Here is a 57,671-nt window from a genome sequence, read left to right on the forward strand (position 1 = left end):
TCAAGTTACATTTTCAATCCAACAATCGCGGGGATTGAAAAAGCTGATGCACTTCTTATTGTGGGATCTAATCCGCGTATAGAAGCGGCAGTTTTAAATGCACGTATTTTAAAACGTCAACGAAAAGGGAATTTCCCAATTGCACTCATTGGAGAGCAGGTCGATTTACGTTATCCTTACTCCCATCTTGGGAATGGTGCAAAGGCTTTAAGTGAACTTATTCGTGGAAAAAATGCTTTTTTAAATGTGCTGAAAGAAGCTGAGAGACCTCTTATTCTTATTGGCGAAGGAGCAATTTCAGGAAAAGAAGGTTTATCTGTTCTAAAAAGTCTTGCTAAGTTAGCTGATATGGTTGGAGCTCTTAATGAAGAATGGAATGGATTTGGTGTTCTACATAGTGTTGCATCAACTGTTGGTGGATTGGATATAGGTTTCACTTCTCAACTTGGTGTTGAAAATATTGTTGAAACTTGTGATGTTTTATTTCTACTTGGAGCTGATGAAATAGAATTAACTAATAAAAAGGCTTTTACAATTTATATTGGCAGTCATGGTGATAATGGGGCTCATGCTGCAGATGTCATTTTACCTGCATCAGCTTATACTGAAAAATCAGGAATTTATGTTAATATGGAAGGTCGCGTTCAAATGACAAACCGAGCTGGTTTTGCTCCAGGTGAAGCAAAAGAAGATTGGGCCATTTTACGTGCTTTATCTGATGTTTTAGAAAAGAAGCTTCCTTTTGATTCGTTATTACAATTAAGACAAAATTTATTTAGTGATTTTCCACATTTTTGCGCCATTGATGATATTATGCCTTCGTGTATAACTGATCTGAAAGCGCTCGGTTCACAAATGACTGATTTAGGAACGCAAACATTTACTTCTGTGGTTAAAGATTTTTATTTGACAAATCCTATAGCGCGTGCATCTGCGGTTATGGCTGAATGTTCATCTCTTGCAAAGCATCGTATCACAGAAGCTGTAAAGTAAGGGCAGGAGGAAAAAAATAATTATGTACGATTTCTTCATAGCCTGGTTATTGCCATTGCTTATTATTATAGGAAAAACACTGCTTCTTTTGGTTGTTTTGTTGATTTTAATTGCTTATTTGCTTTATGCAGATAGAAAAATTTGGGCGGCTGTGCAATTGCGTCGTGGTCCGAATGTTGTCGGTCCTTGGGGGCTACTTCAGTCTTTTGCAGATTTGATTAAATTTGCTGTTAAAGAACCTATTATTCCTTCTGGTGCGAATAAAAGCATTTTTCTTTTGGCTCCCTTTGTTTCTGCTGCGCTTGCTTTATCAACTTGGGCTGTTGTTCCGGTTAATGAAGGTTGGGAGATTGCTCATATTAATGTTGGTTTGCTTTACATATTAGCTATTTCTTCTTTAGAAGTTTATGGTGTTATCATGGGTGGATGGGCATCAAATTCAAAATATCCTTTTTTAGGTGCTCTTCGCTCAGCGGCTCAAATGGTTTCTTATGAGGTTTCAATTGGCTTTGTTCTTGTAACAGTTGTTTTAGTGAGTGGTTCATTAGATCTCACAACAATTGTTTATAAACAAAGTAATGGACTCGGAACAAGTCTTGGATTACCTTTCAGCAGTTTTCTTGATTGGAATTGGTTAATTCTTTTTCCAATGTTTGTCATATTTTTTATTTCTGCGCTTGCGGAAACAAATCGACCTCCTTTTGATTTGGTTGAAGCAGAATCAGAGCTTGTTGCAGGACATATGATTGAGTATTCTTCGACTCCTTATATGCTTTTTTTCCTTGGTGAATATGTTGCTATTGTTTTAATGTGCGCTCTGACAACCATTTTATTCTTAGGTGGATGGTTGCCTCCTTTAGAAGTTTGGTGGCTCAATTGGGTTCCTGGTGTTATTTGGTTTGTTTTGAAAGTGTGTTTTGTATTTTTTGGATTTGCTATGGTTAAAGCATTTGTGCCACGTTATCGCTATGATCAGTTAATGCGGTTGGGTTGGAAGGTATTTCTTCCTATTTCATTAGCAATGGTTGTCATAACCGCTGCTGTCTTAAAGTATACTGGTTTGGCTTAAAAGGAGGTTTTGTATGTCAAGTTTTATTCAGGCGGCGAAATCACTTCTTTTATTAGAGTTTGTAAGTGCTTTTTTCTTGGCGATGCGTCAGTTTTTTTCACCAAAACCTACCATTAATTATCCTTACGAGAAAGGATTTGTGTCACCACGTTTCCGTGGAGAACATGCTTTACGCCGCTATCCAAATGGTGAAGAACGGTGTATTGCATGTAAATTATGCGAAGCAATTTGTCCTGCACAAGCTATTACAATTGAAGCGGGGCCACGGCGTAATGACGGAACGCGTAGAACTGTTCGTTATGATATCGATATGGTTAAATGTATTTACTGCGGTTTTTGTCAAGAGGCTTGTCCAGTTGATGCCATTGTGGAGGGACCAAATTTTGAGTTTGCGACAGAAACACGTGAAGAGCTTTATTATGACAAAGAAAAACTTTTGAATAATGGAGATCGCTGGGAACGAGAAATTTCTCGTAATATATTAATGGATGCACCCTATCGTTAGAGTGTGTTATTAAGTGAGTGATCGAGTGGTTTGCTCGATAAATTGTAATCTGGTATGAGTTTTTATACCGAATGTTTGGATAATAAAGGGGAACTCCATGCTAACAGGTCTGGCGGCGGTGTTTTTCTATTTCTTTTCTTTTATTATGCTTGTAAGTGCAATTATTGTTATTGCGGCACGCAATCCTGTATATTCAGTATTATTTTTAATATTGGTATTTTTTAATGCTGCAGCTTTATTTTTACTTGCAGGAGCAGAGTTTTTAGGTCTTCTGTTATTGGTTGTTTATGTTGGTGCTGTAGCCGTTTTGTTTTTGTTTGTCGTTATGATGCTTGATGTCGATTTTGCTGAATTGAAAAGCGGTGCACTCCGATATGCTCCTATTGGCGCGTTGATTGGTTTGATTGTTATTATTGAGCTTATAGCTGTTTTTTTTAGTAGTCGTTTTTCTACAAGTGCAAAAATTCATATTACACAACCAATGCCAGATTTAGTGCAACGAACCAATACTCAGGCATTAGGAGATATTCTGTATACGAATTATGTTTTTCACTTTCAAATTGCTGGAATAATTTTATTAGTTGCAATGATTGGTGCTATTGTTTTAACGCTTCGTCATAAATCAGGTGTTAAGCGACAATCAATTGCTGTGCAAGTTGCTAGAACAGCAGAAAATGCAATTGAAATTAAAAAAGTTGAATCAGGTAAAGGCATTTAGCGAGAAAATTGTTATGCATATTGGTATTGTTCATTATCTCACTGTTTCTGCAATGATGTTCACAATTGGTATTTTAGGCATTTTTTTAAACAGAAAAAATGTCATTATTATTCTTATGTCAATTGAGTTGATATTGCTGTCAGTTAATCTTAATTTTGTTGCTTTTTCTGCGTTTCTTCATGATTTAGTTGGTCAGATATTTGCTTTGTTTATTTTAACAGTAGCTGCAGCTGAATCTGCAATTGGTTTGGCAATACTTGTTGTTTTTTTCCGTAATCGCGGTTCTATAGCAGTTGAAGATGTTAATGTTATGAAAGGCTGATAAGTGATGTATTATGCAATCGTCTTTCTTCCACTCTTAGGTTTTTTAATTGCTGCTATAGGTGGAAACACTATAGGAGCACGTGCAAGCGAGTTGATAACATGCAGCTTTATGGTTGTTGTTGCGGCATTGTCGTGGATTTCTTTTTTGGGTATTGCTATTGGTCATACTTCAGTAGCTGATGTATTAGTTTTACATTGGGTCACTATTGATGCATTGGTGTTTGATTGGGCATTGCATATTGATACATTAACAGCTGTTATGCTCGTTGTTGTGAATAGTGTTTCCGCATTAGTCCATATTTATTCTATTGGTTATATGCATCATGATCCTTCTAGACCTCGTTTTTTTGCTTACTTGTCTTTGTTTACATTTATGATGCTTATGTTGGTAACAGCTAATAACTTAATCCAAATGTTTTTTGGATGGGAAGGTGTTGGGCTTGCATCTTATTTGCTCATAGGCTTTTGGTTTCAACGTGCTTCAGCTAATAAAGCAGCGATGAAAGCTTTTGTGGTCAATCGTGTTGGAGATTTTGGTTTTCTTTTAGGAATCTTTGCCATTTTCATTTTATTTCAATCAGTTAGTTTTTCATCTATTTTTGCAAAAGCTGCGGACAATGATTTTATGCAAGACATAACATTCTTGGGTTGGCAACTTGATGGATCAATAGCAATTACTGTGGCGTGTCTTCTTTTGTTTGTTGGTGCTATGGGAAAATCAGCACAATTTCTTTTGCATACATGGCTTCCTGATGCAATGGAAGGACCTACACCTGTTTCTGCACTTATTCATGCGGCAACAATGGTAACTGCTGGTGTCTTTATGATTGCACGGATGTCACCAATTTTTGAGCTTTCTTCGATTGCTTTGACAGTGATCACTATTGTTGGAGCGACAACAGCATTCTTTGCAGCTACTGTGGGATTAGTGCAGAACGATATTAAGCGCGTTATTGCTTATTCTACGTGCTCACAACTTGGTTATATGTTTGTTGCTTTAGGTGTTGGAGCATATGGAGCAGCAGTTTTTCATCTTTTTACGCATGCGTTTTTTAAAGCGTTATTATTTCTTGGTGCGGGCTCTGTGATACATGCTGTATCTGATGAACAAGATATGAGAAAAATGGGAGGTCTACGTAAACATATTAAGGTAACTTATTGGATGATGATTGTAGGAACTATTGCGTTAACAGGTGTTGGTATCCCAGGAACACTTTTTGGTACAGCAGGATTTTTCTCAAAAGATTCAATTATAGAATCTGCTTTTGTATCGCATAATATCGCTTCAGGGTATGCTTTTTGGCTTCTTGTTTTTGCTGCTTTATTGACGAGTTTTTATTCGTGGCGCCTTATATTTATGACATTTCATGGTAAGCCACGTGCAACTGTAGATGTTATGCACCATGTTCATGAATCTGCTCCTGTTATGTTGATTCCACTTTTTATTTTATCTATAGGGGCATTATTTGCTGGAGTGGTTTTTCAACCTTATTTTTTTGGTGATCTCTATGAATCTTTTTGGAAAGGTGCGTTGTTTACAGGGAGTCACAATCACATTCTCCATGAGGCGCATAATGTGTTGAATTGGGTAAAATGGTTGCCATGTATTGCTATGGTTGTTGGGTTGGTTTTAGCTTATTTCTTCTATATTTTGTTTCCTTCAACTCCCGATAGACTTGCTCGATTAATGCCTGCATTATATCGTTTTCTGTATAATAAGTGGTATTTTGACGAATTATATAATCTTTTGTTTGTTCGTTCTTCTTTTGTAATTGGTCGTTTTTTTTGGAAAGTGTGTGACGGTAAAATTATTGATGGTTTAGGACCAAATGGTATTGCTGCACGTGTTATTGATATTACAAACAAAGTTATTCGCATACAAACAGGTTATCTTTATCACTATGCATTTGTAATGTTGATTGGTGTTGCAGCGTTGATTACATGGATGATGATCAGGAGTTTGAACTGATGACCGACTGGCCTATTCTTTCTACGGTCACATTTTTGCCGCTTGTTGGTGTGTTTTTGATTGCTTTAATCAAAGATGATAGTGATGCAGCAAAGCGTAATATACGGAATGTGGCATTTTTCACGACTGTTTTTGTTTTTGTCATTTCTTTAGTTATTTGGGCAGGTTTTGATCATACAGACTCTTCTTTCCAAATGGTTGAGAAATTTAATTGGTTAGGAAATGGAATTAGCTACCATATGGGAGTTGATGGTATTTCTGTCCTTTTTGTTGTTCTTTCAGCTTTTTTATTACCCTTTTGTATTTTAGCGAGTTGGAAGACTATTAAAGATAGATTGAAAGCCTATATGATTGCTTTTCTTCTTCTTGAAGTAGCAATTATTGGAGTTTTTTGTGCTCTTGATGCGATGCTGTTTTATGTTTTTTTTGAAGCCAGTCTCATTCCAATGTTTATTATTATTGGTGTTTGGGGTGGAAAACGTCGTGTTTATGCGAGTATGAAGTTTTTCTTATATACTTTATTGGGTTCTGTTTTAATGCTTGTTGCGGTAATGGCGATGTATTGGAAAACAGGAACTCTCGATATACCGACTTTATTAACTTATCAATTTCCTGCACAAATGCAGATATGGTTATGGCTTGCTTTTTTTGCTTCTTTTGCTGTTAAAATGCCTATGTGGCCTGTTCATACATGGTTGCCTGATGCACACGTTGAAGCGCCAACAGCAGGCTCTGTTATTTTAGCGGGTGTCTTACTGAAATTAGGAGGGTATGGGTTTCTTCGTTTTTCTTTGCCTATGTTTCCTTTTGCTTCAGTTTATTTCACACCCTTTGTTTTTACGTTATCACTTGTTGCTATTATTTACACATCATTGGTTGCGCTCGTTCAAAGTGATATGAAAAAACTTATCGCTTATTCATCAATAGCGCATATGGGGTATGTGACGATGGGTATCTTTGCTGCTAATGAACAAGGGATCCAAGGTGCTATTTACCAGATGCTCTCGCATGGTATTGTTTCATCGGCATTATTTCTTTGTGTTGGGGTTATTTATGATCGTCTGCACACACGAGAAATTTCTGCTTTTGGGGGTTTAGTGAATAACATGCCTAAATATGCTGTTGTCTTTTTGATTTTTACTATGGCAAATATTGGTTTGCCAGGAACATCAGGATTCTTAGGTGAATTTTTGACTTTAATAGGTGTCTTTCAAATAAATAAATTAGTTGTTGTATTTGCTACAACCGGCGTTATTTTGTCAGCGGCTTATGCACTTTACCTTTATCGTCGTGTTGTTTTAGGTTCTTTAGATAAAGAAAGTGTAAGAATACTCACTGATTTATCTTCGAGAGAAAAATTCATCCTTTATCCTATGATTGTTCTTACAGTATTTTTTGGTGTTTATCCAACGCCAATTCTTAAAACAACAACATCTGCTGTAAAAGCTCTTGTCAATAAGTTACACTAAATTGAAAGATGGACACTTATGCAAACTGAAATAATAGCTCAATTAGTGTTAATTGCTCCAGAAATTTTAATGGCGTTGGGAGGAATAGCGTTGCTTTTAGTAGGCGTTTACTCTAAAGCGCGTCCCTATTTAATGGTTACTGGTTTGGCAATTTCTCTTCTTATTGTGACTATTATTCTAACAATGTTTTTTTCAGAAAACGGCTTTTTTTACACGAATGCGCTCGTTGTTGATTCTTTTAGTCGTTATATGAAAGTTTTAACATTGATTGGTGCATTATTTGCTCTCATTATGTCTGTTAGTTTTACTTACGTTCAAAAGTTTTCTGTGTTTGAATTCCCTGTACTCGTTCTTTTTGCCACTCTTGGTATGATGCTTATGATTTCAGCTGGTAATATGTTATCTCTTTATATGGGGTTAGAATTACAATCTTTAGCTTTGTATGTTTTAGCTGCAATTAATCGTGATAATGTCAAATCTTCTGAAGCGGGTATAAAGTATTTTGTTTTAGGTGCGTTGTCTTCGGGAATATTGTTGTATGGTATTTCGTTACTTTATGGTTTTACTGGTCAAATTGGTTTTCGTGAAATTGCTTTTGCTTTAAAAGGAGAGGACTTACAGCTAGGGGTTGTATTTGGCATCGTTTTCATTTTAGCTGGCCTTGCTTTCAAAATTTCTGCTGTTCCATTTCATATGTGGACTCCTGATGTTTATGAAGGATCTCCAACACCTATTACAGCATTTTTTGCTAGTGCTCCTAAAGTTGCGGCAATGGCATTAATTATTCGTGTCATTGTTGTTGCTTTTATTCCATTAGAGGAAAGTAATGGTTTTATGCCTGCATGGCAGCAAATCTTGGTATTTATGGCTATTGCATCAATGATTCTTGGGGCATTTGCTGGTATTGGTCAGCGTAATATAAAGCGCTTAATGGCTTATTCATCAATTAGTCATATGGGCTATGCACTCGTTGGTTTAGCTGCTGGAGATATGCTTGGGATAAAAGGGGTTATTCTTTATATGACGATTTATCTTGGAATGACACTTGGTTCATTTGCTTTTATCCTTGGAATGCGATTTAATAATGGACGTGTTGAAAATATTCATGATCTTGCAGGACTAGCAAAAAACAATCCGTTTATGGCTATTATAATGACAATACAGCTTTTTTCTTTAGCAAGTATACCACCTATGGCTGGTTTTTTTGGTAAGTGGTATACATTTTCTGCGGCTGTTCATGCAGGACTGACACCTCTCGTTATTATTGGTATGCTCACTTCTGTTGTTGGTGCCTTTTATTATTTACGTGTAATTAAAGTTATGTGGTTTGATGATGCAAAAGCGAGTTTTGTTGCATTATCAAGCGAACTTAAGCTTTGTCTTACTGTTTCCGCATTGTTCGTTTTATCCTATACATTTTGGGGAGTTTGGTTCTCTGAATTAGCAGAAAAAGCCGCGGCATCATTGTTTTAGTGATTATGGTTTATACATTATCAAATTTTGCAAAAAAACAAAATTATGATCTTGAATCGTACGAAAGTGTTGATTCAACGAACCTAGTTGCGATGCAAAGAGCGAATGATGGTCATCGTGGTTATCTTTGGGTTGTTGCAGAAGAACAGACTAAAGGAAGAGCCAGAAGAGGTAGAGCGTGGAACAGTCCAAAAGGAAATTTATATTCAAGTCTTTTGTTAATTGAGGATATTGTTCCACAAACTGCTGCTCAGCTTGGTTTTGTTGCTGGGGTGAGTATGGTAGAGGCCATTAGCGAATTTATAAAAAGTGACAAACAAATCAATTCTGTTGTTAGTCTGAAATGGCCAAACGATATTTTGCTTGAAGGGGCTAAAAGCTCTGGAATTTTACTTGAGTTTTCTAATTTAAATTCAAAAGAAAGTGCATTAGTTATTGGTATTGGAATGAATGTAAAATATCATTATGAAAGTGCGCCGTATCCTACTTCAAGCTTGAGAAATATTGGTTTAAACATTGATAAAAGGCAGTTATTTTCGGTTTTAACAAAATATTTTGCTAAGAATTATCTCCTTTGGAAACAGGCAGAAGGGCATGCTATCATTCGTGAAAAATGGCTTTCACATTCTGGTCATCTTGGGCAATATATTAAAACAATTAATGGTGATAAAATCATTGAAGGTATCTTTGAGGGCCTTGATTGTGATTTTAACTGTATTGTAAAACAAAAACATGGTCAGAAGGCAATCATAACGGCTGGAGATGTTCACTTTGGTTTAGCTGCTTCTGCTAATACAGGTCTTTAATTCATTTGTAAAATTTTACTTTATTACGAGATTATCCTTTAAATAGCTTAGGAGATATTTATGGCTGTTGCCAATAAAAATGAACTATTTTTTCTTCCTCTGGGGGGAGTAGGAGAAATAGGAATGAATTTAGCTGCTTATAAATTTGGTTCAGAAAAAAACTACGAATGGCTGCTTGTTGATATGGGGGTTAGTTTTGCTGGTCCTGAATTGCCAGGAGTCGATATTGTTTTTCCGGATATTCGTTTTTTAGAAAGTGAAAAAGATAATATACGTGCCCTTATTGTGACACATGCACATGAAGATCATTACGGTGCTGTTCTTGATTTATGGTTAAAATTTAAAATTCCATTTTATTGTACACCTTTTACGGCAGGATTATTAGAAAGTAAAAAGCAGTCGAATTTTGATTTCTGTGAAACTTTATTCAATATTTTTAAGGCGGGCGATCGTTTTCAGATTGGTTCATTTTCAGTTGAAGCCATTGCCGTTAATCATTCGATTCCAGAATCTGTTTCCTTGGCAATTGAAACACCTTTAGGCAAAGTTATTCATACCGGAGATTGGAAGATTGATTATGAGCCTTCTCTTGAAAACAGAACAGATGAAAAACGATTTCGTGCTTTAGGAAAAGAAGGTGTTTTAGCATTACTGTGCGACTCTACGAATGCTCTTCGAGATGGGAGATCACCATCAGAACAACAAGTTAAGGAAAGTCTTTCTGAAATTATTTCGAAAGCTGAAGGTCGAGTTGTTATTGCAACTTTTGCGTCTAATATTGGCCGAGTATGTTCAATTGCTCGTGCTGCTGAAGCTTCTGGACGTAAAATTATGTTAGTTGGGCGTTCTTTGAAACGGAGTGTTATGGTAGCTCAAGAGCTTGGATACATGGATAATTTAGAACCATTTGTTACAGAAGATGAATATGGTTCCATTCCACGAAACAATATTGTTTTGGTTGTAACAGGCAGTCAAGGGGAAACCTGTTCGGCACTCGCAAAACTTTCACGAAATGAAATGAAAAATATTCAACTTTCTTCTGGTGATACAGTTATTTATTCATCGCGGAGTATTCCAGGAAATGAGAAAGCGATTATTGATGTGCAAAATCATTTGATCGATCAGGGAATTATTGTTGTTACAAATGAAGATGCTCTCGTTCATGTTTCTGGTCATCCTCGTCGTCCAGAGCTTTTACAGATGTATGATTGGGTGAAACCGCAGATATTGGTTCCTGTTCATGGTGAAGCGATCCATCTTTCTGCTCATGCAGATTTAGCGCGTAAAGCTGGAATTAAAACTGTTTCTGAAATTAGAAACGGTGATGTGTTGCGCTTAGCACCAGAACCAGTAGAAGTGGTGGATAAAGTATTTGTTGGTCGCATTTACAAAGATAGCAATCTTATTGGTGATAAAGATGAATTAGGAATTAATGAACGTCGCAAATTAAGTTATGTAGGGCATGTTGCAGTTTCTATACATATGAATAGCAAACATGATTTGCTCAATGATATTGGTCTCAACGTTTTTGGATTGCCTAAAAGTGATGGGAAGGGAAAGCTATTGCAAGATATTCTTTTAGATGTTGTAGAAAAGGTTGTTAATAGTATTCCGCGAATTAAACGAAAAGATAACGAGCTTATTCGAGAAGCAATACGACGTGCTGTAAGAGCTACTGTTAATGAAATTTGGGGAAAAAAACCAGTTTGTATAGTTTTTTTACATCGATCAAAATAATAAAATATTTCCCATACAATATGATTTTCTTAATTTAATGTTATTAGGTTTTCTTTATCTGTAAATTCTTTAATATTGTAATTGTTATATTTGCAAGATTTTAGAATGTGGTTATAGATTAGCATATATTGTATTTAAACCGCTCCGATTCGATGAGCCTGATTAGGAGTTAATAATTTTAATGCGTCTTTCTCAATATTTTCTCCCCATCTTAAAGGAAAATCCCAAAGAAGCAGAAATTGTTTCACATAGACTTATGTTGCGTACAGGCATGATTCGACAACAAACATCAGGAATTTATTCTTGGTTGCCATTAGGTAAAAAAGTACTTGATAAAGTTTGCGCGATCATTCGTGAAGAACAAGAACGTGCCGGTGCTTTAGAAATATTAATGCCTACAATTCAAGCGGCTGATCTTTGGCGTGAAAGTGGTCGCTATGATGATTATGGTCTTGAAATGTTACGGATTAAAGATCGTCAAGAACGCGATCTGCTTTATGGTCCAACCAACGAAGAAATGGTAACGGATATTTTTCGTTCATATGTTCGTTCTTATAAAGATCTTCCACTTAATCTTTATCATATTCAATGGAAGTTTCGTGATGAAATACGTCCACGTTTTGGTGTAATGCGTTCACGAGAATTTTTAATGAAAGATGCATATTCTTTTGATCTTGATTATGAAGGTTCTAAAACATCTTATAATCGTATGTTTGTTTCTTATTTACGTACTTTTTCTCGTATTGGTTTAAAAGCAATTCCTATGCGCGCTGAAACTGGTCCAATTGGCGGTGAACTTAGTCATGAATTTATTATTCTCGCTGAAACGGGTGAGAGCGCTATATTTTGTGATAAGAAATTTCTTGAGCTCACTGTTCCGCATGCTTCTGTTGATTTTACGGATAAGGATATTTTAGCTGATATTGTTAAGGAATGGACCTCTTTTTATGCAGCGACAGAAGAAATGCATAATGAAGAAGAGTGGAGTAAAGTTTCTGCAAGTAATCAAATTAAGGCACGTGGTATTGAAGTCGGGCATATTTTTCATTTTGGCACTAAATACTCCGCTCCAATGGGGGCAAAAGTTATGGGGCCAGATGGAAAAGAGCATGTAGTTTCTATGGGATCTTATGGAATTGGACCTTCGCGTCTTGTTGCAGCGGTTATTGAAGCTTCCCATGATGAAAATGGCATTATTTGGCCGAAGTCTATAACACCATTTGATTTTGGTATTATTAATATGAAGCCAGGCGATGATAAATGTGATCACGTCTGTGAAACTCTTTATCAAGGTCTTGTGCGAGCTGGCTTTGATCCCTTATTAGATGATAGTAATGAACGTCCTGGATCAAAGTTTGCAACAATGGATTTGATTGGTTTGCCAATACAAATCATTGTTGGTCCCAAAAATGTTTCGCAAAATGAGGTTGAAATTAAAGATCGAAAAACTGGACTTAAAGAAGTTTTAGCTATTGAAGCTGCTCTTAATCGATTTTCTGTAGTTTAGTAGGCAATGTTATGAGTATTTTTAGGAATCAATGGTTTTCATCTTATGAATGGATGATTGCCATTCGGTATATGATTCCTAATAAAAAACATATGTTTACATCTGTTGTTTCAATTATTTCTTTAATTGGCATTATGTTAGGAGTGTTTGCTTTAGTTGTTGTTATGGCGGTGATGAATGGTTTTCGTACGGAACTTCTCAATCGCATTCTTGGCATGAATGGACACATCGTCGTTCAAGCAGAAGAGACTTATTTTTCTGATTATAACACTCTTATTTCTCATTTAGAATCCATAGATGGCATTAAATTTGCTTTGCCTGTTGTTGAAGGTCAAGCGCTTGTTCAAGGAAATATTGGTGGAGGAACAGGTGCTTTAGTTCGTGGTATGCGTAAAAAAGATTTAGAAAAATTAGAAACAGTTGCTCAAAATATCAAATTAGGAACACTTGCTCAGTTCGATAAAGAAGAAGGTGTTGTTATCGGAAGTGGTTTGGCAGAAAAATTAAATCTTACAATTGGCAGTGATCTTCGTATTATTACACCTGATGGTGATGAAACACCCTTTGGTGTTACTCCGCGTGTTAAAGCTTATAAAGTGATTGCTATTTTTGAAGTTGGAATGTCTGAATATGATTCAATATTTGTTTTTATGCCTCTTCATGAAGCGCAGATGTTTTTTAATTTAGAAAAAAATCTTCAATCTTTGGAATTGTTTCTTCATAATCCTGATACTGTTGATAAAATTAAGCCCATTATAGAGAAAAAAACTAATCAGCCAATTTATTTAATTGATTGGCGTGTACGCAATCAGGCTTTTTTTTCGGCCTTACAAATTGAACGTAATGTGATGTTTTTTATTCTTTCTCTTATTATTCTTGTTGCTGCTTTAAATATTATTTCAGGATTGATTATGCTTGTGAAAGATAAAAGCTATGATATTGCCATTTTGCGGACTATGGGAGCACGTAAAAGCGCAATTATGCGCATATTTATCACAACTGGTATGGTCATTGGATTTATTGGAACGATATTGGGTCTACTTTTAGGAATTATGGCGACAGCAAACATTAATCATATTCAAGATTTTTTATCTTGGTTGTTTGATGTTGATATTTTTAATCCTCAACTTTATTTTTTAACAAAATTGCCAGCACGAATTGAATGGGGACAGACCACAATGGTTGTTTTGATGGCTTTATTATTGTCGTTTCTTGCAACAATTATTCCAGCGTGGAGAGCTGCTAAGTTAGATCCTGTACAGGCTTTGAGGTATGAATAATGTCCGCTGTCTTAGAACTTGTTGAGATTGAGCAGCGTTTTTTTGATAACGATAAGACTCTTGTTATTTTAGACAAAGCGAATTTTGTCCTTAATCGTGGTGAACTTGTCGCGCTTGTTGCACCGTCTGGTGCTGGAAAATCAACACTTCTTCATATTGCTGGACTTTTAGAAAAACCAACATCGGGTGATGTTTTATTACGTGGTATTTCTTGTGCAAAATGTTCTGATAATGAACGAACAGCAATCAGACAAAACGATATTGGTTTTGTTTACCAATTTCATCATTTGCTTCCAGAATTTACAGCTTTAGAAAATGTTATGATTCCGCAAATGATCGCAGGATTTAAAAAATCTATAGCAGAAGAACGTGCATTTAAGTTATTGAGATATCTTCGAGTTGAGCATCGTGCTAAACATCGTCCATCAGAGTTATCGGGTGGTGAGCAACAGCGTGTTGCAATTGCGCGTGCAGTAGCAAATGCACCTTCCGTACTTTTGGCTGATGAACCTACCGGAAATCTTGATCCTGTCACTTCAGCTTATGTATTTCAAGCTTTATCTGCACTTGTTCGTCAGGCCGGAATTGCTGCTCTTATTGCAACACACAATTACGCTTTAGCGAAGCAGATGCATCGTCGTATTACCCTTAAAGGCAGTAAAATTATTGAACTTCCTTAAAAAAAATACATTATGATTTATGTTCACCGAGGAGATTTTATGAAAAATTCGGAAGTTGACCAAAATCAACAGGATATCCGCCGTCGCCGATTGATTTTTCGTGCGTGGCATCGAGGTATTCGTGAAATGGATTTAATTTTTGGACAGTATGTTGATGCTCATATTACTGAAATGAGTGATAAAACTATCACTGAACTTGAATATATTATGTCATTTGAAGATCGCGATTTATTGACATGGTTCACCGGAGAAATTTCACCACCATCTGAGGTTGATAGTCCACTTTTTCGAGATATTGCACATTACCATTCTCGCATAAATTTAATTTGATTAACATGCCTGTATTTAAAAAAATTACCATTCCTCAAAATCTTAAACTCCATACAGTTTTTGATGGTGTTCTTGATGGATTTGAAGCTTTTGCTCTTGCTCAGTTGAGTTTAAAAATTGCTCAAGGAAAACCTCTTGTATATATTGTTCGCGATGGAACAAAAATTGCTAGTTTACAACAAGCTTTAAGTTTTATTGAACCTAATTTGCCTGTTATACAATTTCCTGCGTGGGATTGTTTACCCTATGATAGGGTTTCTCCTGGAATTACTGTTACAGCGCGTCGTCTTTTAGCTTTGGCACAGATGTTAAGTTTGCGTAAAAATCCGCATTCTGCAATTATCTTGACAACAGCAAATGCGATTATTCAAAAATTGCCTCCTTGTTCAATAATTGAGGATCAAATTTTACATGTACGTGTTGGTCAATGCGTTAATATGAATAATTTAGTTCATTATTTAGAACGGAATGGTTTTGAACGTGTTGCGATTGTGCGGGATATTGGTGAATTTGCTGTAAGAGGGGGTATTATAGATATTTTTTCTCCTGGAGAATCTGAGCCTTTGCGTCTTGATTTTTTTGGAGATACCTTAGAAACAATTCGTGTATTTGATTCAGCAACACAACGAACAACAGCTAATCGAACTGAATTTTATTTACAGCCCATGAGTGAAGTTATTCTCACTCCTGAATTAATCAGCCGATTTAAAAGCAATTATCTTCGTACATTTGGAACTCTTAAAAAAAGTGATATGCTTTATGAAGCCATTTCTGAATCACGTCGCTTCGCTGGAATGGAGCATTGGCTACCGCTTTTTTACGAAAAACTTGATAGTTTTTTTGATTACTGCGACGATGTACCTGTTGTTTTTGATCATCTCATAGAAGAAGTGCTTGTTGAGCGTTATCGTCTTATTGAAGATTATTATAGTGCGCGTAAAGAGCGTGAAAAAGATGAAGAGAATTGTAATTCTTATCATCCCATAGACCCTCATCTTCTTTATTTAACACCAGAGCAAGTTTTTGAACATGCACAAAAATTGGGTCAGCGCATTGATTTCACTCCATTTAATGTTCAATCAATTGATAAAAAAACAATTATTCATGCAAATATTAAGTCAGGATATGATTTTGTAAAAGAGCGTAACGCCCCAGATAAAAATGTTTTTTCAAGTGTTGTTGATCATATCACTTCATTACAAGCCACTGGAAAAAAAGTGCTTCTAGCATGTTGGAGTGAAGGATCTATGGATCGTTTGTTACATGTTCTTGATGAACATGGCTTAAAAAAAATAGAGATTGTAAAATCACTGCAAACGATCAAAGCAATACCACGTGATTATATTTTAGCAGCTGTTCTTACGATTGAACACGGATTTGAAAATGAAAATTTTGCAATTATAACAGAACAGGATATTTTGGGTGATCGGCTAATAAGATCATCAAAAAAACGTAAAAATAATGCGCATTTCATTTCTGAAATTAGCACCTTAAATTCTGGTGATATTGTTGTACATATTGATCATGGTATTGGGCAGTTTATTGGGCTTAAAACTATCACTACAGCAGGAATTTTGCGTGATTATCTTGAAATCAATTATTCTGGCGGAGATAGGTTATTTTTACCTGTTGAAAATATTGAACTTTTATCTCGTTATGGATCAGATAACACAAATGTAACATTAGATAAATTAGGTGGCGTGGCTTGGCAAGCACGTAAGACACGGCTTAAGAAGCATCTATTGAAAATTGCTGGACAATTGATCCGTATAGCGGCAGAACGTTCAATGCGAACTGCACCTGTTTTAGTTCCACCAGTCGAAGCATTTGATGAGTTTGTTGCCTGTTTTCCTTATGAAGAAACTGAAGATCAAATGGGTGCTATTGACGCCGTTTTGGATGATTTAGCAGCAGGAAAGCCGATGGATCGCCTCATATGTGGTGATGTTGGTTTTGGAAAAACAGAAGTTGCTATTCGAAGTGCTTTCGTTGCTGCAATGAACGGTTATCAAGTTGCGGTTGTTGTTCCCACTACTTTGCTGGCGCGACAACATTACAAAACTTTTATCTCACGTTTTCAAGGATCTCCTGTTAAAGTTGCTCATGTTTCAAGGCTTGTTAAAACAAAGGAATTAACACAAATCAAAAAAGGTATTTCCGACGGTACAGTTGATATTATTATTGGGACTCATACATTGCTCAATAAATCAGTTAATTTTGCGCGTCTGGGACTACTTATCATTGATGAAGAACAGCATTTTGGTGTTAAACATAAAGAGCATTTAAAAGAACTTAAAAGTGATATCCACGTTCTTACGCTTTCAGCAACTCCTATTCCACGAACTTTAGGACTTGCTTTATCAGGTGTTCGTGAACTTTCATTGATAACAACCCCGCCCATTGATAGAATGGCGGTACGTACTTTTATTTCGCCTTTTGATGCGCTTGTTGTCCGTGAGACATTACTGCGAGAATACTATCGAGGTGGGCAAAGTTTTTATGTTTGTCCTCGTATTTCTGATCTTTCTTATGTAGAGGAATATCTTAAAACACATGTTCCTGAGCTTAAATTCATTGTAGCTCATGGACAAATGCCATCTGGGCAGCTTGATGATATTATGAATGCATTTTATGATGGACAATATGATGTGTTGCTTTCAACAACTATTATTGAATCAGGTCTTGATATTCCAACAGCTAATACATTAATTGTGCACCGTGCTGAAGTGTTTGGTCTTTCTGCTCTTTATCAGTTACGGGGGAGAGTGGGGCGTTCAAAACAACGTGCTTATGCACTTTTTACTTTTCCAGCAGGCAAAGTGTTAACTCCTACCGCTGATCGTCGTCTGAAAATTTTACAATCTCTTGATACATTGGGTGCTGGTTTTCAATTGGCTAGCCATGATATGGATATTCGTGGTTCAGGTAATTTTTTAGGTGAAGAACAATCTGGACATATCAAAGAAGTTGGGTTTGAGCTGTATCAAAAAATGCTTGAAGAGGCCGTTGCTGAATTAAAAGATGAAGCTCATAGTCATGATGATCAATGGTCTCCTCAAATTTCAGTTGGTACAACAGTTATTATACCGGAAAGTTTTGTTCCTGATTTATCTTTACGTATGGCGCTTTATCGGCGTTTAATGGAGCTTGATGATTTGGAGCGAATTAATGAACTAGGCGCTGAGTTAATTGATCGTTTTGGTTCTCTTCCAATTGAAGTTCAGCATCTTCTCAAAATTGTTTATATTAAAGCATTGTGTAAGAAGGCACATGTTGAAAAGTTAGATGTTGGGCCTAAAGGGGTTGTTGTGCAGTTTCGAAATAATCATTTTGAAAATGGAGTTTCTCTTGTTAAATGGATAGGAGAACAAGGCTCAATGGCAAAAATACGAGCAGATCAAAGCATTGTTCTTATTCGTGATTGGCCAACAGTAGATCAAAGACTTGAAGGTGCCGCAGCTATTATGACACAATTTACAGAAATGTTAGAATAACACTGTTCTAAATAATTTTCTGTATTTGTAACTCCAGATTATTGTTTAATTGTTTGAAGAGAAGTGAAAAATATTCACGGATGAGTTTTTTATAATATAATTTATCTCATTAAATTATTTTTCAATAATATTAAGGCTTAATTCTTATAACTTAAAAGAATACTTTAAGTTTTTATTTATTCGCGCCACCACGTTGGGAGACGATATCCATATAACGATGTATAAGTAGGATGCTTAATATATGACCAACGGGCTATCCATTGCTCTGGGACATGATAAAGTGGAATGTAATAACTGCCAGAAATTAAAATTCTATCCAAAGCACGGACTGCTGCAATGAAGTCTTCAGTTGAACGTGCATCCAGCATTGCTGTTATCATGGCATCTATAGCAGGGTCAGATGCTCCGGCAAAATTAAAGCTTCCTTTTAAATTTCGAGAAGCTGATCCCCAACGGTTGATTTGTTCATTGCCTGGCGATAGAGAATTTTTTAATTTTCCAATAATCATATCATAATCAAACATCCCTAGGCGATTTTGATATTGTGTATCATCAACAGTTCTTATTTCAAGTTGAATACCTAGACGTGATAAAGTGCTTTGGAATGCGAGAGCCACTTTTTCTTCATCAAGAGTTTGTGTCATGACTTCAAATTTAAAAAGTCTACCATGAGGCGTTATAGTTTTATAGTTTTTCCTTGTGAATCCTGCTTCTTGTAGAAGATTCCAAGCTTTTTCAGCAATGCGTCTTTCTGCTGCAGGTTCATTTATCTTTGGCATACGCCAACTTCCATCCATTACTTCAGGAAGAACTGATTCAAGGTAAGGTGCTAAAAGTACTTTTTCTCTTTCACTTGCTGGTTTTCCAATTGATGATAGAATAGAGCCATCCCAATATCCTTGTGTTCTCGTGTAGATATCATTAAAAAGATGATGATTGACCCATTCAAAATTAAAAAGCATCGATAGTGCTTGACGTACTCTTCTATCTTTAAAAAGAGCACGTCGTGTATTGAAAACAAAACCAATAACATCAGCGGGTGTTCCTTTTGAAAAACTCTCTTTAATAATTCGTCCTTCTCGAACAGCTGGAAAATTGTAGGAAAATCGCCAACGATTGGGATTTGTTTCAATGAATATATCAATGATTCCTTTTTTAAAAGCCTCAAAACGCGCTGTATCATTGCGAAAATATTCAATTTGTATGGTATCAAAGTTATTTATCCCTTTGTTAACAGAAAGATCCTTCCCCCAGTAATTAGGGTTGCGTTTATAGATAATTCGTTCACCTGGTTCGACGCGATCAATAATATAAGGACCGCTTCCTGGAATTTTAGTTAAGCCGTTTTTCTCAAAGTTCTCAATATTAATAGCGTGTTTTGGTAATACAGGCATAACACTTGCTAAAATTAGCGGAAATTCTCGATCTTTTGAGTGTGAAAAGCGCATTTTAATGGCATGATTGTTGATTTTTTCAACGGATTCTATGCGCTTCATGTAACGAGTGAATGGTGGTCTTGCTTTATCTTTAAGAAGATTAACTGTGAATATGACATCCTCAACAGTTAGAGGTTTTCCATCTGAAAAATGGGCTTTTGGATTAAGGAAAAAGGTAATTTCAGTGCGTTCATCGTTTAGTTCAACTTTTTCTGCTAAAAGACTATAAAGTGTGAAGGGTTCATCACGAGAGCGTACCATCATTGTTTCATATACAAGACTAGAAAATTGTTCATCAGAAAAAAGTCCTCTCGCAGTTGTTCGAAAACTGCGAATAACAAATGGGTTTAAGCCATCAAAAGTGCCAACAACACCATAAGTAATTTTCCCTTCTTTTTTTGCGTTAAGAGACGCATAAGGAAAATGATCAAATTTATCTGGTAATTTTGGCATTCCATGCATTGCAATGCCATTTGCATTGGCTTGATAGAAAGAGAAAGTAATTATGGAAGTGAAAAGAAACTTAAAACAATGAGAGTTATAGAAGAGCATAATTTCTCACTTTCATAGGGTGATTCGTTTATATTATTTTACTTTAGTTTCACTCTGTTGAGGTGTTTTGTGAATACTTTTTTATAAAAGAGAAAAACAATACAAGGGCGTATTATTTGCTAATCTATAAAGATTTTATGTGCTATTTTGTACGTTTTTTTGACTTTCTCTTGATGAAAATAAAAGACATGGAAAAGTGTCGTTTCATTGTTATAGGTTGATATACTTGACTGAAGATTATATTTAATATTCCATATTGATATTGTTATAAAAGCGCATTGAAAGGATTAACTTAATTATGTCGCATAAAAATGCCTATTCTGCTGTTTCAGTTTTGGCTGGAGTCGCTTCTCTTTTTTTGACAGTCCACACTTTTCCAGCGAATGCAGAGAATTTGTCTCAAGGTTGGTATAAAGTTTGTAATAAACAGCAGGATGTTAGTGTTTGTAATACAATGAATACCGTTGTATCGAACACTGGTCAGCCTTTAACAGCTGTTAATTTAGTTGAAATAAAAGGAAAACAAAATGAAAAACGTATAGGAATTCAAGTTCCTACAAATCGTTTTTTACTAGAGGGTGTTCATATTCAAATTGGAAATGATTTCTCTAAAAAAATTCCTTACATTGTTTGTAATGGATCGAGCTGTATTGCTAATGATGCTTTGGATGATAAATTAATTGCTGCTATGAAATCTGGTACGAAAATGACTGTAACTACAGTGAATTTTCGAGGGTCATCTAATCCTATTGAATTCCCTCTTAATGGTTTCACCGCTGCATATACAGGCCCTGGTATAGAAGAAAAAGCTTTTCAAGCAGAACAGCTAAAATTACAAAAAGCTATTCAAGCAAAGCAAAAAGAAATTGAGGATCGTATGCGGGCTGAACAAGAAAAAGTCAAAAACAAAAAATAAGAGAATTCTATAAGAGTTTAAATTTTTATTATTCTCATTAAATTGCCACAGTGTGTTCTGTGGCAATTTTTTATTGATTTAACTTTTTGGGAAAATTTTTCGTTTCCACCAACCAATTCGTTTAGTTTTTGATGTAACGTCAGGTATTGATGACGTAACAACAGGCTCGTCTTCTATTTCTTCAATTTTGGAAAGAGTTTTCTCAACAGATTTTTCTTCTATAGAGTGTTGTTCTAATCGCTCTTTTTCTTTTATTTCTTTCTTTTTGACCGTTTTTCCTTGTGTTTTTTTGAGCGATTTTGAGGCACCTTTAGGAGCTTCTTCAATGAGTTTTTGAGACTGTTTATTGCTTTCTTTTTTATCTTTATGAATAGAATTAGCAACAAGCTCTTCTTCTGTACGTATCTGTGGAGTTATGTTTTGGTTATTTTCAGAAGTTTCTTTTCTTTTGGCAGTTTTTTTAGACCTCATATTACGTTCTTTAGGTTTAGTAACCGTATTCGTTTCTGTTCTTTCGTTTTTCTGTGTGTTTAAATGTTTTTCCTTGTTGATTTTTTTATCCATAAATCCAACAAGTTCAACAGCTGGAATATAACGTTTATTACGATGTTCCGCTTTAATTTCTTCCAAAGCCTGTTTAGAAAAATCTCCAACTGGTTCTGCATAAGGAATACGTGATTGATGCAAACCATTGTTTTGATTGCGATGATTTCCACGTCGTCCACGACGCCGTCCACGGCGGTGAGTATCTTCATCATTATGGGGTGAATTATTATCCACTTCATCTTTATGATTTTTACGCTGATGACTCTGGTTGTTTCCATCTAACAAATTATTTTTTCTGGATTTATTTTCTGTTAATGCCGTATTTTTGATTTCTTCATTACTCTTATTTTTAAGAGTTGATGAAGATTGAGAAATTTTTTCTGCCATTGTTGTTTTGGAAATGATAAGGTGCTGTGTTCCAATACTATCATCTGCCTCTATGCTAATATTAAGCTTAAAGCGTGTTTCTAAATCAACAAGAATATTGCGTTTATGATTGAGCACATAAAGTGCTGTCGTTACAGGTGTACGGACAATAATGTTATAATGTGGATTATGAAGAAGATATTCTTCAATTGAGCGCATGACATGTAAGGCTATTGATGATTCAGAACGTATATTTCCGGTTCCAGCACAATGTGGGCAAGGTTGCGTTGTACTTTCTAAAACTGATACACGAATCCGTTGACGACTCATTTCTAGAAGACCAAAGTGTGAAATATGTCCAACTTGGATACGCGCGCGATCATTTTTTAAACAATCTTTTAATTTTTTCTCAACGAGTTTAATATTACGATTTTCAAGCATATCGATAAAATCAATCACGATTAAACCGGCTAAATCACGCAAACGCAATTGACGAGCTATTTCTTCTGCGGCTTCAAGATTAGTCTGTAATGCTGTTTTTTCAACAGAGTGTTCTTTGGTCGAGCGCCCAGAATTGACATCGATAGCAACAAGTGCTTCTGTTTGGTTAAGAACAAGATAACCTCCAGATTTTAAAGCAACTTGTGGGTGAAGCATTTTATCGAGTTGAGTTTCGACATTATTACGTGTGAAAATAGGAATAGGATCGCGGTAGGGTTGGACAACTTTTGCATGGCTTGGCATAAGCATTCGCATAAAGTCTTTCGCTTCACGATATCCTTGATCTCCAGAAACGAGAATTTCATTGATATTTTTATTATAAAGATCACGAATAGAACGCTTTATTAAGTTGCTTTCTTCATGAACAAGGCATGGTGCATTTGACTTAAGCGTTAGAGTGCGAATGGTGTCCCATAGTCGAGTAAGATATTCATAATCACGTTTAATTTCAGCTTTTGTTCTATTAGCTCCTGCTGTTCGTAAAATAACCCCCATACCCTTTGGAACAGCGAGTTCCTTGACGATTTCTTTAAGACGTTTACGATCTTGTATGTTGGTTATTTTTCGTGAAATACCACCACCACGTGCTGTATTGGGCATTAAAACAGAATAGCGACCTGCCAGTGATAGATAAGTTGTAAGCGCTGCACCTTTATTACCACGTTCTTCTTTGATAACCTGTACCAATAAAATTTGACGTCGTTTGATAACTTCTTGAATTTTATACTGACGTATTTGTTTACGCTGATATGTGGGAATTTCTTCGCGTATATCTTCCGCACCCACCATTTCAATATCATCATTAGAAGTATTTGCATCGAGTGATGAATCCATATCATCCGTTTCTATTACTTCAGATATGATATTTTCCTCATCATCAACATCGGTCGCTATAATTTTATTATTTTTCTGTCCTTTTGTTCTTCTTGAACGTTTTTTATTGGAACTTATTTCTTCAATGAGATCATCTGTATGATTATCATCAACAGCAGCTTTTTCTTCTTCTTCAAGAAGAGCAAGACGATCAGCAATAGGAATTTGATAATAATCAGGATGGATTTCTGAAAATGTTAAAAAACCATGGCGATTACCACCATATTCTATAAAAGCTGCTTGTAATGACGGTTCTACACGCGTGACACGCGCTAGATAAATATTTCCTTTAAGTTGTTTTTTATGTTCTGATTCAAAATCAAGTTCTTCAATTTTGTTGCCGTGAACAACAACAACACGTGTTTCCTCCGGGTGAGAGGCATCGATAAGCATTTTGTTTGACATAAATTAAAATCCTGAGGGCGATGTGCGCAACTCTATTCAAACAAACAATCCAATTGTTCGCTGATAAAAAGAGTTGTTTGCCGTAAAAAGAAAGTGCCGATATTACAAAACAGGTTATCGTACGCAAATGAGTGACAAAATTTACTGCATTTACAATTATCATCCTTATCTGTTTTGTATGACTCATATTTTTTAAAGTCTCCGGCGAAACAATTTTGAAAACAGTTCGAATATCCGAACCAGTGAATTTTAAATAACGCAATCCCACTTTGTGCAGTACGAAGACTTTTATCTATAAAAGTCTCAATTGTAGTACGCAGTAAACCTTCTCAAGACAACATAAACCTTAATTATCAATCGTTTAAAGTCAATATGAGACGGTTATCATCATTTAGGAAGCGTGAATATTCTTTTATGTTTATATCATGCTTTTGGCAAGTAACAATATAAACGTATACCATTATATACACTTATTACTTTAAATTGATTTTTTTTATGCTTATAGTTAAAAGATTCAGACTTTATTTGAAAATATAATGTACACTTGACGTATTACTTTAATACACAGTGAAATTAGTTGTTAATACGAAAAAGAGTGTTTTAATTTATGATAAAACAATTCGTCATAAACAAACCGAAAATGATTTATCGGGATTTTATTTTGTATCTCGCATGTTTTTTATTTCTTTTTATATTATTTCCAACGTATATGCAGGGTGAAAATACGCTTAAACTTTTGAACTTTCGTACTATTGGTGATGATACATATACACGTGTTATTGCGGTTTTTAATAGAGAGCCCAATTTTCGCTTACAAATTTTAAATTCTCCCGCGCGCTTAGTTATTAATTTTCCTGCCATTAGTTTATCTGAGAACAATATATCCTCAAATACAAAAAATATAATATCTGGGATGTTTTCAGATATGCATTATAGCTCTCGCGATATGCAAACCTCAAACATTACTTTAACAAGTAAAACTGCTTTTTCTATTGAAAAAAGTAAAGTGCAAAAATTAGATAATGGTTCGTGGCAATTATTAGTTGATATTGCTCAGCATACACAAAAAAAAATAAACAAACAATCACAAATTAACAAAAGCGATACAGCAATGCAATTGAGTTCAACACATCGTTTTCGTGTTGTTCTTGATCCTGGTCATGGTGGAATTGATAGTGGAGCACAAGGTGTTACTGGAATTTTAGAGAAAAATGTAACGTTAGCTTTTGCACGCGCCTTGCAAAATGAATTAAAGAAATATCCTAATATGGATGTTATCCTAACGCGTGATTCTAATGTGTTTTTAAGATTAGGTGAAAGAGTTAAAAAAGCACAAAAATTCGGTGCAGATCTTTTTATATCTATTCATGCAGATAGCATAGATGTGCATTATCTTCGTGGTGCGACAGTATATACTATATCTGACAAAGCTTCTGATGCCATTGCAAAATATTTAGCTGAAAGCGAAAATAAAGTGGATCTTCTTGATGGGTTACCTGCTGATGAAACGCCTGAAGTCACAGATATTTTGATTGATCTTGCTCGACGTGAAACCAATGCATTTTCAGTTAATTTTGCTGATCGTGTTATTTTAAATTTATCAAAAAATAATATTAATTTAATAAACAATCCTCACCGATATGCTGATTTTCAAGTTTTGAAAGCGCCAGACATACCTTCTGTTTTAATAGAAATAGGTTATTTGTCTAATAAAGAGGATGAAAAATTGTTAAATGATCCACAATGGAGACAACGCATGGCAGCTTCGATTGCTTTTTCTATTCGACAATTTGCCGAGTATCGGAAGGAAATTATACAATCTCTTTAAATATACGAAAAAATAGCTTAAATATGTCAAAAATAAAATACCTGCTATTTGCATTAGAATAAATAATAGAGCGGTGAAATAAATAATTCTTTATCCATATTCATAAAAAATAGTTTTATTAATAATAGAGTTGGTTAATTGTGAAGAAAGAGACACGCATTTCAATGATTATTTTATTTAGATATCTTTTGAAAATTTTCGTCATTTTAGGGCTTTGCTGCATATTAATATGGATAGCAATAACTAGTCTTAAAGCGAATGATCTTCCAGATTATGAAGTTCTTTCTTTGTATGAACCGCCTGTTATGACACGTGTTCACGCTTCCGATGGTCGCCTTATGGCAGAATTTGCTACAAAGCATCGTCTCTATTTGTCAATTCAATCTGTTCCAGATCTTCTTAAACAAGCTTTTATTTCAGCTGAAGATAAAAATTTTTATTCTCACTTTGGTTTAGATCCCGAAGGTCTAGCTAGAGCTTTAGTTAACAATATTCGTAATATTGGTTCTGGTCGACGCCCAGAAGGAGCTTCAACTATTACACAACAGGTTGCTAAAAACTTCCTTTTAAGTTCAGATACAACATTTGAACGTAAGTTGAAAGAAGCTATTCTTGCATTGCGGATTGAGAGGACTTATTCAAAAGACCATATTCTCGAGCTTTATCTTAATGAAATTTATCTTGGTCGTGGTGCTTATGGTATTGCTGCGGCTTCTTTGATTTATTTTAATAAATCTGTCAATGAACTGACCTTAGAAGAATCTGCATATTTGGCAGCTCTTCCTAAAGGTCCTGCGAATTATGATCCATTTAAAAACACACAGCGTGCTATTGATCGACGCAATTGGGTTATCGATCGAATGATTGCAAATGGATATGTAACATTAGAACAGGGAGAACAAGCTAAAGCGAAACCTTTAGGTGCAACAATACGTGGCCGAGATAGTTATGTTTTTGCTGCTGATTATTTTACAGAAGAAGTGCGCCGCACCTTATTAAATCTTTATGGTAAAAAGACACTTTATGAAGGTGGGCTTTCAGTTCGTACAACACTTGATCCTTATTTACAGTTTGTTGCACGACGCGCTTTACAGAACGGTTTAATTAAATTTGATCACTTACAAGGATGGCGTGGAGCTTATAGCCATATTGAAAATGTGGATGATTGGGGTCCTAATCTTTCTAATATTTCTGGATTAAATGATATTCCAGAATGGAGCTTAGCGGTTGTTCTTTCTACCAGTGGTAATACAATAAAAGTTGGTTTGCAGCCACAACATGAAGCTTCAGGTTCATTATCAACGGAAAGAAAAATTGGTGTATTATCTGAGGCTGAATCAAAATGGGCATTACATGTTATTGATGAAAAAGGTCATAAAAAAACAGCTCATAATTTATCACATGTTTTGCATGTAGGAGATGTTATTTTTGTTGAAAAAATTCCAGGTGTAAATGATATTTATCGTTTACAACAAATACCTAAACTTGAAGGTGCAATTGTTGCTATGGAACCTCGTACGGGGCGTGTTCTTGCGATGGTAGGAGGATTTTCTTTTTCTGAATCTGAATTTAATCGTGCAACACAAGCTTATCGTCAACCAGGTTCTGCTTTTAAACCATTCGTTTATGCGGCAGCACTTGATAATGGATATACGCCAGCCTCTGTAGTTTTAGATGGCCCTATTGAAATTCATCAAAGAAATGGTGAAATTTGGCAACCTAAAAATTATGGCGGCACATTTTCAGGTCCTTCTACATTGCGTTTTGGGATTGAGTACTCTCGTAATCTTATGACTGTACGACTTGCTCATGATATGGGGATGCCGCTTGTTGCTGAATATGCAGAGCGTTTTGGTTTAACTGATAAATTACAACCTTATCTTCCTATGGCTTTAGGAGCCGGAGAGACAACTGTTTTAAAAATGGTAACAGCCTATTCAGTTATTGCTAATGGAGGACGCTCTATTAAACCTTCTCTCATTGATAGAATTCAGGATCGTTATGGAAAAACCATTTACCGTCATGACGATCGTATATGTGAAAGTTGTAATGTTAAATTTTGGGATAATCAAGCTGAACCAACATTAATTGATGAACGTGATCAAGTTCTTGATCCAATGACGGCTTATCAAATTACATCAATGATGGAAGGAGTGGTTCAAAGAGGTACAGCTTCTGCACGTTTGCGTAATTTCAATCGACACATTGCTGCTAAAACAGGAACAACGAATGACTCTAAAGATATATGGTTTATGGGATTTACGCCTGATCTTGTCGTTGGTGTTTTCGTAGGTTACGATCAACCCGCCTCGTTAGGCCCTAATGGAACGGGAGCATCATTAGGAGCGCCTATTTTTACAGAATTTATGCAGGCTGCCTTAAAGAATAAACCTAATATACCATTTAAAATTCCAGATGGTATGATTTTAATGGCTATTAATCGCAAAACAGGAATGCTTGCTGAAGCGGGAGATCGTGATGTCATTATAGAAGCCTTTAAGCCGGGAACAGGTCCTTCTGATATGTATCAGGTTATTGGTGGAGGCAGCTTTTTTCAAGAAGGTGTTCCTGCAGGAACTATATCGCCTCAGGTAAACAAAGCTCTTGAAAGTGGTACTGGTGGATTGTACTAATTGATGAAATATTTTTGTATAACAATAGGCGGATATATTTAACATTCGCCTATTTTTGTTATTTTGTTGCCGTAAACAACAAATAATAAAGCGTTTTACTAGTATTATTGTTATTGGTATAAGAAACTCGAAAGTGTAATGAGTAAAAAATAACAAATAAAATAAGGTATTCGAAAATTATGCGAGCAGAAATAGAAACATTAGTTGATGAAATTCAACAAGCAATTAAATTGCTAAGGGGGCATCTTTGACTGGGATCAATCATTAAAACGCCTTGAATATCTCAATCAAAAAGCCGAAGATCCATCACTTTGGAATGATACTCAGCAGGCACAAGATATGATGCGTGAGCGTCAGAATCTTGAAGATGCAATGAATGGCATTCAATCTTTTGCACAAACACTCGAAGAGTGTATTGAATTAATTAAAATGGGTGAAGAAGAAAATGATGCAGAGGTTATCGCTGATGCAGAAAAAATAATTCATAACCTTAAAAATGAAATTGATAAACGGCAAATTGATACGCTTCTTTCAGGGGAAGCGGATAAAAATGATACTTATCTGGAAATTCATGCTGGGGCAGGTGGAACAGAAAGCCAAGATTGGGCTTCTATGCTTTTACGAATGTATACTCGTTGGGCTGAACAACACGAAATGAAAGTTGAGGTTTTGGAAATCCATGATGGAGAGGAAGCAGGGATAAAATCAGCTACTATTCTTATAAAAGGGCATAATGCGTATGGTAAATTGAAAACAGAATCAGGTGTTCATCGTTTGGTTCGTATCTCTCCATATGATTCAAATGCAAGACGCCATACTTCTTTTGCGAGTATTTGGGTTTATCCGGTTGTAGATGATACTATTGAAGTAGATGTTACAGAGTCAGATGTTCGTATTGATACGTATCGCGCATCAGGAGCTGGGGGACAGCATGTGAATACCACAGATTCTGCAGTGCGTATCACGCATATAAAAACAGGTATTGTTGTTCAATGTCAGACAGAACGTTCTCAACATAAAAATCGTGCAATGGCTTGGTCTATGTTACGAGCACGTCTTTATGAGGAAGAATTAAAAAAACGAGAAGAAGAAACACATGCTTCTGAAGCTTCAAAGACGGAAATTGGTTGGGGACATCAAATTAGATCTTATGTTCTTCAACCTTATCAACTTGTAAAAGATTTACGTACAAGTGTTGAAAGTACTGATCCACAATCTGTTTTAAACGGTAACATAGATATGTTTATAGAAGCGGCACTTTCTCAACGTGTTTATGGTAAAGATAAAGATATTGATTAATCGTAGAAACAATAAACTTTAAATATCAAATCAATACTCTTTCGTAGAGTATTGATTTGACTCTATTTTGTAGAGTTTTAATTTTGTTGCTCAGATACAACAAGCTTATACTTTAATGATTGGCTTTTATAAGCGCATTAACAAACTGAGTTATAAATATTATTATATTATAAAGCTTGAGCTGCTGCTAAAACATTATCAGCATGTCCTGATACGCTGACTTTACGCCACATTTCTACTATTTTTCCAGTTGAATCAATGAGAAAAGTGCTTCTTTCAACGCCCATATATTTGCGCCCATACATACTTTTTTCAACCCAAACACCATAAGATTTAAGAGTTGTTTTTTCTTCATCTGAAACAAGGATAACATTAAGTTCATGTTTTGCTTTAAATTTATTATGTTTATCAACACTGTCTGGAGATATTCCGATAACAGTAACTCCAATTTTATCAAATTCTGTTTTTAATCGTGTAAAATCAATAGCTTCACTTGTGCATCCACTGGTATCATCTTTAGGATAAAAATATAAAACAATTGATTTTCCTCGAAGATCAGAAAGACGTAATTGATCGCCTCCATCTCGTGGTAAATTGAAATCGGGAGCAATATCACCTTTCTCAAGTTCTTTCATTATTTTATCTTTCTTTTTTGTGTAAGTATCATGTTTTATATTTAATCAATGTAAGAAATTATAATATTAAGATCAAGGAAACGTAGATAAATTAGAGCGGTTTAATTAATACGTGCTTTTTCTTACCAAAAGATAGTTTAACTATTCCAACGGCATTAACATCCGCTTCAATTATAAGTCGCGTTTCATCTTCAACAATTTGATCATTGATACGAACACCACCGCCTTGGACATGTCGGCGTGCTTCGCTATTAGATTTAGCGAGTCCAGCTTGTACTAAAAGAGAAAGTAATCCAGCTCCTGTTTTTAATTCTGTTGCATTAATTTCAATTGTTGGAAGATTTTCTCCGAGTGTTTTTTCTTCAAAAGTTTTACGAGCTGTTTCTGCTGCTTCATATGCAAGAGTTTTTCCGTGGAGCATGGCTGTAATTTCTGTTGCTAGAATTTTTTTTGCTTCATTTATTTCAGTTCCCTGTAATGCAGAAAGTTTAGCAATTTCATCCATGGGTAACGTCGTATAAAGCTTTAAAAATCGTGTAACATCAGCATCTTCTGTATTGCGCCAATATTGCCAAAATTGATAAGGTGAAAGCATATCCGCATTTAGCCATACTGCACCATTTAAAGATTTTCCCATTTTTGCGCCAGAAGAAGTTGTAAGAAGTGGTGAGGTTAAAGCGTATAACTGAGGTGTTCCCAAGCGATGCCCTAATTCAATACCATTGATAATATTACCCCATTGATCAGAGCCACCCATTTGTACGCGCAATCCGTAGCGTTTATTGAGCTCAACAAAATCATAAGCTTGTAAAATCATATAATTAAATTCAAGAAATGATAAAGAATGCTCACGTTCAAGCCTTAGTTTGACGGAATCAAAGGACAGCATACGGTTAACTGAAAAATACTTTCCTACATCACGCAAAAATTCTAAATAGTTTAAATTGCATAGCCATTCAGCATTATTAACAATGCATGCATCAGTTTTACCATTTCCAAATGTTAAATAACTAGAAAATACTTTTTGTATGCCAGCAATATTTTTAGTAATATCGTCCGTTGTTAAAAGATGCCTAGCTTCATCTTTGAAAGATGGATCCCCAATCATACCGGTTCCTCCACCCATTAAAGCAATCGGTCGATGACCGGTTTTTTGTAACCAATGGAGCATCATAATTTGAATGAGGCTTCCAGCATGCAAACTTGAAGCTGTAGGGTCAAATCCAATATAGGCTGCTACAATCTCTTTTGAAAAAAGATCATCTAAACCTTTTTCATCTGAAATTTGATGAATAAAACCACGTTCGTTCATAATATGTAAAAATTCAGATTTAAAGGTAGGCATAGTTTTTATTTCCGATAAATTAATATTGTTTTTTTGGTATCGTCACTTTGTTAATACAATTGCTCTTATCATAAATGTTTTATTGCTCACAAGAAATGAAAAGAATATCTGTAAAAATAATGATTGTTTTAATAAACTGAATTTCACAATTTAATGATTTCTAGGGCGATAGAATATTCAGTATTATGCGTGCATAAAAATATGTATTTTTACTGAAAAAATGACAAACAGGAACTGAAAAATACATATTTTATTTAAATATAATAAAAACAACAAATGTATTTATAAAAAATATAAGATATAAATCACATGTTATATTTGGAGATTTTTTATTCATTTTATGGTTTATCTATTCTTGTTTTAAAGCATCGGGAATAGACAAACCATAAGTGGACAATAATTGCGGCTTTGCAAGAAAAACACAAATACTTTTCAATTTTCTTATTTTTTTATGTATTTAATTTAAGTGCTGATATTTTACGTGGTGGAGTTCGTAACGCACCTGTCATATGATTATCCAAATACTGCGCGCATCGTTCAATAAGTTCTTCGTTGCAGCCACTAAAAAAATGATTAGCATTTTTTAGTGTTTCTTGTGTAATTGTAATGCCTTTTTGCATTTTTAACTTATCAACGAGACCTTGAACGTCTTTGGGAGGTGCAACTTTGTCAATATCTCCATGAATAATGAGACCAGAAGAAGGACAGGGAGCAAGAAATGAGAAGTCATAAATGTTAGGCTGGGGTGCAACGGATATAAAACCTTCAATTTCTGGTCTACGCATAAGAAGTTGCATACCAATCCAAGCTCCAAATGAATAACCAGCTACCCAGCAATTTAGGGAATCAGGGTGTTGTGTTTGAACCCAATCTAATGCAGCAGCGGCATCTGAAAGTTCTCCAATTCCATAATCAAATTCGCCTTGGCTTCTGCCAATTCCACGAAAATTGAAACGCAATGTAGTAAAACCACGTTTTTGAAACATATAAAATAAATCATAAACAATTTTATTATTCATTGTTCCGCCAAATTGGGGATGAGGATGCAGAATAATTGCAATAGGGGCGTTTTTTTCTTGTGAAGGTTGATAGCGTCCTTCAAGGCGACCTGCAGGACCGTTAAAAATTATTTCTGGCATTAAATGCTCCTTTTAAACGCTCAAAATATTCTCGTTGACGATGGTTAATTTTTACCATAAATACTATCGAATGTAGTTATTTTACTTTAATTAATTGTTAGATATTCTTTTTTTGGTGCATTTTTCAAGAAAATTGCACTATTTTTTTAATCAATTTATAAATTTAATCATTGGTATTGAAAATGGCTATAAAACGCCGATATTTTGATCATAACGCAACAACGCCCCTAACTGAAGGAGCGCGAATAGCGTTATTGGAGTCTTTAGAAATATTTGGTAACCCATCATCTGTTCACACAGAAGGACGCGCTGCTAAAGCTTTATTACAAAAAGCACGTCGACAAATTGCTGACAAACTGAATACAGAGCCGGATCATATTGTGTTTACATCTGGTGCCAGTGAAGCAGCAATGACTTTGCTAACGCCTGTTTATTTTATGGGGCGCTCTGAAGTTCGGTTCTCTCATCTTTATATTGGTGCAAGTGAACATCCAGCAATTGCAGAGGGAGGACGTTTTTCTAAAGAATTCATTAGTGTGATTGATGTTGATCAGGATGGCTTAATACAACAAAACAAACTGAAGGTTTTATTAAATGCGCACGATAAGACAAAAGGCTTGCCTCTTGTTGCTATTCAAGCAGCTAATGGTGAAACGGGTGTCATTCAACAAATAGAAGAAATTGCTGCTATTGTTCGTGATTTTGGAGGCATTTTAATTGTTGATTTAGTCCAATATGTTGGCAAAAATTTTATTAATATTGATAAAATGAGCGGTGATTTTTTTATATTATCTGCGCATAAAATTGGTGGCCCTAAAGGGGTTGGTGCGTTTGTTTCATCTGGTGGGCTTCTTATGCCTCAACCTCTTATTATCGCGGGAGGACAAGAGAAAGGACATCGTGGAGGAACAGAAGCTTTGCCTCTTATTGCCTCTTTTGGAGCAGCGATAGCTAATTGTTTAACTCAAAATGAAATAGAATATTTAATTTCTTTACGAAACAGATTAGAAGAGGGGTTACATAAAATTAGTGATGATGTTGAAATTTTTGGTAAAAATGTTCAACGTTTGCCTAATACTACTTATTTTGCAGTACACAATATAAAAGCTGAAACAATGCAAATTTATTTTGATTTAGCAGGATTTTCTGTATCAGCAGGTTCTGCTTGCTCTTCAGGAAAAGTCAAGCAAAGTCGCATTTTGGAAGCAATGGGTTATCATATTCCGAATGGTGCAGTTCGAGTCTCAACAGGTCGTTCTACGACTTTTCAAGATATTGATGATTTTTTGCAAGTTTTTTCTCAAATTATAGCAAATAACACAAAATAGATTTTTTATAAAACAGTAGAAACGATTTTTAAAAAATAAAAGAAGCTTTTTTCAAATAAAATAAGTGTGGTTGAAGTTCTTTTATTTTATATATAATCTAAAAGATGAATTGCTTGCTTTAAATCTTGTAAAATATACAAGGTCTTTAATCACCGGTTCTTGACTCCGGGAAGAAAGGAGAAAGTTTATGCCGGCAATACAAGAAACGATACGTCAGGTTCGTGAAATAGATGTTGATCAATATAAATATGGTTTTGAAACCAATATTGAAGTGGATAAAGCCCCAAAGGGTTTAAACGAAGATATTATTCGATTTATTTCGGCTAAAAAGCATGAACCTGAGTGGATGTTGACATGGCGTTTGCAGGCTTTTCGTCTTTGGTCTGTCATGGAAGAACCTCATTGGGCACGTATTAAATATCCCAAAATTAATTTTCAGGAACTTTATTATTATGCGGCTCCTAAAAATCATACAGGACCAAAGTCTTTGGATGAGGTTGATCCTGAGTTGTTGGCAACTTATGAAAAACTTGGCATTCCTCTTAAAGAACAGGAAATTTTAGCAGGCGTTAGAAAACAAACGGATCCTTCTACGCTTAATGATAATGTTTATGCATCGGGACAGGTTGCGGTTGATGCGGTTTTTGATTCTGTTTCTGTTGTAACGACATTTAAAGAAGAATTAGCGCGTGCAGGGGTTATTTTTTGCTCTATCTCAGAAGCTATTGTTGAGCACGCTGACCTTATTAAAAAATATTTAGGAGCAGTTGTTCCTGCGGGTGATAATTATTATGCTGCTTTAAATGCAGCTGTTTTCACGGATGGTTCATTTGTTTATATTCCTAAAGGGGTTCGTTGTCCTATGGAACTTTCGACTTATTTTAGGATTAATGAACGTAACACGGGACAATTTGAAAGAACATTGATTATTGCAGATGAAGATTCCTACGTTTCTTATCTTGAAGGATGTACAGCACCTCAACGAGACGAAAATCAGCTGCATGCAGCTGTTGTTGAACTTATCGCGTTGAAAAATGCAGAAATTAAATATTCGACAGTACAAAATTGGTATCCTGGTGATAAAGAAGGAAAAGGCGGTATTTATAATTTCGTAACTAAACGTGGAGATTGTCGAGGCGATAATTCTAAAATTTCATGGACACAAGTTGAGACTGGTTCTGCGATTACTTGGAAATATCCTTCTTGTTTGCTCCGTGGTGATAATTCACGTGGAGAGTTTTATTCTATTGCTATTGCAAACGGTCACCAACAGATTGATTCCGGAACAAAAATGATCCATTTGGGAAAAAATACATCAAGCCGTATCATTTCGAAGGGCATTTCTGCTGGTTTTTCAAGTAATACTTATCGTGGACAATTAACAGCACACCGAAAAGCGCAAAATGCACGTAATTTTACTCAATGTGATAGTTTGTTGATTGGTAATGACTGTGGAGCTCATACAGTTCCTTACATTGAAGCAAAAAACGCAACAGTTCAGTTTGAACATGAAGCCACAACATCAAAAATTTCCGATGATCAACTTTTTTATGTTATGCAACGAGGAATTCCTGAAGAAGAGGCTATTGCATTAATTGTTAATGGTTTTGTAAAAGAAGTCATCCAAAAGCTTCCAATGGAATTTGCTGTTGAAGCGCAAAAGCTTATCGGTATTAGCCTTGAAGGCAGTGTAGGCTAATTATTTATTATATAAATAGTGCGCTGATAGAAAGTAGCAAGAACAGGATTAAATATGTTAGAAATTAAAAATTTGCACGCCCGTATTGCTGGAAGCAATACAGAAATTATTCGCGGTTTAAATTTAACCGTTCAAGACGGTGAGGTTGCTGCTATTATGGGGCAAAATGGAGCAGGGAAATCTACTTTATCTTATTTACTTGCTGGTCGTAAAGATTATGAAATAACAGAAGGTGATATTTTTTATAATGGGCGTTCCATTTTAGAAATGGATCCTGCGGAACGTGCAGCATTTGGTATTTTTCTAGCATTTCAATATCCAATGGAAATTCCCGGCATTGCTACGATGGAGTTTTTAAAAGTTGCAATAAATTCTCAACGTAAAGCTCGCGGTGATGAAGAGCTTAAAATTCCGGAATTTATCAAATATGTTAAAGAAATTTCTTCTAAACTTGAAATAGATATGTCTATGTTAAAACGTCCGTTGAATGTTGGTTTTTCTGGAGGAGAAAAAAAGCGAGCAGAAATTCTTCAAATGGCTTTACTGGAACCTAAACTGTGTATTTTAGATGAAACAGATTCTGGTCTAGATATTGATGCGTTAAAAATTGTTGCTGATGGTGTTAATAGGCTTCGTAATCTTGAGCGTTCATTTTTGGTCATTACGCATTATCAGCGTCTTCTTGATTATATTGTTCCTGATACGGTGCATGTTCTTTATAAAGGTCGTATTATTAAAAGTGGAGATAAGTCACTTGCTCTTTATTTAGAACAAAATGGTTATGCTGATATTATCGGTGAAGCAGCTTGAGGTCATTGAATATGCAGATGAACTCACAACGTGAATTGATAGCTGTTGAAACAGATATCATCAATCATTTCAATCAACGTATTGATATTTTACCTGGAAATGAAGAAGTACAAACTGTACGCAAAAAAGCTATTGAATTATTTCAAAAATCGCGCTTGCCTTCACGCAAAATTGAAAGTTGGCATTATACCAATCTGCGCACTTTGTTGAAATCTGTTAGTCATTTTTCAGAAATAAATAGTGAAAAAACAGTTGATTCATTGTTTTCGAAAAGCTTTGTATTTTCTATTGAAAATGGAAAAACTCTTCAACAATCAGAAATAGAGGGAGTTGCAGTAGAACGTCTTGCAAATGCATTAGAAGAAGGTCGTATAAAACTAAACCAAATTTCTACTGATGAAGATTTTATTGGTCAATTGAATACTGCCTTTGTTACAGATGGCTGGATTTTTCAAATTCCTGAAAATATGAAATTAGATATTCCTATTGAATTGCAAAATATTCAAAGGGACGGGCAATCACATATTTTGTCAAACATCAACATTGGTAAAAATAGTCAAGCGGTAATTATTGAACGCCAAATTGGCACAGGTCAAAATACTTTTGTGAGTTCAATATTTTCATTACATGCCGAAGCTCATAGTGATATTACATGGATTCTGATCCGAGATCGTGATTTTGATTCAACTCAATTTGGTCGATTTCATGCTATTCTTAAAGAAAATGCTAAGTTATCTCTTTATATCGTTAATATAGGCAGTCAACTCAATCGTCAGGAAATTGATATTGAATTACAGGGAAAAGAAGCTAATTTTCAATTAAGAACAATCAATTTGCTATCTGGAAATACGCATAGTGATCTGACGATGACAGTTCGTCACATGGAGGAAAAAACAACTTCAAGTGAAATTATACGGAATGTTACGACAAATAAAGCGCATGGTGTTTTTCAAGGGATAATAAGTGTTGCACAAAAAGCTCAAAAAACAGATGCGCGTATGGCTTGTAATAGTCTTGTTCTTTCAGATGATGCAGAATTTGATGCTAAACCCGAGTTAGAAATTTTTGCGGATGATGTCGTGTGCGCACATGGTGCAACAGTTACTAAAATTAATGATGATCACCTTTTTTATCTCATGGCGCGTGGTATTCCATTTAAAATAGCTTATGAGTTATTGATTAAAGGATTTGTTTCAGAATTAATTGATGACATTAATCAGGATAATATCCAAGCTATTTTAAGTAATATTATTACCCAATGGCTAGAAAAGAATGTTTAAAGTAGAAAAAATGGATACTGACGTATTAAAATATGATGTTGAAACTATTCGACGTGACTTTCCTATTTTTCAACATGATATTTATGGTAAGCGATTAGCATATCTTGACAGTAGTGCATCTGCACAAAAACCGCAGCTTGTGCTTGAAGCAATGAATGATTTTTATCAATCTCATTATGCTAATGTTCATCGAGGAATGCATTTTTTATCAAATGCAGCAACCCAGTCTTATGAAAATGCTCGCGAAACAGTACGCGTTTTTTTAAATGCTCAAGAAACTGAAGAAATTATTTTTACGAAAAGTGCAACAGAAGCTATTAATACTGTTGCGTATGGTTGGGGCATGCCTCATTTAAAGGAAGGTGACGAAATTATTCTCACTATTATGGAGCATCATTCAAATATTGTTCCTTGGCATTTTCTTCGTGAAAAAAAAGGGGTTAAACTTATTTTTATTCCCGTTGATGAAAATGGTATTTTACATATTGAAGACTTTGAAAAAGCTTTGAGTAATAGGACACGACTTGTTGCAATAACTCATATGTCGAATATTTTGGGAACTGTACCTCCTATTAAAGAAATAATTAAATTAGCACATCAAAATGCTATTCCTGTTCTTATTGATGGTTCTCAAGGAGCTGTACATTTAACCGTTGATGTTCAAGATATTGACTGTGATTGGTATGTCTTTACGGGTCATAAACTTTATGGTCCTACAGGAATTGGTGTTCTTTATGGAAAAAAATATCGACTTGAAGAAATGTCTCCTTTTCAAGGTGGAGGAGAAATGGTCGAAGAAGTCACTCTTGATAAAATTTCTTATAATGATCTTCCATATCGATTCGAAGCTGGAACTCCTCCCATAGCTGAAGCTATAGGGTTAGCGACAGCTATTGATTATTTGAGAGACAAAAACAGAAATGCTATTCATGCACATGAAACAGCGCTGCTAACTTATGCACACGAAGGGCTTGAAACTATTAAATCACTGCGTATTTATGGTCATGATCCTCATAAAGGTGCGATTATATCTTTTGCAATTGAAGGTATTCATGCACATGATATTGCTATGTTTGTTGACCGGCAAGGTGTTGCTATACGCGCGGGAACGCATTGTGCACAGCCTCTATTGCGACATTTTGGTTTAACGTCTACTTGTCGTGCATCATTTGCTTTATATAGTAATTACAAAGATATTGATCAGTTGATTGAAGCATTGGAAAAAGCAAAGGTATTTTTTAATGACTAAACCAGTTAAAGAATGTCATTCTGCTGAATTTAATGATACAGAAAAAAAAGAAAATATATCCGCAATTCCAGCGGCTGAAATTGAGCGTATGACAAATGATATTATTGCAGCTCTAAAAACGGTTTATGATCCTGAAATTCCTGCTGATATTTATGAGTTAGGACTTATTTATCGTATTGACATTGAAGATGATCGTTCCGTCAAAATTGAAATGACATTGACGGCTCCAGGGTGTCCTGTTGCTGGCGAAATGCCAGGTTGGGTGGAAAATGCTGTAAGTGCAGTTGAAGGTGTCTTAAGTGTTGAAGTTACAATGACATTTGATCCACCTTGGACACCTGAATGTATGTCAGAAGAAGCACAAATTGCTGTTGGATGGTATTAGAAAAGACTTAATTTTTTCATCGATGCTAATTCTAAAATTCTAGCACTCTCATTCTTGAAATTATTTCAAAAACGAAAGCTGATTTTATGATAACAATTATTCAATAACACCACACGCTAAACGCGCTCCACCTCCACCAAGAGGAAGTGGTTTATCTGACTGATTATCTCCTCCCACATGAATTATTAATGAGCGGTTTTTAATTTCAGAAAGCTTCATAATACGCGGCGCAAGAACACTCATCTTTGCTTGACCGTGTTCATCAACATAAAGAGCAGGGAGGTCGCCAAGATGACCATTAACATTATAAGCCCCAAGATGTTTCTTGGTATTATGAGGATCATAATGTCCTCCTGCCGCACCACCAATTATTTCATTCTTTATATTACACGACGGATTTTCATGGATATGAAAACCATGAGAACCCTCTGGTAACAAAGATAAATCTGGTGTAAAAATTAAACCACGATTACTTTCTTCAACTGTAATAATGCCAATAGGCTTTTTTGTATTATTCGCTCCCAATTCATAAATCTTTACTTGAACGGATTCTATAAATTCAGAATTTGCAAATGCAGAAGAAGAGAAGCTCAAAAATACTAATGAAACTAACGATGAAACAATCTTCTTCATATAAAATACTCTCTTGAAATCAAAAAAATAAAGACACACTAACTGTATTAACTCTTTAAATATTTAGGGCAAAATAAAAAATTATCACCCATCGCGCATCAAATTATCTGCAATTGTATAAAAATATATAGCAAAATCACTAAAACGCAATAAATTTTCTTCAAAATGTTTTTAACTCACGATACTAAAACATTTAATTAAAATTTATGGTAAATCTACGTCTCCAGATTTTTCATTTTTTTCAATTTCAAGATTAAAAATATTCACTCCACAAAGAGTGAATAAACTTTTCCACGTTTCCAAAAGAGAAATAATAAAATTCACTGTCTCTGGTTTTGCATTAGGAATGTTAATTTCAATAGTTAAAGAATCTTCAAGAGAGTTTTCAGCTTCGTTAGTAGCTGTAGCATCTGCCAATACAGCAGCTCCAGAACTTAAAAATGCAATTATAGCAAACAAAGATAAAAACTTTCTCATAAAACACCTTATCTATTAAATCGCACAACCACTAACAACTTTTCCATTTGCGACAAAAAAAGACAAAAATATTTCACATTTACACCCCACATAAAACAATATTTAAATAAATAAAGCTACGTGAGGGTACTTGTTTTACTGGATTCTATTGCTTTAAAATTAGTCAGAAATTTTTGTAATCAGGTATCCTTTTTTCAAGTAAATACCTGTACGACCTGGTATTGAGCAAATGGAATAATCACCAAATCCAGAACAACTAGGAACAAGCATCGCTTCTGTTTTTGCTGTTGAACCTGAACGTGGTCCTGCGAATGCACTTGGAACTGCAAAAGCAGAAACACTAGAAACTAAAACAGCTGCAGAAACTAACAAACGAAAAGATTTATTCATAATAATTACCTTTCTATATTTTAAAATCAAAAAGGAAACTGCATTTCTAAGACTTTACTCCATATCTAATTTCTAATGATACCTTCTAAACCAATATCTAGGAGCACGGCCGTCGCGCGCCAAAACTTCCAGAATAACTTTTGATAAAGCCGAATAATCTCTCAAAAGAAAATCCCCGATATGACCATTAATATAGCTCATCTCGTCTCGTCTTTCCTTTATAGACTTAACCTTATTATTATTTAATAACTGTCTTTCGATACTAAATAAATTATTCGCTCTGCTCTCTTCAGTGTAAGGAGTAGCCACCCACTGATTTCTAGAACGCAGAGGACTTTTAACAGTAGGCACACCCCCATTCCCTACAACATAAGCCATCGGAATTCCTGTGGCATAATAACCAGCTTCCACATCTAATGTTAAAGACAAAGAGGTAAAGACACCCAAAAATGCAACCGAAACTAATGAAGAAATGCCTTTATTCATAATGTAAATTCCCATTCTTAAAAACACCTCCTGCACCAATTAATATTTCGAATACAAATTCTAAAGCGAAAACAAACAATCTATTTCGCTTAAATATTTAATCAGTGATCAAAGAAAAAACCAAAATAATACCTTCTTACCGAGTTAGTCTGTTCGTTACAACAGGCTGTACAACTTCTTCTAATACGTCAGGAATAGGAAGAGGAATAGTAATAGAAGGAACAGTTTTTTCAGGGACAGGCTTTCCATCAAGAGATGGATAAATAGATGGGGTATAATAAAAATTCTCTAAAAACGGATAAACGTCAGTTTCCAGAGCAGAAAGCAGCCTCTCTATCAAATGTATAATTAAAAGTGGAGTATACCGAGAATCCTTCCTCGCATCTTGCAATGCATTATGATAATAGAGTCCTTTAAAGTTCCAGTTCTCCCTTTAGTGTCCGCTAACGAAGATGCAGAAACACTAACACTCAAAAACGAAGCTAAAACCACTGAAGAAAAAAATCTTTTCATCACAAACCTCATTAATTATTCACTATTATTTCTTGTTAATGTCACAGCTCATCGATCAAAAAACGAATCTACCATCGGATAAAGATGCATTCTCAAACGCTGTAAAAGATCTCTCATCATGAAAATATACATGAGAGGCTTATACTTATCTGTATCATTCTTCATAAGTTGAGAAAGATAAAAATAATTTGATGTAACAGGATGAACGCCACTGAACCCAGATGGATCTACTCCCAAATAAGGCGCCTTCACAAAAGGAATAGAAAAGACAGCTCCTTGAGGATCAACTATTGGAGTATATGACTCTGGTGAAGCTGTTCTCGAAACAGGAGTCTCCACTGTTGAAGACGCCATAGCATTCATACTTAACAATGCCACAAAAGACGCTGAAAGAATACTTTTCCTCATTAAACCTCTCCTTAGTTAATTGAGAATTGTATTTAAGTTAATTACAATGTGTTTTACAAAACGATAGAATAAAATATATTTATTGTCAATAAAAATCAATATAAATAACAAATTTTGTGTTTTATTATTTTGTATATATTCTACATATTGTAAGATAAAATACATAGTATGATTATATTTTTATTTATACATAGAAATGCTAAGTTATTTATATATTTTATGAATTTTTAAAGTAATGATTTCGATAAATATTCTCAATAACCATAAAAATTATTATAACAAAAACAGATCAACTATGAATAGGAAGTATGAATTATTTTCATGATATACAACAAAATGATTTTAAAATAGAGATGTAATTTAAGGTACAAATCAATTGATTTTAATGAGTAAAAAAAGATAAAATTTCTTATTTGTATTTAGAAAGTAATAATATACAAATTGAATATATTAAGCACTAATATTACAAACTATTAAAAAAAATATTTTATTGATTTTATATAATGACAATGCTGTCACTGCGACGAAAATATTGTCTATGGTACTCATCAGTTAGATGATAACTATCAGTTTTGGTAGGTTAAATTTCAAAATATTCTTGATGGTGAAGATGCTTAAGCTATTGAATATGCCTATACTTTAATGGCAATAGATACAGAATTAAAAATGCCAGTTGTTCATTTGTTTTCTACTCAAACAAGAAATTGATATTTTGTTGTTTGACGTTTTGATAAAGAGAGAAATAATCGGTTTCATATGTACATGGTCTGTACTCTGTTACATCCTGATTTCAGGGTATCATCTCTTGATTATGAAGACTTGATGACACCGACTGTAGAATAAATCAGAATTATTTTCAGTAAATGGCCATAGTTTGCTAAAAAATATGGAGAATTGCGCTTAAATATTGTCTAATTGCCTTAAGAATTACTATCTCTGAACAAAAAGGAGAGGGATGTGATTACATGAATGACTTAAAGTTATAACGGCTATTATTAAGTTATTTGCAATTTGGATTCTCTTTTTATTTGAAATGAATGAGCAAAATACTTTAAAAAATCCCTTATTAAATATAATGTTAGAACTTTGCGTGGATTGGATATTTTTCTACGACGAAAGGCTATTCAAATGAAAATATTTATAAATTGCATAAAACAGAGGTGCGGCTCTATTTTTTGTTAGCGCCTATGATCATGATTAAACAGTTTTGCTACTATTGAAACATGCACAACACCCAATTACGCTAATGATAGTTACACTATCGGTAAGCCGATATAATGATCAGTATTACTGAAACGATTATTAAAAAATATTTTACGCAAAACTTATTGCTGTAAAAAAACAGCGCTAATATTGTAAAAAGACAATTAAAATCTTGCTAACCACTTAGATCAGAATATAAATTTTCACCAATTATCTGATGCAATATCAGGTGGTTATTAACAATGTTATAATAACCAATACAATATCGGTCAGTATTGTATTACACACATTCATACGCTCCACACTTTAAGAGAAATAATAGGAAAGAGAATTATAGGTAATTCAGCAAAAATTAAAAAATAATCAAGAAAATTAGATGAAAAAAAGAGTTTCTAAGAGACAAGTTAAAAAATTATATTTCTTAACTTTATAAAACTATTTAACTTTGAAAAATTGATAAAATCAAACCACTATAGTGTGAATATTCATATATGGCGGAGGGGGTGGGATTCGAACCCACGGTACAGTTCCCTGCACGCCGGTTTTCAAGACCGGTGCCTTAAACCACTCGACCACCCCTCCAAAACAGAGATGTCAAAGACAATAATGTGTCTTTTGGCAAAATTCTTGCAAAAGGTCAATTACTCAAATGTAATTTCAGATATTTTTACTGAATTTTTTTTATAGCCATTGATATTATAAATTATTCTGTAAAATGTTTTGAAAGCATTTAAAATTATAAACTCGTTTTATTAAGCATAATATCAAAAATAAATTGGGAACTAGTTCGCAACATAAGGATTAATTCAGCATAAAATAAATATTTGAAGGCATCGTTTAAACAAATGGTGACAAGATGAAATTGAATAAGAATTTAAATATAATTTCTTTTGCTTTAATCGTTACATGTATTTCATCTATAACCATAGCTTCCCGAAATGCTGTTTTTTATAATTCTCATTGTATAACACCTGAGCATAAGTTTATACAAAGTGTTACTAAAGCAGGTAAAAATTCATTTACTGCTTCACAAATTAAAAATTATCTTATGAAAAATGGTTTCACAAACATCAAACGATTACATTTAGATGACAAAGGTATTTGGCGCGCTTTAGTGAAATTTAAAAAATGTCATTTTTTTATATCGGTAGATTATTCTGGAGCCATTAATATTCAAAATACAAAACAAAATTATGATTAAGTTTGAAATCGATAGTAATATTTCTTCAAATGTTCGTAAGAAAAGCTTTTTAAAAAAAACTTATTATTTTGTTAAAGAGCCTGTATTAATAGGATTTTTAAACGGATGCATCTCCGGAGCAATTGCAATGATTCTTGCTGCATATGGTTATATTGCTATTCCTGGATTTGGCCCAATTATTGCTACGGGGATAGGTATAACGCTTTCCATTGGTGTAATGATTGGTGCAATAATAGGATCAATAATAGGTCTTTTAATTGCTACAGTTGTCAGTTTTTTAAATCGCTTAATATATACTGTAGTAGCCAATTTTTCTTTTAAATCTTATGATAAATAAAAGTATTAATTATTATAGTACTTTAACAATGAATAAAACCTATAATGAATGTTGCAAATATTGATTTCTATGCAGTTTATTCAATATTGATCACTTCTTGCATGATTCTTTAACATGAACTTTCCTATAATTTCTTTTAATCCATAACCAGGATGTATTCCTTCTCGCATCAGTAGACTACGTAATGGTGAGTAATTACGGAGAAGTTCGAGCCCAATGCTTCGCATAATATGAACTGGCAGCATGTTAGAGAGCAAAGAACAATTCAACGCATGAACAAATCCGCTTCGAGTAAAGATATCAGATTTACGACACCGGTTGTAACGATCAACGATCAATTTTGCATCAAAATCAGATATTTTATTAGGCAAAATATCCATTAAAGTTTGTACATCACGAACACCTAAATTAAATCCTTGTGCTCCAATTGGAGGGAAAACATGTGCTGCTTCACCAACTAGAACTGTTCGGTTTGCAGCAAAAGAATTAGGAAGCAAACTTTTAAGTGCCCAAGTTTGAATTGGTGATTCTATTGTAATCTTACCAAGAATTAATTGCATCTGATCTTCTAAAATTTCTGCAATTTTTTGTGATTCCATATTGAGTAACTTCTCAGCACGAAGTGGATTAACCACCCACACAAGACTGGATTTATTTCCCGGAAGCGGAACTTGTGTAAGAGGACCATCTTCTGTATGAAATTCATTTGATATATTCTGATGAGGTAACTTATGTGAAAAATTCAAGACGAGTGCTATTTGCGCGTAATTTCGTTGCTTAACACTAATTCCAGCTGCAGTGCGTGCTGAAGAACGGGAGCCGTCAGCAGCTACAATGAGTGATGTTTCAATGGTTTTTCCATCAGTAAGAGTAATGCATATGTGATTTTTCTGATAATCAAAATATTTTGCAGAAGAAAAAAACCTTGTAATATTTGGAGTATTAGCAACAGAATTGATTAAAGCATTATTTAAATTTACATTCGGGACATTATAGCCAAAAGCTTCTTCACCAATTTCAGAAGAAGAAAAACTTACAGTAGGAGCACGTACAAATCTTGAAGTTATATCGATGATTCTGATAAAAGATAAAGCCGCTGAATGACTCTTAACGATATTCCAAATATGGATTTTTTCAAGCATACGAATCGTCGGATTCATAAGAGCAGTAGTTCGTAATTCATCTATACGAGGAAAGGGACCAATAAGAGAAACAGAATACCCCTTATGTGCAAGATTAAGTGCTGTTAACAAACCAATTGGACCAGAGCCAACGACAGCGATATTGTTATACTCGCTTTTTATAGACGACACAATTATTTGAACCTTTCTGATTTATCAATTAACTTTGAGTTTTCCAAATAAGTAATACCTTTTTATTATATAAAATTTCTCTATTATAATAATATAAAGTTTTTCTATTATATTATCTAATAAGTATTGGAATAGAAAAAATAACCATCTCATGTTTTTTGTAAATTCTTCATACATATAGACAAAAAAAATCCAAAAATGAGGCCAAAACATTGAAATATAAACTCACAGAAAAAATCAAAATGAATGTTGATCAATTTCGCAATAAAGTGGTGACACTACCTCAGGTGAAAGCTTTTTCTGTCCATTTGTTAACCGCATCAGGTTCATTTTTAGCGTTTCTTTCTTTGATATATGCATCTGAAAAAAAGTGGACTGCTATGTTTTTCTGGCTTGGCCTTGCTCTTCTTGTTGATGGTATTGATGGACCAATTGCGCGCAAGCTTGATGTTAAATATGTACTTCCAACGTGGTCTGGCGAGTTACTAGATAACATTATTGATTACGTAACTTATGTTTTAATTCCTGCCTTCGCACTTTATCAAAGTGGTCTGATGGGGTCAGAGTTATCATTTTTATTGAGCGCCATTATTGTTATCTCATCTGCTATTTATTATGCGGATACCGAAATGAAAACAAAAGAAAATTTTTTTAAAGGTTTTCCTGTCGTTTGGAATATGGTGGTTTTTGTGCTTTTTGTTGTCAATCCAGGAGAGTGGGCTGCTTTTATTATCATTTTTCTATCTGCGGTGATTTCTTTTTTACCCATTTATTTTATTCATCCAGTAAGAGTTGTTCGTTTACGTATGCTTAATCTTCCAATTTTTCTTATATGGTGTACTTTTGGAGTAACTGCATTTTTTTACCAACTTAATAATGTGCCTTATTGGATTAAAATTGGAATTTCTGTAACTGGTGTGTATATTTATTGCATTGGTGCAATTATGCAGCTATTTCCTCAATTAGGGGCACAAAAAAAAAGTGAATAGCTTAAGGAAATATAGAAAATGCAAATTGATTTTGGAGCAGGTGATGACATTTCCTTCATAAAAGAGGGGCGTGCTGGTATTATACAATTGACACGTCCCTCTGCATTAAATGCTCTTAATCACAAAATGGTTCTTGCTTTTAGAAAAGCGCTTAATGCATGGGAAAACGATAATGATATTGCTTGCATTTTAATAGAAGGAAAAGGGCGTGCATTTTGTGCTGGTGGAGATATTGTGGAAATTTATCACAAAGGAAAGGTAGAATCTACTTATCAGTATTTTCGTGATCAGTATTGTCTAAGCGCCTATATCAAGCGTTTTCCAAAGCCTTATATTTCTTTTTTAAATGGTATTTGGATGGGAGGAGGGGTAGGCATTTCTATCCATGGCTCATACCGGATTGTAACAGAAAATACGCTTTTTGCTATGCCTGAAAGCGCTATTGGATTTTTTCCAGATGTTGGTGCAAGCTTTTTCTTACCATCTCTTCCTAATCATTTTGGTATTTATCTTGCATTGACAGGTACTCGTATAAAATGGGGAGACTGTTTAAAATTAGGATTAGCAACTCATGCTATTCCTGAATCTGAATGGGATATGATTAAAAAAGCTATTATTGAACAAGGAAATCCTATTCTTGCTTTAGAAAAACAAGCCATTGAACGAGATTATGAAACAAGTGATGAATCACGACGTATTATTAAAGATTGTTTTGGCGTTCAAACATTAGAAGAATGTATAAAATCACTTTACAAAAAAAGTAGTGAGGGGTCTTTGTTTGCTAAAGAATGTTATGATATTTTGCAATTACGTTCTCCAACGAGTTTAAAAGTTATTTGGAGACAAATGAAACAAAATTCATGTCAAACCTTAGAAGAATATATAAAAGTTGAAAACCGTATTGCGCATCATATGATTAATGATCACGATTTTTATGAAGGTATACGTGCTATTTTGATTGATAAGGATCAAACACCAAAATGGAATCCAGATCAACTTTCTAATATAACAGATGAAATGATTGAAACTTATTTTCAACCCGTCGAAAGAGAACTATTATTTTGACAAGCTACTCTCAAAAGAAAGTTTTAAAAACAAATACACTTTCGTTCATTTATAATTTTTACATGCGGTTTTTAGCATTAATTTGTTTAGGATTTAGTATTTTTTATTGGTTACGGCTTGTTGGTATCTTTCCAGGAGCTTTATGGCGGTTTGATCTCATGCCATTACAATGGCAGTATTTATCAGGAACATTAGCCATTGCTTATCCCATTGCACTCATAGGACTTTGGATGTATTCTCAGTGGGGAATTGTTTTATGGTGCATTGCAGCTGTTGTTGAAACATTAGCAATGACCGTTTATCATTCTGATTTTATTTATCAGCCACTTCTTCCATTGCTTCACGGAACACTATTTTTAATTCTTATAATATTTAAAGCTATCATGTCGTTTAAAAAAATTAAGAGAAAGGTACCCACCATAAATCTGTGATTCTCTTGCTATTAAATATCCATATTAACGACGCAACAACTCCCCAAATGCCAGCGGCAACTGTGTACATAAGCATAACGAAACCTCTTGTGATTTTAACCGTGATAAGATTAGTGGATGAACTAAGCAATTGAACACGACAAAACCTTTACAAAGAAATATCATAAATACTCCTTTGTATAAGTATTACGCTATTCAACTAAGTATTACGCTATTCAACCAAACGTTATCTCAAGCATCTCTATAATTTTAGGGCTAGACGCTATTACAATAACTGCACTTAACATACCCCAAACTGCAGGAGCAAATGCCATTCAAGATCACCTTTCTATAAAAGTTCCATAATATATATTATGCGATAAAAATAATTCTTATAATCCCATTTCACATATACCTAATTACAAACAAACGGCTATCCTTATACAAAAAAATATGGCCAAATTTTGTTATAATTGTATTTAATTTTTAATCAATGAGCGGTACATTTGTCTCAAATGTAAGTCCCTGATAAGCGGGTTTTACATAAGGTGGGACATAATTTAAAAGATCATTATAATCGAGAGAGCTATCCATATGTGTTAATATGGCTTGCTTAGGTTTTAAATATTTTATCCAATGCAACGCTTGATCAACCGAAAAATGATTAGGCTGAGGTTGAAATTGAAGAGCATCGATAATTAAAACATCTAAATTCATTAAACCGAGCAAACTTTTTTCAGGAAATTGGTTAACATCTGTACAATATGCAACATTACCAATACGAAAACCCAAAGAATGAATAACACCGTGAACTTGTAAATGTGGATTAAAAGTAATTTCTCCTCCCTTCCCTTGAATTATAAATTTCTTTTCTTGATCAATAAGGTGTGGCTTTAAAATAGGTTTATGGCGAAAACCTTTTGGAGTTTGAAAACAATATCCGAAAGATTTTTTTAAATGCTCTAATGTAAATGCGTCTGCATAAATATCTATCAAACATTCTTGCATCAGCGCATAACATCGTAAATCATCAATTCCATGAATATGATCTGCGTGAGGATGTGTGTAAACGACCGCATCAAGATGATTGACATTCGCATCAATCATTTGTGACCGAAAATCAGGACCAGTATCAATAACAACAGTTGTTTTTTCTCCTGATTTATTAATACGTTCAACTAATAAAGAACTTCTATAACGTTTATTTTTGAGGTTATTTGGATCACAAGTTCCCCAAAAACCGTTTGGACGTGGAACCCCTAAAGACGAACCACAACCTAATATCGTAAACCGATATTTATCAAACATTATTTCTGCCTTATTTCATTTTTCTAAACAAACGAAAAGCATTTTCTGTTGTTATTTGAGCTATTTCTTCAATGCTTAAGCCAATTGTTTCAGCCAAAATAGCTGCTGTATGACGTACAAAAGATGGTTCATTTGTTTTACCACGATAGGGAATAGGAGCTAAAAAAGGAGCATCTGTCTCAATGAGTAAGCGCTCATGAGGTACAATCTTTGCTACTTCACGAACTTCAGATGCATTTTTAAAAGTGAGAATCCCCGAAAAAGATATATAACCACCAAGTTCAATTCCTGTACGAGCAAGCTGCATTCCAGATGAAAAACAATGGAAAATAAATGGAAAGCTTCCCTTTTTCATCTCTTCACGCAATATTTGTTCCATATCAGAATCAGCATCGCGTGTATGAATAACGATAGGCAACTGCGTTTCTCGAGAAGCGATGATATGTTCTCGAAAGCTTTTTTTCTGTTCTTGTGGTGAAGCATAATGATAATGATAATCAAGACCAACTTCACCGAACGCAACAATTTTTGGATGTTGTGAGAAATGAATAAGATTTTCAGCTTTAATATTTTGCTCTTCATGAGCATGATTAGGATGCGTTCCAACTGAACAAAAAATTTGCTCATAAGTTTGTGTAAGCGCTAAAAGATTTTCCAATTTATTAACTTGTGTTGAAATCGTTATCATACGTCCAACATCAGCATCCAAAGCTCGTTGAATGACAGCATCTAAGTCCTGTGCAAAATCTTCAAAATCAAGATGACAGTGCGTGTCAATGAGCATCACTTGTCTCAACTTTCTCTATAATATAACGTGGGAAAATTGGTTCTGGCGGTGGAAGCAAAGTACCCTCTTTAATTTTTGAATCATTTATATTCTGGAATAATCGTTCTTCTTCAGGAATTGCAAGACTATCAAGGAGTTTAGCCGCCGATTGAGGAATAAAAGGCAAAAGCATAATGCCTATCCGTCGCAAGATTTCTACAGTTACATAAAGAACGGTAAAAAATCTTTCTGGATTATTTTTACGAAGGCTCCAAGGTTCTTCACTTGCAAAATAGCGATTAGCATCTGCTACTAGCGAAAAAATAGCCGAAAGCGCTGCATGTGGAGCGCAATGAGACATATTTTGACGTAAATTTTCAAGAACTTGAAAAGATTTTTCTAACAAATGTTCATCTTGACTGCAAAATACAGTGGTTGGTTCAGGAACTTTCGCATCACAATGTTTTTGTATCATAGATAAAGAACGCTGTCCCAAATTACCAAGATCATTAGCAAGATCTGCATTAATACGGTTCACAAAATTATCATGACTATAACTACCATCTTGTCCAAATGGAACCTCTCGAAGGAAGAAATAGCGAACCTGGTCAAGACCATAATGTTCAACCATTTCAAAAGGATCCATTACATTTCCAACAGATTTGGACATTTTTTCACCGCGATTCAGCAAAAAACCGTGTGCAAAAATATGTTTGGGAAGTTCAATCCCTGCGGACATTAAAAATGCTGGCCAATAAACTGCGTGAAAACGAATAATATCTTTACCAATAATATGAACATCCGCTGGCCAAAGATTACATCTTTTTGAATCTTTATCAAAAAAACTAATGGCAGTGAGATAATTTGTAAGAGCATCAACCCAAACATACATGATGTGTTTCGGATTACCAGGAACTGGAACTCCCCAATTAAAATTTGTTCGTGAAATAGAAATATCTTTTAAACCTGATTTAATAAAACTTATAATTTCATTAAACCGTTCATGAGGTGCAATGGAATCAGGATATTTTTCATAATGTTCAAGAAGAGATTCTCCATAACGAGAAAGCCTAAAAAAGTAACTTTCTTCTTCATTCCATTCAACGGGAGAGCCTAATTCTTTTTCATACCGAATACCATCTGCTCTAATCTCAGTATCCTTTTCATCATAATAAGATTCTTGTCGAACTGAATACCACCCAGCATAACGATCAAGATAAATATCACCATTATCTTCCATTTTTTTCCACATCATCTGACAAGTTTTATAATGGCGTTCTTCTGTTGTGCGAATAAAATCATTATTTGAGCAATTGAGCATTGTCAGCATTTTTTGGAAAATAGCACTGTTACGATCTGCAAGCTGCTGAGGCGTTATATTTAACGATTCAGCTGTTTGTTGCATCTTTAGACCATATTCATCCGTACCAGATAAAAAAAATACATCTTTTCCATCTAATCGTTGGAACCGAGCTAAAGCGTCACTCGCAATAGCATTATAAGCATGCCCAATATGTGGAGCACCATTAGCATAAAAAATCGGAGTCGTTATATAATGTGTATCATGCATGCCATACTCATTTTGAAATGCTATATAGGGATATCAAAAACATAACTCTTGTTAACAGTATTGTCACGGAAAAAGCTTTTATTTATGAATGTATTTATGAACTTTAAAAAGCAAATTGATAATAAATTGTCTTTTATCAAGATTAAATAACTGAATTTCTGATATTTCCTTATTAATATCTTGCCATATTTGTGCGTATTTTTTTGAAAGGATTAGATTTCCATTTTCAGCTAATACAACAGCTTTTTTTTGAATTATGTTAAGAATTTCATCGCAAAATTGTTGAAATTGAATGTTCGTATCAAATGAAGAAAGTTTTTGAGCAAAACTTTGTACAATAGCTGGATTATAGACTTTTTGTTCTAGGAGTTTTTCAATAGTCTGAATAATTTCAAGCCCATCGTAGCAAATAAGTAAAGCTGTTTTTCTTAAACTCCCGTGAGATTTTTGAATAATTGATTCAATAGTTTTTTCATCCATTAAAAGATTATTAGAAAAAACATGTGAAATCGCTTGCCTCATCTCATTATTGCATAATGGTTGTAAAAAGACCTGTTGGCAACGTGAACGAATTGTTGGCAATATTTTCCTTGAACAATGCGTAATAATGATAAACAAAGTTTTCTTTGGAGGCTCTTCCAGTGTTTTCAAAATTGCATTAGCAGCATTTTTATTCATATCATCTGCAGAATCAATAATAACGATGCGCCATCCTCCATCTCGCGATGTTTGATTTAAAAAATGTGTAATATTTCGAATTTCGTCAATTGTTATACTGGTTTTAAATTTTTTTGTTTTTAAATCGAAACAGCGTGAAACATGTAACACATTAGGATGGCATCCTTGCATAATTTGATGCCATATCAATGAATTAGAGTCTGGCTGTAAAAATTCACTCTTCTGGTTAGTGAGAAGATTCCAAGCCAAATGAAACGCTAATGTTGTTTTTCCAATTCCACGCTCTCCCTCAAATAATAAAGCATGATGTAAACGCTCTTCTCTACACATTTGCGCTAAAAAATGACGAACTTTTTCATGACCAATGATAATATTATTCTGTGACGGCGATAAAACGCCCTCTATATCATCATATTGGCATGGAACAGCTACATCACTCATGGGATATGATCCAATATTATGTTACTGCATATCTTTTGTATTTGTTGTGCTATTGTCTCTACTGTAAGCATCGCATCAATGACTTGAAATCGATGAGGTTCGTTTCGTGCCAGTTGTAAAAAAGCTTGTCGTCTTTGTTCTTGAATGTTTAATTCATCTTTTTCAAAATAATCTACTTTTCCAGCCTTACTTCTTCGTAAATTTGCACGCTTCATACCGAATGCAGCAGGTATATCTAATAAAAATGTCAAATGAGGCATAACTCCATTTGTACCAATATATTCTAAAACAGAAAGAATATGAGAGCTTACTTGGCCATTTAATCCTTGATAAACACGAGTGGAATCAATAAAACGATCACATAAGACGATTTTTCCAGATTGCAAAGAAGGTGCAATAACTTCAGTAACGTGGTCAATCCGAGCTGCTGTAAATAGAACTGTTTCAAAAAACGCTCCATATTCCTCTACATTCCCCGACAATAAAATATAACGTATTGCTTCTGCACCTACTGTTCCTCCAGGCTCGCGTGTTATAACAACATCATAACCTTTTCTTCTAAAATACTGAGCAAGCAAGGAAATTTGAGTTGTCTTCCCTGCTCCTTCCCCTCCCTCGAATGTAATAAAATAACCTGACACGTATAACCTAATTTCTTATTCTGGATATATTATAAATATTTACGTAACCACCCAATTGTTATTTCATAAAGGGCATCTTTAACTTTTACAAAAAAATTGCCTTCTTGAACATTGGCTCCAATAAAAACTGGTCTTTCAAGAATAATTTTTTTATCTGCTGAAATTTGAAGAACACCAGCTTGTTCTCCTAAAGTCACAGGAGCTTTCAATGGACCATGATATTTAATAACTGCTTTAATATTAGACTTTTTTTCATTTGAAAGCATAAAACTTATGGGTTCTTTAACAATGAATGGAACAGATTTTTTAACTCCACCATAAACAGACGCATAACCAACAATTTCTCCTTTTATAAAAACCGTTTTAACATCAAAGGCTTTCATTCCCCATTCCAAAATACGAACCGATTCTTTTATGCGTTCTTTGTTACTGTGCAAACCGTTTATTGCTAAAAAAAGACGCCTATGATTTTTACAGATAACAGAAACAATTGAAAACCCGTCTTTTTCACTGTAACCAAATCCTAATCCCTCCACTCCAATTTCTTGAGAGATAAGAGGATTTTTATTACGTTGAAAAATTTTATTCCAAGTAAAATGAGGTTCTTGATAAATTTCATAATAATCAGGATATTCATGCACAATATGACGTGCCAATGTAATCATATCGCGTAATGTTACAAATTGTCCTTCTTCAGGAAGTCCTGTTGCATTAACAAAACGGCTATCGAGCAATCCAATTATCTTAGCTCGTTCATTCATAAGTTTTACAAAATCAAACTCATTTCCAGCTATTCCTTCTGCAAGAGCGATTGCTGCATCATTTCCATTGACAATAATTAAACCTCGCAAAAGATCTAAAACACTAACTTCTGTGTTAACTTTTGCAAACATAGTGGTTGTTCCTGAAGGAGCTCCCCCTTTTCGCCAAGCATTTTCACTTACTTTAAATTTTTGTGTTTGAGTTAATACTCCTTCTTTAAGTTGATGAAAAACTACTTCAACAGTCATCAATTTTGCTAATGATGCAGGAAAAAAAACATTATCACTTTGTTTTTCAAAAAGTATTGTATCTGTGTTATCGTCTAATAGAAGTACTTGTGATGCAGAAATTTGAAAATTTTGTGCTTGTACTAGCTCATTGAATGTAATCAACCCTAAAAAAACAAAACAAAACCTTAATATCAAATGCATCCTGATTCTCCCTCATCACGAGAATCAATATAAAGAAGCATATAATAGGAAAAAAGGCTTACTCATTTTTTGTAAGCAAAACATTCAATATATCTACAGGTTTAGTAACACATAAAATTTATTTATATGACTCAAACTCAATATCATACAGATAGATATCATATTGCAGCATACCATCTGCTTAATAATTCTTGTTTTAATTGAACTCCATATAGTTTAACCGTTAAATGAACTCAATTTGCAGAAGCTATTTGATTGAATAATTTAGGTTTACTTGATAAAAGTGGACCAACTTTTGGTAAATTTATGAAGGTAGTCTCAGTGTGTATAACTTCAGTTTGATGTTTTGGTGTCATTATAGCCTGAATTAATCGTTTTTGGCTATCTTCACTTAAAACAAAAAGAGCATTACTTTTTTTCTCTTCTGGAACGTCCGCCAATGCTAACATGGGTGAAGCATATTTCCCTAGTGTATAAGAAGCCATTAAATAATCTTTATCATAGTTATTAATAGGAGCTTCTGAAACATACTCTACTTCAACATTTGCAACGCCTGCAGTTTCGTAACCAAGCATTGTTGCTGCTTGCTTTGATAAATCAATAATTCTATCTTTCATAAAAGGACCACGATCATTCACCCTAACAATAATGGATGATCCATTTTCTAAATTAGTGACGCGAGCATAACTCGGTAAAGGCATTGTAGGATGAGCAGCCGTTAGAAGATTCATGTCATAAATTTCACCATTTGCAGTTAAACGCCCATGAAAATCTGAACCATACCAAGATGCTTGCCCAACACGTTTATAATCTGGCTCTTCTTTTGGATAATACCACTTCCCTTTTATTTGGTAAGGTTTACCAATAATAGCTCGTTTACTGTTTTTTCTTTTTAACTTATTCTGTTTACTTGAAACATTCTTAATATCAGAAACAGCTTTTGTCTTTGTCGCGCTAAGCTTATTAACGTGATTACGATCTTTAACCGTTAATTGTGTTGCTTGATTTGCACAAGCAACTAATATTTGAGTTACAATTACCAAAGAAGAAATTTTAGAGACCGGTTTAATAATAGAGATAAAACTCTCTTTGCTATTTGAAAACATTTGTCTCAGCTCACTATTTTGTTGAATATTTCTAATAAATATAAAGCTACATTTTTTTGTATATAAGAAGAAAAAATTATATTCGGTATTAATCATTTTCTAAGGAAAGTATGGTATCTTAAAAAATCACTTTTTATCAAGAGGTTAACATAATATTAGAAAAACATTTATTATTTTTTATTAAAAATAATTGTTATTCATAAATATTAATAATGTATAAAAAGTAATAAAATCAATACATTAAATAAAAAACAAACACAACAATATAAACTGTGAATAAAAGAAATATATCTACAAAATAGTGATAAATGGCACCAATTAATTGGAAAAACAAATCTAACTTACTGAATCAATTAATAATTCTAATGTAAAGTTTACCAACGCTATTTATTGGTGAGCGCGCAGGGATTCGAACCCTGGACCTACTGATTAAAAGTCAGTTGCTCTACCAGCTGAGCTACGCGCTCCCAAATAAGCTAATTTGCTTACAGAAGTTGAGTGGAACATACGTTTGACTTTTCATTTGGTCAACACTTTATTGAAAAAAATATTATTTTTAATTCAATTTATCAAAACTTTTTTTTATTTTGTATTTTGCAAGAGATTAAATATGAGAAAAATCTAACTTTAGCAGACATTTTATAATTTTCGCGACATCAGAATTCGTCGATATTTTTACGAATAACCATCAATCCTCTATTGTAATCCCAAAGAATCTATTCATTTCAAAATAATAATGATTCTCTACTTAAAGCTTTATAGAAAATTATAAAATTAACTTAAAATTCGATGTATTAAAAATCTACAAGATCAATTAGTTATGATATCCTAAATAATCTTAGAAGACATTATTCAAACTGCAACAAAACATTAATTGAGCAGATCACACTAATCAGCCTTTTTTATTTTCGATGCAGGCAATGTTTTAGCAAAAATAAAAACGCTAATTTTTATTATAAAAAAT

Annotated in this window: 49 protein-coding genes and 2 tRNA genes (1 of these 51 only partly in view); 30 read left to right on the top strand and 21 right to left on the bottom strand. The window is 34.3% G+C overall.

The window, feature by feature from the left end:
• From nuoG to mfd, 15 genes are all read left to right on the top strand, one after another.
• Positions 1-993: the 3' portion of an NADH-quinone oxidoreductase subunit NuoG gene (nuoG, locus tag NPY00_RS01955; protein ID WP_269020538.1), read on the top strand. The gene continues 1,077 nt to the left of window position 1, outside the view; the window shows 993 of its 2,070 coding nt (coding positions 1,078-2,070); the start codon falls outside the window, past its left edge; it ends in the stop codon at positions 991-993.
• A 22-nt stretch (positions 994-1,015) separates the two neighbouring features.
• Entirely contained in the window at positions 1,016-2,062 is a 1,047-nt protein-coding gene (gene nuoH, locus NPY00_RS01960) for an NADH-quinone oxidoreductase subunit NuoH (RefSeq protein ID WP_269020354.1), read from the top strand.
• A gap of 13 nt (positions 2,063-2,075) precedes the next feature.
• Positions 2,076-2,567 carry an NADH-quinone oxidoreductase subunit NuoI gene (nuoI, locus tag NPY00_RS01965; RefSeq protein WP_269020355.1) on the top strand — a complete coding sequence of 164 codons (492 nt, stop codon included), beginning with the start codon at positions 2,076-2,078 and terminating at the stop codon, positions 2,565-2,567.
• 97 nt (positions 2,568-2,664) lie between these two features.
• Positions 2,665-3,285, top strand: coding sequence for an NADH-quinone oxidoreductase subunit J (locus NPY00_RS01970; protein WP_269020356.1), 621 nt, complete (start codon positions 2,665-2,667; stop codon positions 3,283-3,285).
• A 13-nt stretch (positions 3,286-3,298) separates the two neighbouring features.
• On the top strand, positions 3,299-3,607 hold the full coding sequence (gene nuoK, locus NPY00_RS01975; RefSeq protein ID WP_269020357.1) for an NADH-quinone oxidoreductase subunit NuoK: 309 nt from the start codon (positions 3,299-3,301) through the stop codon (positions 3,605-3,607).
• Between the two features lie 6 nt (positions 3,608-3,613).
• Positions 3,614-5,578: an NADH-quinone oxidoreductase subunit L gene (nuoL, locus tag NPY00_RS01980; RefSeq protein ID WP_269020358.1), complete on the top strand. Its 1,965-nt coding sequence runs from the start codon at positions 3,614-3,616 to the stop codon at positions 5,576-5,578.
• A complete protein-coding gene (locus NPY00_RS01985) occupies positions 5,578-7,047 on the top strand; it encodes an NADH-quinone oxidoreductase subunit M (RefSeq protein WP_269020544.1) in 1,470 nt (489 codons plus the stop codon). The genes nuoL and NPY00_RS01985 overlap by 1 nt, the downstream gene beginning before the upstream one ends.
• A gap of 18 nt (positions 7,048-7,065) precedes the next feature.
• Positions 7,066-8,520 (top strand): NADH-quinone oxidoreductase subunit NuoN, encoded by a 1,455-nt coding sequence (gene nuoN / locus NPY00_RS01990; protein WP_269020359.1) that lies wholly within the window; start codon positions 7,066-7,068, stop codon positions 8,518-8,520.
• A complete protein-coding gene (locus tag NPY00_RS01995) occupies positions 8,520-9,326 on the top strand; it encodes a biotin--[acetyl-CoA-carboxylase] ligase (protein WP_269020360.1) in 807 nt (268 codons plus the stop codon). The genes nuoN and NPY00_RS01995 overlap by 1 nt, the downstream gene beginning before the upstream one ends.
• Positions 9,327-9,386: 60 nt before the next feature.
• Positions 9,387-11,063, top strand: a complete 1,677-nt coding sequence (locus tag NPY00_RS02000; RefSeq protein WP_269020361.1) for a ribonuclease J — start codon at positions 9,387-9,389, stop codon at positions 11,061-11,063.
• Positions 11,064-11,244: 181 nt separating this feature from the next.
• Positions 11,245-12,570, top strand: a complete 1,326-nt coding sequence (proS, locus tag NPY00_RS02005; RefSeq protein WP_269020362.1) for a proline--tRNA ligase — start codon at positions 11,245-11,247, stop codon at positions 12,568-12,570.
• A gap of 11 nt (positions 12,571-12,581) precedes the next feature.
• A complete protein-coding gene (locus tag NPY00_RS02010; RefSeq protein ID WP_269020363.1) occupies positions 12,582-13,850 on the top strand; it encodes a lipoprotein-releasing ABC transporter permease subunit in 1,269 nt (422 codons plus the stop codon).
• Positions 13,850-14,530, top strand: a complete 681-nt coding sequence (locus tag NPY00_RS02015; RefSeq protein ID WP_269020364.1) for an ABC transporter ATP-binding protein — start codon at positions 13,850-13,852, stop codon at positions 14,528-14,530. Before NPY00_RS02010 ends, NPY00_RS02015 begins: the two co-directional genes overlap by 1 nt.
• Before the next feature lie 39 nt (positions 14,531-14,569).
• A complete protein-coding gene (locus NPY00_RS02020) occupies positions 14,570-14,860 on the top strand; it encodes an FAD assembly factor SdhE (RefSeq protein WP_269020365.1) in 291 nt (96 codons plus the stop codon).
• 5 nt (positions 14,861-14,865) lie between these two features.
• A complete protein-coding gene (gene mfd, locus NPY00_RS02025; protein WP_269020366.1) occupies positions 14,866-18,354 on the top strand; it encodes a transcription-repair coupling factor in 3,489 nt (1,162 codons plus the stop codon).
• Between the two features lie 176 nt (positions 18,355-18,530).
• On the opposite strand, the gene NPY00_RS02030 is transcribed toward mfd, so the two are convergent.
• Positions 18,531-20,342: an extracellular solute-binding protein gene (locus NPY00_RS02030; RefSeq protein WP_442864021.1), complete on the bottom strand. Its 1,812-nt coding sequence runs from the start codon at positions 20,340-20,342 to the stop codon at positions 18,531-18,533.
• Between the two features lie 298 nt (positions 20,343-20,640).
• Here NPY00_RS02030 and NPY00_RS02035 point away from each other — a divergent pair, with 298 nt between their 5' ends.
• On the top strand, positions 20,641-21,258 hold the full coding sequence (locus NPY00_RS02035) for an invasion associated locus B family protein (protein WP_269020367.1): 618 nt from the start codon (positions 20,641-20,643) through the stop codon (positions 21,256-21,258).
• Positions 21,259-21,336: 78 nt separating this feature from the next.
• Here NPY00_RS02035 and NPY00_RS02040 read toward each other — a convergent pair whose 3' ends face one another.
• Positions 21,337-23,949, bottom strand: a complete 2,613-nt coding sequence (locus NPY00_RS02040) for an Rne/Rng family ribonuclease (RefSeq protein WP_269020368.1) — start codon at positions 23,947-23,949, stop codon at positions 21,337-21,339.
• A gap of 607 nt (positions 23,950-24,556) precedes the next feature.
• Between NPY00_RS02040 and NPY00_RS02045 the strand changes: the two genes are divergently transcribed.
• The 3 genes from NPY00_RS02045 to prfB all read left to right on the top strand — a co-directional run bounded on the left by NPY00_RS02045 (position 24,557) and on the right by prfB (position 29,709).
• Entirely contained in the window at positions 24,557-25,777 is a 1,221-nt protein-coding gene (locus NPY00_RS02045) for an N-acetylmuramoyl-L-alanine amidase family protein (protein WP_269020369.1), read from the top strand.
• A 164-nt stretch (positions 25,778-25,941) separates the two neighbouring features.
• Positions 25,942-28,410, top strand: coding sequence for a penicillin-binding protein 1A (locus tag NPY00_RS02050; protein ID WP_269020546.1), 2,469 nt, complete (start codon positions 25,942-25,944; stop codon positions 28,408-28,410).
• Between the two features lie 179 nt (positions 28,411-28,589).
• Positions 28,590-29,709 (top strand): peptide chain release factor 2 gene (gene prfB / locus NPY00_RS02055; protein ID WP_269020370.1). Its coding sequence is split into 2 segments (ribosomal slippage): positions 28,590-28,658 and positions 28,660-29,709, totalling 1,119 coding nucleotides; the frame shifts between segments, so codons are not numbered across the junction.
• Positions 29,710-29,876: 167 nt separating this feature from the next.
• Here prfB and bcp read toward each other — a convergent pair.
• The 3 genes from bcp to NPY00_RS02070 all read right to left on the bottom strand — a co-directional run bounded on the left by bcp (position 29,877) and on the right by NPY00_RS02070 (position 32,828).
• A complete protein-coding gene (gene bcp, locus NPY00_RS02060; protein WP_269020371.1) occupies positions 29,877-30,344 on the bottom strand; it encodes a thioredoxin-dependent thiol peroxidase in 468 nt (155 codons plus the stop codon).
• A 91-nt stretch (positions 30,345-30,435) separates the two neighbouring features.
• The gene (tyrS, locus tag NPY00_RS02065; RefSeq protein WP_269020372.1) at positions 30,436-31,689 is read right to left on the bottom strand and encodes a tyrosine--tRNA ligase; all 1,254 of its coding nucleotides are present in this window, start codon (positions 31,687-31,689) and stop codon (positions 30,436-30,438) included.
• Between the two features lie 449 nt (positions 31,690-32,138).
• The gene (locus NPY00_RS02070; RefSeq protein ID WP_269020373.1) at positions 32,139-32,828 is read right to left on the bottom strand and encodes an alpha/beta hydrolase; all 690 of its coding nucleotides are present in this window, start codon (positions 32,826-32,828) and stop codon (positions 32,139-32,141) included.
• 182 nt (positions 32,829-33,010) lie between these two features.
• On the opposite strand from NPY00_RS02070, the gene NPY00_RS02075 reads away from it, so the two are divergent.
• From NPY00_RS02075 to NPY00_RS02100, 6 genes are all read left to right on the top strand, one after another.
• The gene (locus NPY00_RS02075; protein WP_269020374.1) at positions 33,011-34,156 is read left to right on the top strand and encodes a cysteine desulfurase family protein; all 1,146 of its coding nucleotides are present in this window, start codon (positions 33,011-33,013) and stop codon (positions 34,154-34,156) included.
• A gap of 187 nt (positions 34,157-34,343) precedes the next feature.
• Entirely contained in the window at positions 34,344-35,855 is a 1,512-nt protein-coding gene (gene sufB, locus NPY00_RS02080) for a Fe-S cluster assembly protein SufB (RefSeq protein ID WP_269020375.1), read from the top strand.
• Between the two features lie 54 nt (positions 35,856-35,909).
• A complete protein-coding gene (gene sufC, locus NPY00_RS02085; RefSeq protein WP_269020376.1) occupies positions 35,910-36,665 on the top strand; it encodes a Fe-S cluster assembly ATPase SufC in 756 nt (251 codons plus the stop codon).
• Positions 36,666-36,676: 11 nt separating this feature from the next.
• Positions 36,677-37,945, top strand: a complete 1,269-nt coding sequence (gene sufD / locus NPY00_RS02090) for a Fe-S cluster assembly protein SufD (RefSeq protein WP_269020377.1) — start codon at positions 36,677-36,679, stop codon at positions 37,943-37,945.
• A complete protein-coding gene (locus tag NPY00_RS02095; protein ID WP_442864022.1) occupies positions 37,938-39,194 on the top strand; it encodes a cysteine desulfurase in 1,257 nt (418 codons plus the stop codon). Before sufD ends, NPY00_RS02095 begins: the two co-directional genes overlap by 8 nt.
• On the top strand, positions 39,187-39,579 hold the full coding sequence (locus tag NPY00_RS02100; RefSeq protein WP_269020378.1) for an SUF system Fe-S cluster assembly protein: 393 nt from the start codon (positions 39,187-39,189) through the stop codon (positions 39,577-39,579). The genes NPY00_RS02095 and NPY00_RS02100 overlap by 8 nt, the downstream gene beginning before the upstream one ends.
• Positions 39,580-39,675: 96 nt before the next feature.
• Here NPY00_RS02100 and sodC read toward each other — a convergent pair whose 3' ends face one another.
• From sodC to NPY00_RS02135, 7 genes are all read right to left on the bottom strand, one after another.
• Positions 39,676-40,212 (bottom strand): superoxide dismutase [Cu-Zn] SodC, encoded by a 537-nt coding sequence (gene sodC, locus NPY00_RS02105; protein WP_269020379.1) that lies wholly within the window; start codon positions 40,210-40,212, stop codon positions 39,676-39,678.
• Positions 40,213-40,416: 204 nt separating this feature from the next.
• Positions 40,417-40,689 carry a hypothetical protein gene (locus NPY00_RS02110; RefSeq protein ID WP_269020380.1) on the bottom strand — a complete coding sequence of 91 codons (273 nt, stop codon included), beginning with the start codon at positions 40,687-40,689 and terminating at the stop codon, positions 40,417-40,419.
• Positions 40,690-40,848: 159 nt separating this feature from the next.
• Positions 40,849-41,079, bottom strand: coding sequence for a hypothetical protein (locus tag NPY00_RS02115; protein WP_269020381.1), 231 nt, complete (start codon positions 41,077-41,079; stop codon positions 40,849-40,851).
• A gap of 72 nt (positions 41,080-41,151) precedes the next feature.
• Entirely contained in the window at positions 41,152-41,565 is a 414-nt protein-coding gene (locus NPY00_RS02120; protein ID WP_269020382.1) for a hypothetical protein, read from the bottom strand.
• A gap of 136 nt (positions 41,566-41,701) precedes the next feature.
• Positions 41,702-41,905 carry a hypothetical protein gene (locus tag NPY00_RS02125; protein ID WP_269020383.1) on the bottom strand — a complete coding sequence of 68 codons (204 nt, stop codon included), beginning with the start codon at positions 41,903-41,905 and terminating at the stop codon, positions 41,702-41,704.
• A gap of 221 nt (positions 41,906-42,126) precedes the next feature.
• The gene (locus tag NPY00_RS02130; protein ID WP_269020384.1) at positions 42,127-42,486 is read right to left on the bottom strand and encodes a hypothetical protein; all 360 of its coding nucleotides are present in this window, start codon (positions 42,484-42,486) and stop codon (positions 42,127-42,129) included.
• A 1,695-nt stretch (positions 42,487-44,181) separates the two neighbouring features.
• A tRNA-Ser gene (locus tag NPY00_RS02135) sits at positions 44,182-44,271 on the bottom strand.
• A gap of 274 nt (positions 44,272-44,545) precedes the next feature.
• On the opposite strand from NPY00_RS02135, the gene NPY00_RS02140 reads away from it, so the two are divergent.
• Positions 44,546-44,890, top strand: coding sequence for a hypothetical protein (locus tag NPY00_RS02140; protein ID WP_269020385.1), 345 nt, complete (start codon positions 44,546-44,548; stop codon positions 44,888-44,890).
• On the top strand, positions 44,883-45,227 hold the full coding sequence (locus tag NPY00_RS02145) for a hypothetical protein (protein ID WP_269020386.1): 345 nt from the start codon (positions 44,883-44,885) through the stop codon (positions 45,225-45,227). Before NPY00_RS02140 ends, NPY00_RS02145 begins: the two co-directional genes overlap by 8 nt.
• An 80-nt stretch (positions 45,228-45,307) precedes the next feature.
• Here NPY00_RS02145 and NPY00_RS02150 read toward each other — a convergent pair whose 3' ends face one another.
• The gene (locus NPY00_RS02150; protein WP_269020387.1) at positions 45,308-46,540 is read right to left on the bottom strand and encodes a UbiH/UbiF family hydroxylase; all 1,233 of its coding nucleotides are present in this window, start codon (positions 46,538-46,540) and stop codon (positions 45,308-45,310) included.
• Positions 46,541-46,752: 212 nt separating this feature from the next.
• Here NPY00_RS02150 and pcsA point away from each other — a divergent pair, with 212 nt between their 5' ends.
• The 3 genes from pcsA to NPY00_RS02165 are packed head-to-tail and all read left to right on the top strand — an operon-like array spanning position 46,753 to position 49,025.
• On the top strand, positions 46,753-47,529 hold the full coding sequence (gene pcsA, locus NPY00_RS02155) for a phosphatidylcholine synthase (protein WP_329957993.1): 777 nt from the start codon (positions 46,753-46,755) through the stop codon (positions 47,527-47,529).
• Positions 47,530-47,547: 18 nt separating this feature from the next.
• The gene (locus NPY00_RS02160) at positions 47,548-48,594 is read left to right on the top strand and encodes an enoyl-CoA hydratase/isomerase family protein (protein WP_269020389.1); all 1,047 of its coding nucleotides are present in this window, start codon (positions 47,548-47,550) and stop codon (positions 48,592-48,594) included.
• Entirely contained in the window at positions 48,591-49,025 is a 435-nt protein-coding gene (locus NPY00_RS02165) for a DUF6163 family protein (protein ID WP_269020390.1), read from the top strand. Before NPY00_RS02160 ends, NPY00_RS02165 begins: the two co-directional genes overlap by 4 nt.
• 465 nt (positions 49,026-49,490) lie before the next feature.
• Here NPY00_RS02165 and NPY00_RS02170 read toward each other — a convergent pair whose 3' ends face one another.
• The 8 genes from NPY00_RS02170 to NPY00_RS02205 form a co-directional block, all read right to left on the bottom strand.
• Entirely contained in the window at positions 49,491-50,312 is an 822-nt protein-coding gene (locus NPY00_RS02170; RefSeq protein WP_269020391.1) for an MBL fold metallo-hydrolase, read from the bottom strand.
• Between the two features lie 10 nt (positions 50,313-50,322).
• The gene (locus tag NPY00_RS02175) at positions 50,323-51,096 is read right to left on the bottom strand and encodes a TatD family hydrolase (RefSeq protein ID WP_269020550.1); all 774 of its coding nucleotides are present in this window, start codon (positions 51,094-51,096) and stop codon (positions 50,323-50,325) included.
• Positions 51,086-52,648, bottom strand: a complete 1,563-nt coding sequence (gene metG, locus NPY00_RS02180; protein ID WP_269020392.1) for a methionine--tRNA ligase — start codon at positions 52,646-52,648, stop codon at positions 51,086-51,088. The genes NPY00_RS02175 and metG overlap by 11 nt, the downstream gene beginning before the upstream one ends.
• Before the next feature lie 78 nt (positions 52,649-52,726).
• Entirely contained in the window at positions 52,727-53,767 is a 1,041-nt protein-coding gene (locus NPY00_RS02185) for a DNA polymerase III subunit delta' (RefSeq protein ID WP_269020393.1), read from the bottom strand.
• Positions 53,764-54,408: a dTMP kinase gene (gene tmk / locus NPY00_RS02190; protein WP_269020394.1), complete on the bottom strand. Its 645-nt coding sequence runs from the start codon at positions 54,406-54,408 to the stop codon at positions 53,764-53,766. The genes NPY00_RS02185 and tmk overlap by 4 nt, the downstream gene beginning before the upstream one ends.
• 29 nt (positions 54,409-54,437) lie before the next feature.
• Positions 54,438-55,601, bottom strand: a complete 1,164-nt coding sequence (locus NPY00_RS02195) for a D-alanyl-D-alanine carboxypeptidase family protein (protein WP_269020395.1) — start codon at positions 55,599-55,601, stop codon at positions 54,438-54,440.
• Positions 55,602-55,834: 233 nt separating this feature from the next.
• On the bottom strand, positions 55,835-56,707 hold the full coding sequence (locus tag NPY00_RS02200) for a septal ring lytic transglycosylase RlpA family protein (protein WP_269020396.1): 873 nt from the start codon (positions 56,705-56,707) through the stop codon (positions 55,835-55,837).
• A 391-nt stretch (positions 56,708-57,098) separates the two neighbouring features.
• Positions 57,099-57,174 (bottom strand) — tRNA-Lys (locus tag NPY00_RS02205).
• Between the last annotated feature and the right edge of the window lie 497 nt (positions 57,175-57,671).

This window comes from Bartonella sp. F02 (genome assembly GCF_026929975.1).
Taxonomy (GTDB): domain Bacteria; phylum Pseudomonadota; class Alphaproteobacteria; order Rhizobiales; family Rhizobiaceae; genus Bartonella.

Excerpts from the sequence above, each read along its gene's own strand:
- NPY00_RS02140 (WP_269020385.1), top strand. The coding sequence starts at position 44,546 with ATGAAATTGAATAAGAATTTAAATATAATTTCTTTTGCTTTAATCGTT.
- NPY00_RS02045 (WP_269020369.1), top strand. The coding sequence starts at position 24,557 with ATGATAAAACAATTCGTCATAAACAAACCGAAAATGATTTATCGGGAT.
- NPY00_RS02145 (WP_269020386.1), top strand. The coding sequence starts at position 44,883 with ATGATTAAGTTTGAAATCGATAGTAATATTTCTTCAAATGTTCGTAAG.
- metG (WP_269020392.1), bottom strand. The coding sequence starts at position 52,648 with ATGCATGATACACATTATATAACGACTCCGATTTTTTATGCTAATGGT.
- nuoI (WP_269020355.1), top strand. The coding sequence starts at position 2,076 with ATGTCAAGTTTTATTCAGGCGGCGAAATCACTTCTTTTATTAGAGTTT.
- proS (WP_269020362.1), top strand. The coding sequence starts at position 11,245 with ATGCGTCTTTCTCAATATTTTCTCCCCATCTTAAAGGAAAATCCCAAA.
- NPY00_RS02000 (WP_269020361.1), top strand. The coding sequence starts at position 9,387 with ATGGCTGTTGCCAATAAAAATGAACTATTTTTTCTTCCTCTGGGGGGA.
- nuoL (WP_269020358.1), top strand. The coding sequence starts at position 3,614 with ATGTATTATGCAATCGTCTTTCTTCCACTCTTAGGTTTTTTAATTGCT.
- nuoK (WP_269020357.1), top strand. The coding sequence starts at position 3,299 with ATGCATATTGGTATTGTTCATTATCTCACTGTTTCTGCAATGATGTTC.
- NPY00_RS02185 (WP_269020393.1), bottom strand. The coding sequence starts at position 53,767 with ATGAGTGATGTAGCTGTTCCATGCCAATATGATGATATAGAGGGCGTT.
- NPY00_RS02100 (WP_269020378.1), top strand. The coding sequence starts at position 39,187 with ATGACTAAACCAGTTAAAGAATGTCATTCTGCTGAATTTAATGATACA.
- NPY00_RS02035 (WP_269020367.1), top strand. The coding sequence starts at position 20,641 with ATGTCGCATAAAAATGCCTATTCTGCTGTTTCAGTTTTGGCTGGAGTC.
- NPY00_RS02070 (WP_269020373.1), bottom strand. The coding sequence starts at position 32,828 with ATGCCAGAAATAATTTTTAACGGTCCTGCAGGTCGCCTTGAAGGACGC.
- NPY00_RS02040 (WP_269020368.1), bottom strand. The coding sequence starts at position 23,949 with ATGTCAAACAAAATGCTTATCGATGCCTCTCACCCGGAGGAAACACGT.
- bcp (WP_269020371.1), bottom strand. The coding sequence starts at position 30,344 with ATGAAAGAACTTGAGAAAGGTGATATTGCTCCCGATTTCAATTTACCA.
- NPY00_RS02195 (WP_269020395.1), bottom strand. The coding sequence starts at position 55,601 with ATGCATTTGATATTAAGGTTTTGTTTTGTTTTTTTAGGGTTGATTACA.
- NPY00_RS02200 (WP_269020396.1), bottom strand. The coding sequence starts at position 56,707 with ATGTTTTCAAATAGCAAAGAGAGTTTTATCTCTATTATTAAACCGGTC.
- sodC (WP_269020379.1), bottom strand. The coding sequence starts at position 40,212 with ATGAAGAAGATTGTTTCATCGTTAGTTTCATTAGTATTTTTGAGCTTC.
- NPY00_RS02015 (WP_269020364.1), top strand. The coding sequence starts at position 13,850 with ATGTCCGCTGTCTTAGAACTTGTTGAGATTGAGCAGCGTTTTTTTGAT.
- NPY00_RS02115 (WP_269020381.1), bottom strand. The coding sequence starts at position 41,079 with ATGAATAAATCTTTTCGTTTGTTAGTTTCTGCAGCTGTTTTAGTTTCT.
- NPY00_RS02030 (WP_442864021.1), bottom strand. The coding sequence starts at position 20,342 with ATGCTCTTCTATAACTCTCATTGTTTTAAGTTTCTTTTCACTTCCATA.
- NPY00_RS02050 (WP_269020546.1), top strand. The coding sequence starts at position 25,942 with ATGATTATTTTATTTAGATATCTTTTGAAAATTTTCGTCATTTTAGGG.
- NPY00_RS01970 (WP_269020356.1), top strand. The coding sequence starts at position 2,665 with ATGCTAACAGGTCTGGCGGCGGTGTTTTTCTATTTCTTTTCTTTTATT.
- NPY00_RS02175 (WP_269020550.1), bottom strand. The coding sequence starts at position 51,096 with ATGCTCATTGACACGCACTGTCATCTTGATTTTGAAGATTTTGCACAG.
- NPY00_RS02110 (WP_269020380.1), bottom strand. The coding sequence starts at position 40,689 with ATGAGAAAGTTTTTATCTTTGTTTGCTATAATTGCATTTTTAAGTTCT.
- sufB (WP_269020375.1), top strand. The coding sequence starts at position 34,344 with ATGCCGGCAATACAAGAAACGATACGTCAGGTTCGTGAAATAGATGTT.
- NPY00_RS02160 (WP_269020389.1), top strand. The coding sequence starts at position 47,548 with ATGCAAATTGATTTTGGAGCAGGTGATGACATTTCCTTCATAAAAGAG.
- NPY00_RS02020 (WP_269020365.1), top strand. The coding sequence starts at position 14,570 with ATGAAAAATTCGGAAGTTGACCAAAATCAACAGGATATCCGCCGTCGC.
- mfd (WP_269020366.1), top strand. The coding sequence starts at position 14,866 with ATGCCTGTATTTAAAAAAATTACCATTCCTCAAAATCTTAAACTCCAT.
- sufD (WP_269020377.1), top strand. The coding sequence starts at position 36,677 with ATGCAGATGAACTCACAACGTGAATTGATAGCTGTTGAAACAGATATC.
- nuoN (WP_269020359.1), top strand. The coding sequence starts at position 7,066 with ATGCAAACTGAAATAATAGCTCAATTAGTGTTAATTGCTCCAGAAATT.
- NPY00_RS01985 (WP_269020544.1), top strand. The coding sequence starts at position 5,578 with ATGACCGACTGGCCTATTCTTTCTACGGTCACATTTTTGCCGCTTGTT.
- tyrS (WP_269020372.1), bottom strand. The coding sequence starts at position 31,689 with ATGCCTACCTTTAAATCTGAATTTTTACATATTATGAACGAACGTGGT.
- NPY00_RS02120 (WP_269020382.1), bottom strand. The coding sequence starts at position 41,565 with ATGAATAAAGGCATTTCTTCATTAGTTTCGGTTGCATTTTTGGGTGTC.
- NPY00_RS02010 (WP_269020363.1), top strand. The coding sequence starts at position 12,582 with ATGAGTATTTTTAGGAATCAATGGTTTTCATCTTATGAATGGATGATT.
- NPY00_RS02075 (WP_269020374.1), top strand. The coding sequence starts at position 33,011 with ATGGCTATAAAACGCCGATATTTTGATCATAACGCAACAACGCCCCTA.
- nuoH (WP_269020354.1), top strand. The coding sequence starts at position 1,016 with ATGTACGATTTCTTCATAGCCTGGTTATTGCCATTGCTTATTATTATA.
- sufC (WP_269020376.1), top strand. The coding sequence starts at position 35,910 with ATGTTAGAAATTAAAAATTTGCACGCCCGTATTGCTGGAAGCAATACA.
- NPY00_RS02170 (WP_269020391.1), bottom strand. The coding sequence starts at position 50,312 with ATGTTTGATAAATATCGGTTTACGATATTAGGTTGTGGTTCGTCTTTA.
- NPY00_RS02130 (WP_269020384.1), bottom strand. The coding sequence starts at position 42,486 with ATGAGGAAAAGTATTCTTTCAGCGTCTTTTGTGGCATTGTTAAGTATG.
- NPY00_RS02095 (WP_442864022.1), top strand. The coding sequence starts at position 37,938 with ATGTTTAAAGTAGAAAAAATGGATACTGACGTATTAAAATATGATGTT.